Below are 57671 nucleotides of genomic sequence, written 5' to 3' on the forward strand. Positions count from 1 at the left end.
ACGACCTTGCCAAGGTCGGGGTCGCGAGTTCGAGTCTCGTTTCCCGCTCCAGATTTTCATATTCACTAATGTTATTTGCTCTCGGGCGTAATCAGACTTAAAACTGCTGCAGTCTTTATCGATCTCATGCGGCCTGGTTTTCTTTCTGGAAATTTTACGTACCGCATTAGCACCAACGATGCCTGTAGTCTGTTGCAGTTATCTTACAGGTTATCCACAATGCGCCTGCAACGTACCGACGGCGTTTTACCCTATCTGCAAAACTGTTTTGAACAGAGTTATCCACAAGCTCTGGACAAGCCCCTGCGCGCAATATTCTACTTAAATGTTTACAATAATCATTTAACTCATTGATTGTTAATGAATTAAAGGTATTTCAGTCTGTGAATAGTCTTGGTAGACGATATAATGATCCTCGTCACTATTCGGCTTTATAATTTTATTCACAGCATGTGGAAAAGGATTTTATCCTGCGCGATTGGTTAATCACGCATCACGGACCAGGCCTTTCTCGACGGCGCGCACTAAGCGCTGTTTCTTCGCGGGCTGAACATCCACGCTCTGTGCCGCACGCCTCTGTAATTGCTGCGTGATGGCCCAGTCAATATGCTCATCCAGCATGGCGTTTTCACCGCTACGCATTTGCAACGCCGCCAGATTTTCTTCTGCCCAGGGCGCATTGCCCAATGCTACTGCGATATTCCTCAGCCAGCGTAAGTGGCCGATGCGGCGGATCGCAGAGCCTTCAGTGACTCGCAAGAATTTCGCTTCATCCCACTTGAAGAGATCCACCAACGGCGGCGCGTGCAGCACCGCGCGCGGCGAGAAATCATCTTCATCGGTCAACTGACCATAACGATTCCACGGACAGATAAGCTGGCAATCGTCACATCCATAGATGCGGTTACCAATCAGCGGACGGAATTCTTCCGGTATCGCACCTTCCAGCTCAATAGTGAGATAGGAAATACAGCGCCGCGCGTCAACCACATAAGGCTCAACGATAGCGGAAGTCGGGCAAATAGTGATGCAGGCGACGCAGCGACCGCACTGTTCTTCCTGTGGCTGATCGACGGGCAACGGCAAATCAATCAGCAACTCGCCGAGAAAGAACCAGGAACCGGCTTCGCGATTGAGAATGAGCGAGTGTTTACCGGTCCAGCCCAAGCCTGCTTTGGCGGCAATCGGCCGTTCAAGGATGGGGGCGGAATCGACAAATGGGCGAAAGTTGAGTTCGCCACAATGCGCCTGAATCATTTCTCCAAGCTTTTTCAGGCGATTGCGCAATACTTTGTGATAATCGCGGCCCAGCGCATAGCGGCTGACATAGCCCAGCTGAGGATTTTTTAAGGTGCTGGCAAACGCCGCTTTGGCCGGAAGGTAGTTCATGCGCACGCTGATCACGCGCAGTGTGCCGGGCAGGAGTTCATGCGGACGCGCACGCATCATGCCGTGGCGCGCCATCCAGTCCATCTCTCCGTGATACTGCTTCTCCAGCCAATCCTGTAATTTGGGCTCTTCAGCGCTAAGATCGGTATCGCAAATACCAACCTGCTGAAAGCCGAGTTCGCGCCCCCACTGTTTAATTTGGTGGGCAAGCTGTTGAAGATCGAGAGGGTATGACATGAGAAACCAGGCAATTGAAGCAAACCCGCGCAGTTTACCACACTCTGTCTGGCCTGCGCAGGCGATAGGGCAACTGGAGCGCGATGCGGCGGATAGCCTGGGTTTAACCTTGTATGAATTGATGCTGCGCGCCGGACAGGCGAGCTACGAACGGGTGCGGGCGCAATGGCCGCAGGCGCAGCATTGGCTGATTCTGTGCGGACAGGGTAATAACGGGGGCGATGGCTATGTGGTGGCGCGGTTGGCACAGGCTGCGGGGCTAGAGGTGACACTGCTGGCATGTACCGGTAATAAGCCGCTGCCGGAAGAAGCGCAGCAGGCGCAAGAAGCCTGGCTGGCGGCGGGCGGGGTGATACATGCCCCGGATGCGTCATGGCCGCAAAACATTGATGTGATCATCGATGCATTGCTCGGTACCGGCATCAATCGTGCACCAGCCGCGCCTTACGCTGAATTGATTGATCTGGCCAATGCACATGCCGCGCCCATCTTCGCGATAGATATTCCATCGGGGTTGAATGCTGCCACTGGCACCACGCCGGGCAATGCCATCAACGCGGATGTCACCCTGAGTATGATTGTGTTGAAACCGGGATTGTTGACTGGTAAAGCTCGCGATCACGTGGGTCGATTACATTGTGATGCGCTAGGCCTGAATGCATTCCTCGCGGGCGAGACGGATCCCATTCAACGCTACGATGCGGCTGATCTGGTGCACTGGCTGAAACCACGAAAAGCCACTTCGCACAAAGGTGACCATGGACGTTTAGTGGTAGTGGGAGGGGATACTGGCACCGCCGGGGCGATTCGAATGACGGCGGAAGCGGCGCTGCGCAGTGGTGCTGGGCTTGTGCGCGTGCTCACGCATGAAGATAATATCGGCCCGATTCTGACCGCGCGACCGGAGCTTATGGTCGATGCGCTAAATGATGAAACGCTGGAACAGGCCCTGCAATGGGCAGACGTGATCGCTATCGGGCCCGGACTGGGACAACGTGAGTGGGCTCAGAAGGCACTGAAAAAAGTCGCGTCTAGTGAAAAGCCGATGCTTTGGGATGCTGATGCGCTTAACCTGCTGGCAATCAAGCCGGATTACCGTCAGAATCGCATCATTACTCCGCATCCTGGCGAGGCCGCACGGCTGTTAGGCGTGAAGACCAGTGAGGTCGAGCGCGACCGCTTACAGGCGGCGCAAACGCTCGCTAAACGCTACGGCGGTGTGGTGGTGCTGAAAGGCGCAGGCACGATCGTGGCCAGCGCGGCAGGTGACATCGCGATTGCGGATGTAGGCAATGCAGGGATGGCATCCGGCGGCATGGGCGATGTCCTGAGCGGTATCATTGCGGCCATGCTGGGCCAGAAACTGACTTTACTTGAGGCAGCCTGCGCGGGCTGTGTCGCACACGGTGCAGCGGCAGATGCGGTTGCCCGGCAGCGCGGTACGCGCGGCATGTTAGCCACTGATTTGTTCGAACTGCTGTGGCAGTTTGTTAATCCAGAGATGATCCAACAATAAAGCATGAAAACCTGTGTTATCCCTTTGCCCGATGAGGCGGCAACCCTAAATCTGGGTGCGCAACTTGCCCGCGTTTGCAGCAGCGCGTTGGTGATCTATCTTTATGGCGATCTCGGCGCCGGTAAAACCACGTTTAGCCGCGGCTTTTTGCAGGCGCTTGGCCATCAGGGTAATGTGAAAAGCCCAACCTATACGCTGGTGGAGCCCTACGAACTCGGCTCACGCACGCTGTATCACTTCGATCTTTATCGCCTGGCCGATCCTGAAGAGCTGGAGTTTATGGGTATCCGCGATTACTTCAGCGGGGATGCATTGTGCCTGGTCGAATGGCCGCAGCAGGGCGCTGGCGTATTACCCGAGCCCGATCTGGCATTGACGCTGCGCTACGTGGACGCGGCGCGAGAAGCGGAGATCAGCGCGGTTTCTGCAGTGGGTGAAACGCTGCTGGCCCAGTTCCAGCAAGGCAGGGAGTCGGCATGACCGCATGGATGAAAGGGATTCTGCTGGCTGCGCTCTGTATCGTTTCTGCTTCTGCGTTATCTGCCACCTTGTCAGATATCAAAGTCGAAAACGGCGACAGTCAGGCAACCGTCACGCTGAGTTTTAATGGTCAACCCGTGTATGGTTTCTTCCCGCTGCATAACCCCAATCGTGTGGTGCTGGATATTCGGCAAAGTGGCGCGATTAAGGGCTTGCCGCTGAACTTTAGCGGCGAAAACATCGTACAACGCATTCGCAATAGCCAGCCGAAAGATAAACAGAGTATTCGTTTGGTGTTCGAACTGACGCAGGCGGCACACACGCGTGCCAGCACCCAACGTGACGGCAATCAGTATCGCGTGGTGTTTACCATTCGCGGTACGCAACCGGCAAAACGCAGCACTGCTGCCGCACCGGTGACCACCGCTCGCCAGAGCGAGAGTGCGGCGAATCCCTTTAATGCCAATCCGGTGACCACCGTCACCAACAGCAACACCACGGTACGTCCGGGTGGCGCCGTTTCACGCAATGACACGGTGATTGTGGCGATTGATGCCGGCCACGGTGGTCAGGATCCCGGCGCATCGGGCCAGCATGGCCTGCACGAGAAGAACGTCACCATTGCCATTGCGCGCAAACTGAAAGCGCTGATGGATCAGGACCCGATGTTTAAGCCCGTGCTGACGCGAAACGGCGATTACTTTATCTCGGTGATGGGGCGATCCGAGGTGGCGCGAAAAGAGAATGCCAATTTACTGGTATCGATTCACGCCGACGCCGCGCCCAACCATTCGGCGACCGGCGCATCCGTTTGGGTGTTATCAAACCGCCGCGCCAATAACGAAATGGCGAACTGGCTGGAACAGAAAGAGAAGCAGTCCGAATTGCTGGGCGGTGCTGGTGATTTACTGGCAAACAGCCAGGCTGATCCTTACTTAAGCCAGGCGGTACTGGATCTGCAATTCGGGCATTCACAGCGCGTTGGTTATGATGTCGCGGTGAAAGTGCTGCAGCAACTGCGCGGAGTGACGCCGTTGCACAAACGTTTACCGGAGCATGCCAGCTTAGGCGTGTTGCGTTCACCGGATATCCCTTCTTTACTGGTTGAGACTGGCTTTATCAGTAACGCGGCGGAGGAGCGGCTGCTTGGCAGCAGCGCGTATCAGGAGAAAATTGCTCAGTCGATCTATAAAGGACTGCGCAACTATTTCCTCGCGCATCCGCTGCAATCCATCCCAAAGGAGGAAAACCGGCCGCTGGACAGCGCACCAGCGGTTAGCGTTGCCAGCAACCCGGCAACCGGTACCGTGCAATACACTGGCGCGACGCAGCGCCATACGGTGACGCGCGGTGAGACGTTGTCAGGTATTGCCGCCAAATACGGTGTCAGCATGGCAACTCTGCGTGACCTCAATAGCCTGAAACGCGATGTGGTGTGGGTCGGGCAACACTTGAAAGTCCCGGCAAAATCGGGCGTGAGCGTGACCGCTGCGAGTCGTCCTACCCGACACAAAGTGGTACGCGGTGATTCACTCACCGGGATCGCCGCTCATTATGGTGTCAGCCCCAAAGCCATCATGCAGGCGAATAATATGAAGTCGAGCAACGTGATGCTGGGGCAAAACTTAAAGATTCCACAATCCTGATTGCTGGCGCTGCGGCGCCAGTCTGCTTAAAGGATCACCACCATGCCAATACAGATTTTACCGCCGCAGCTGGCGAACCAGATTGCCGCCGGCGAAGTGGTTGAGCGCCCGGCATCGGTCGTAAAAGAGCTGGTGGAAAACAGTCTTGATGCCGGCGCGACGCGCATTGACGTTGATATCGAAAAAGGCGGCGCGAAGTTGATTCGCATCCGCGATAACGGTTGTGGCATCGCCAAAGCCGAACTGGCCATGGCATTGGCTCGCCATGCTACCAGTAAAATTGCTTCGCTGGATGATCTTGAGGCGATTATGAGCCTCGGTTTTCGCGGCGAAGCCCTCGCCAGTATCAGTTCGGTTTCACGCCTCACGCTAACCTCTCGCACCGCGGATCAACACGAAGCCTGGCAAGCCTATGCGGAAGGACGTGATATGGATGTCACGGTGAAACCTGCAGCACATCCTGTCGGGACGTCGCTGGAAGTGCTCGATCTGTTTTACAACACCCCGGCGCGCCGCAAGTTTATGCGCACCGAGAAGACCGAATTTACCCATATTGATGAAGTGATTCGCCGTATCGCGCTGGCGCGCTTTGACGTGGCAATTTCGCTGACCCACAACGGCAAGATGATTCGCCAGTATCGTGCGGTGGATCAGGAAGCGCAGCGTGAACGCCGTCTTGGCGCTATCTGTGGCACCCCCTTTATGCAACATGCTCTGCGCATTGACTGGCAGCATGACGATTTGGCGTTGCGTGGATGGGTGGCCGATCCCGCCGGGTCACGTCAGGTGACGGATCTGCAATATTGTTACGTCAATGGCCGCATGATGCGTGACAAGCTGATCAACCATGCGATTCGGCAGGCGTATCAGACGCAGTTGGGGGAAGATCAACAACCCGCTTATGTGCTGTATCTGGAGATCGATCCCCATCAGGTGGATGTCAATGTTCATCCCGCGAAGCACGAAGTCCGTTTTCACCAGTCACGGCTGGTGCATGATTTCATCTGGCAGGGCGTCATGAGTGCGTTGCAGGCGAGCCGTGCCGCAGAGTTGCCCATCACGCATGCGGAAGAGCCCGCGCCAAAGTGGCAGCCAGAGAACCGACAGGCCGCAGGCGCGAATCATTTTGCGCAACCGGCGAACACAACACGCAATAGCACCAGCTCCCGCAGCGGCGGTGCGGCAGCGGTAACGCACGCGGGTTGGCAGAATAAAGAGCCGGTGTATCGAGCACGTGAAGGTGCCGCCTACCAGCAGTTAATGAAAACGCCTGTGGCCGAAGCCCCTCGCGCCGCCGCGCCGCAACCGGCTCCCGTGCGTCAGCCTGAAGCACGCGAAGCGCCGTTGGCTGCACATGCGCAAAGTTTTGGTCGTGTGCTGAGCGTGATGCATGAGCAATATGCGCTGCTGGAACGGGGTCATCAATTACAGTTGTTGTCACTGAATGTGGCCTCACGCTGGCTGAAACAGGCCCAGTTACAACCGGGAGAAGAGGGCTTGAAACCTCAACCTTTACTGATCCCGGTCCGGCTGAAAATTGCCAAAGAAGAGTTGAATGTGATCGATGTTCAGGGCGCGTTATTGAGGCTGATGGGCATTGATTTACAACGAGAAGGTCAGCACGTCACCTTACGCGCCGTCCCTTTACCGTTACGCACACAAAATTTACAAATCTTGATTCCAGAACTGTTAGGCTACTTGGCCCGGCAGCAAGAGGTTTCTGCATCTGCGTTGGCCCAATGGCTGGCACGTCGTGATGATGCAGAACACGCTCACTGGAATCACTCGCAGGCGATTGCACTGCTGGCAGAGCTGGAAAGGCTATGCCCGCATCTGCTCAAGTCGCCGCCTTCAGGTCTGTTACAGACCATTGAGATTGAGAGCGCGATTAACGCGTTGAAGCATGAGTGAACTAAACCAGGCTAGCCGGCCAAAGGCAATTTTTTTGATGGGGCCTACCGCCTCCGGTAAGACGGCATTAGCGATTTCGCTGCGTCAGCAACTTCCGGTGGAACTTATCAGCGTTGACTCTGCCTTAATCTATCGCGGGATGGATATTGGCACGGCGAAACCTTCGGCAGAAGAGTTAGCACTGGCGCCCCATCGTTTGCTGGACATTCGCGATCCGGCGGAAGCGTATTCCGCCGCTGAGTTTCGTCGCGATGCGCTGGCAGAAATGGCGGAGATTACCCAAAAGGGTAAGATTCCGTTGCTTGTTGGTGGAACCATGCTCTACTTCAAGGCGTTGCTTGAAGGATTGTCGCCGTTGCCCTCGGCCGATCCCGAGGTGCGTCAGCGGATAGAGCAAATGGCGGCGGAGAAAGGGTGGGAAGCCCTACACCGCCAGCTGTGTGAAATCGATCCGGTCGCCAGTAGTCGTATTCATCCGAATGATCCGCAGAGACTTTCGCGAGCACTGGAAGTTTTTTTTATTTCGGGTAAAACTTTAACGGAACTGACAAAAACACCCGGCGAAGCGTTACCCTACGACGTGTACCAGTTTGCTATCGCTCCGGCGAATCGTGAACTGATACATCAACGCATTGCGTTGCGTTACGACCAGATGCTAGCGTCAGGATTTGAAGCGGAGGCTCGTGAACTGTTTGCACGAGGTGATTTGCATACGGATATGCCTTCCATTCGTTGTGTGGGTTATCGCCAGATGTGGTCTTATCTCTCTGGTGAAATCGATTACGACGAAATGGTTTATCGGGGAATTTGCGCCACCCGGCAGCTCGCTAAACGCCAGATGACCTGGTTACGTGGCTGGCCAAACGTCCATTGGTTAGACAGTGACGAGCCAGAATTAGCCCGTAATGCGGTGCTTCAGGTAGTTAGTGCGTAGCAGGGATGATTGTGTACAATTGGTCCGTTATCGTGCGCAAATTTTTACGCAGTTTTTCTGAACCACGGTTCTTAAAGTAACAAACAACAAGCATATAAGGAAAAGATAGAATGGCTAAGGGGCAATCATTACAAGACCCGTTTTTGAACGCATTGCGTCGTGAACGTGTACCGGTTTCGATCTATTTGGTGAATGGTATTAAGCTGCAAGGACAAATTGAATCCTTTGATCAGTTCGTCATTCTGTTGAAAAACACGGTTAGCCAGATGGTGTACAAGCACGCCATCTCTACAGTGGTTCCTTCTCGTCCGGTTTCGCACCATAGCAACAACCCGGGCGGTAGCGGTGGCAGCAGCAATTACCACCATAGCGGAAGCAACCAGGGCGCTCAGTCGCAGCCACAACAAGACGGCGATAACGCAGAATAATTTTGCGCTGCCGTAAAGCCAGGGCTGGGGAGCGAAAGCGTTTTCCCGTCCTGGTTATTTTATTTTAGCGAGGTTATAGCTTGTTTGACCGTTATGATGCCGGTGAGCAGGCCGTACTGGTACACATCTGGTTCTCCCAAGACAAAGAGCTGGAAGATTTGCAGGAGTTCGAAACTCTTGTCTCTTCTGCGGGCGTCGAAGCGCTGCATGTGATTACTGGCAGCCGTAAAGCGCCACATCCCAAATATTTTGTCGGTGAAGGAAAGGCAGTTGAAATTGCCGATGCGGTGAAAGCGAGTGGAGCATCGGTCGTATTATTCGATCATGCCTTATCGCCTGCCCAGGAACGTAATCTCGAGCGAGTGTGTGAATGTCGCGTTGTCGACCGCACTGGCTTAATTCTCGATATTTTTGCTCAGCGCGCCCGTACCCATGAGGGTAAATTACAGGTCGAGCTGGCACAATTGCGCCACATGGCAACCCGTTTGGTGCGTGGATGGACGCACCTTGAGCGCCAAAAAGGCGGTATTGGTTTGCGTGGTCCCGGTGAAACGCAGCTGGAAACGGACCGCCGCTTACTGCGTAATCGCATTAGTCTCATCCTTTCCCGCCTTGAGCGTGTGGAGAAGCAGCGCGAACAGGGCCGACAAGCACGCGCCAAAGCCGATGTGCCCACCGTTTCGCTGGTGGGATACACCAACGCCGGCAAATCTACCCTGTTCAATGCGGTGACGTCAGCCAATGTATATGCGGCCGATCAGCTGTTTGCGACCCTCGATCCGACACTGCGTCGCCTGAATGTGGCAGACGTGGGTGAGGTGGTTTTAGCGGATACCGTTGGGTTTATTCGCCACTTACCGCATGACTTAGTGGCGGCCTTTAAAGCCACACTGCAGGAAACACGTCAGGCGACGCTCTTGCTGCACGTGATTGACGCTGCCGATTTGCGCGTCAACGACAACATCGACGCCGTTAATGAAGTATTGGCAGAAATCGAATCGGATGAAATTCCCATGCTGTTGATTATGAATAAAATCGACATGCTGGACGGTTTTGTGCCGCGTATTGATCGTGATGAAGAGAATAAGCCGACACGCGTCTGGCTTTCTGCTCAGAGCGGTGAAGGTCTACCCTTACTTTGGCAGGCGCTGTCTGAACGCTTAGCCGGTGAAATTGCGCAGTATGATTTACGTCTGCCGCCAGAAGCGGGCCGTTTGCGCAGCCGCTTCTACCAACTGCAGGCGATTGAGAAAGAATGGAATGAAGATGATGGTTCTGTAGGTATGCACGTGCGAATGCCAATCGTTGACTGGCGTCGTTTGTGCAAACAGGAACCGTCATTAGCCAGTTATATTGTTTGATATTGCCCTAACGCCTTTACCTAACTTGTTGAAAATTGCTGCAATTATTTCTCTGGGCCGCAATTCGAAAGAGGAAGGGTAAAAAACGTAAATACAATAAATGGAGTAGAAACATGGCGTGGAATCAGCCCGGAAATAACGGACAGGACCGCGACCCGTGGGGAAGCAGCAATAATCAAGGCGGCAACTCTGGGGGAAATAAGGGAGGGCGCGATCAGGGGCCTCCTGATCTGGATGATATCTTCCGTAAGCTGAGTAAAAAACTCGGCGGACTGGGCGGTGGCAAACAGAGTGACAACAATGGCCAGCGCGGCGGCGGTAGCGGTGGCAAACTGGTTGGCATCGTTGCCGTAGCCGCAGTGGTCATCTGGGCTGCCAGCGGTTTCTACACCATCAAAGAAGCAGAACGTGGCGTTGTGACCCGTTTTGGTAAGTTCAGCCATCTGGTTGAGCCGGGCCTGAACTGGAAGCCAACCTTTATCGATCAGGTGCGTGCCGTTAACGTTGAAGCCGTGCGTGAACTGGCCGCCTCTGGCGTGATGCTGACGTCTGACGAAAACGTGGTGCGCGTGGAAATGAACGTGCAGTACCGCGTAACCAATCCTGAGCAGTATTTGTATGCGGTCACCAGCGCTGACGACAGTTTGCGTCAGGCCACCGACAGTGCGCTGCGCGGTGTGATTGGTCGTTCTACCATGGATCGTATCCTCACTGAAGGCCGTACCGTGGTGCGTAGCGAGACGCAACGTGAGCTGGATGAAACCATCCGTCCTTACAACATGGGGATTACCCTGCTTGACGTTAACTTCCAGGCGGCACGTCCACCGGAAGAAGTGAAGGCCTCGTTTGACGATGCCATCGCCGCACGTGAAAACCGCGAGCAGTACGTGCGTGAAGCAGAAGCCTATTCGAATGAAGTGCAGCCGCGTGCGAACGGTCAGGCGCAACGTATTCTGGAAGAAGCCCGCGCTTACAAAGAGCGTACGGTGTTAGAAGCGCAGGGTGAAGTGGCACGCTTTGCTTTACTGCTGCCGGAATACAAAGCCGCACCGCAAATCACCAAAGAGCGTCTGTATATCGAAAGCATGGAACGCGTGCTGAGCCATACACGTAAAGTCCTGGTTAACGACCGTGGTAACAGCCTGATGGTGCTGCCACTGGATCAACTGATGCGTGGTGGTCAGATTTCTGGCAGCCAGGCTGGCCAGAAAAACACTAATTTGATGAAGCTGCCTTCGTCTGGCAGCAGTGCCAGCAATGATGACTCTTCGTCTTATAGTCCGAGCAGCATCATGGACCAGCGTCGCGCCAATGCGTTACGCAACGATACCCAGCGCGCAGGGAGGGAGTAATCGATGCGTAAGCCAATTATTGCCGTAATTATTGTCGTCCTGGTGGCGCTGTACGCATCACTGTTCGTGGTGCAGGAAGGTGAGCGCGGTATCGTGCTGCGCTTCGGTAAAGTTCTGCGCGATAGCGAGAACAAGCCGCAGGTTTATGCACCGGGTCTGCACTTCAAGATCCCGTTTATTGAAACTGTGAAGTCGCTGGATGCGCGTATCCAGACCATGGACAACCAGGCCGATCGCTTTGTTACCAAAGAGAAGAAAGACCTGATCGTTGATTCCTACATCAAGTGGCGCATCAGTGATTTCAGCCGTTACTACCTGGCTACGGGCGGTGGTGATGTTTCTCAGGCTGAAGTGCTGCTGAAACGTAAGTTCAGTGACCGTCTGCGTTCTGAGATGGGTCGTCTGGATGTGAAAGACATCGTCACGGATTCACGTGGCCGTTTGACCACCGACGTGCGTGATGCGCTGAACACCGGTACTGCAGGCAGTGATGACGAAGTGCAGACGCCAGCTGCAGATGATGCGATTGCCAGCGCGGCAGCCCGCGTTGAGCGTGAAACCAACAGCAGCGAGCCAGCACCAAACCCGAACAGTATGGCTGCACTGGGTATTCAGGTGGTTGACGTACGCATCAAGCAGATCAACCTGCCAGCGGAAGTGTCTGATGCTATCTACAACCGTATGCGCGCTGAGCGTGAAGCGGTTGCCCGTAGCCAGCGTTCACAAGGTCAGGAAGAGGCTGAAAAACTGCGTGCTCAGGCGGATTACCAGGTCACTCGAACTTTGGCTGAAGCCCAGCGTCAGGCATTGATTTCACGTGGTGAAGGTGATGCGCAGGCAGCAAAACTGTTTGCTGATGCTTTCGGTCAGGATCCTGATTTCTATGCCTTTATCCGCAGCCTGCGTGCTTACGAGAACAGCTTCTCTGACAATCAGGACGTGATGGTGTTGAGCCCGGATAGCGATTTCTTCCGCTTTATGAAGGCGCCGACTAACGCCGCGCGTTAAGAACTGATATAACCTTGAGGCCGACAATGTTGTCGGCCTTTTTTTTGGGAAAAATAGCATGAACACAACCATCTGGATGGCGCTGGCATTGGTTCTGGTGCTGGAAGGGCTGGGTCCGATGTTTCTGCCGCGCATCTGGCGCCGCATGATTCTGTCTATGGCGCAGTTGCCCGATCGCATCCTGCATCGTTTTGGTGGTGGATTAGTGGTAGCGGGCGTGGTGATTTATTACATGCTGAGCGTGCACGCGAGCGCATAGCGTTAAATTTGAGCGATAACGCACGGCTAAATTGTGTCTTGCAGTCGATGTTTCCCCCAACATGTTGTATTGATCAAAACGCGGGCAAAAAACCGCGCAATCGTATGCTAAAAGTGCTGAAAGTGAGCAAAACCGATGGTAGAATCCATTTTTAAGCAATCGGTGATTTTGAAAAAATGGGTAAGAACGTCGTCGTACTGGGCACCCAATGGGGTGACGAAGGTAAAGGTAAGATCGTAGACCTTCTGACTGAACGCGCGAATTTCGTTGTGCGTTACCAGGGTGGCCACAATGCAGGCCATACACTTGTCATCAACGGTGAAAAAACCGTCCTCCACTTAATTCCATCTGGCATCCTGCGTGATAACGTGACCAGCATCATTGGTAATGGTGTTGTGCTGTCACCTGAAGCGCTGATGAAAGAGATGAAAGGCCTGGAAGAGCGCGGTGTGCCGGTACGTGAACGTCTGCTGATCTCCGAAGCATGTCCACTGATTCTGCAATATCACGTCGCGATGGACGTGGCGCGCGAAAAAGCGCGTGGCGCCAAAGCGATTGGTACCACCGGTCGTGGTATCGGTCCAGCTTACGAAGATAAAGTTGCACGTCGCGGTCTGCGCGTGAGCGACCTCTTCAATAAAGAAACCTTCGCCGTTAAGCTGAAAGAAATCGTCGATTTCTACAACTTCCAGCTGGTTAACTACTACAAAACTGATGCGGTTGACTATGAAAAAGTGCTGAGCGATACGTTGGCTGTGGCTGACATTCTGACCAGCATGGTGGTTGACGTTTCTGACCTGTTGGACGGTGCGCGCAAGCGTGGCGATCTGATCATGTTCGAAGGCGCACAGGGTACGCTGCTGGATATCGACCACGGTACTTATCCGTATGTGACCTCGTCTAACACCACCGCAGGTGGCGTGGCGACGGGCTCCGGTATTGGCCCACGTTATGTTGATTACGTGCTGGGTATCGTTAAAGCTTACTCAACGCGTGTTGGTGCGGGTCCATTCCCTACCGAACTGTTTGACGAAACTGGCGAGTTCCTGTGTGCACAGGGCCACGAATTTGGCGCGACCACCGGTCGTCGTCGTCGTACCGGCTGGCTGGATGCGGTTGCCGTTCGTCGCGCAGTACAGATCAACTCCCTGTCAGGTTTCTGCATGACCAAACTGGACGTGCTGGATGGCCTGAAAGAAGTGAAAATCTGTGTGGCTTATCGCATGCCGGATGGCCGCGAGATGACCACCACGCCACTGGCTGCGGAAGGTTGGGAAGGTATTGAGCCAATCTACGAAACCATGCCTGGCTGGAGCGAAACCACCTTTGGTGTGAAAACGCTGGAAGGTCTGCCACAGGCCGCGCGTGACTACATCAAGCGTGTAGAAGAAGTGACCGGTGTGCCGATTGATATTATTTCAACTGGCCCGGACCGTAGTGAGACCATGATTCTGCGCGACCCGTTCGACGCATAATCTTACATGGCCGGACACTGTCCGGCCTTTGTTTATCCGCTCTTTGACTCCGCTCACTCTCTTTTTTCTTGCAATTATCGATACTTGCTTAAGAAAAAACGCACCGGCTTCCACGCTCTGGTTTATCATCATACTTAAACACCACGCCGACCGGCGCATAACCCTAACGCCCGATGATTCACCGAGGTATATGTGCAGCTAACGAGTTTCACCGATTATGGTCTGCGTGCGCTGATTTACATGGCGACGTTGCCGGAAGGTAAGCAGACCAACATTACCGAAGTCACCGATACCTACGGGGTGTCGCGTAACCATATGGTTAAAATCATCAACCAACTCAGCCGGGCTGGCTTTGTCGCCGCGACACGCGGTAAAAACGGCGGAATTCGTTTAGGCATGGACCCGGAAAAAATCGTCATTGGTCAGGTAGTGAGAAAAATGGAGCCTTTGCAGCTGGTGAACTGTGAGGAGTGTGCCATCACACCGGCCTGTCGTCTGCGCAAGGCGCTGCACGATGCGGTCCAGTTATTCCTCAAAGAGCTGGATAACTATACATTGGCCGATCTGGTCAAAGATAACGATTCACTGTACCAAATTTTATTGTCCGAACCGCCGGTGGCAATCCAAATTAAATGACATCGGAGGAACCGTAATGTCAAAAGATCCTTATCAGGATAGAGAAGCAGAAAAGTACGACAACCCCATTCCAAGCCGCGAATTTATTCTGGCGCTGTTAGAAAAGCGTGAGAAACCCATCAATCGTGATGAAATTGCCCAGGAATTGAATATCACCAGCGAAGAGCAGCTTGAAGCGCTGCGCCGTCGTCTGCGCGCCATGGAGCGTGACGGTCAGCTGGTGTTTACCCGTCGTCAATGTTACGCCCTGCCAGAACGCCTCGACTTACTGCGCGGTAAAGTGATTGGTCACCGTGATGGCTATGGCTTCCTGCGCGTCGAAGGCCAGAAAGATGATTTCTATCTGTCTGCTGAGCAGATGAAATTCTGCCTGCACGGTGATGTGATTCTGGCACAGCCGGGTAGTGCAGACCGTAAAGGTCGCCGTGAAGCGCGCGTGGTGCGCGTGCTGGAACCACGCAACAGCCAGATTGTTGGCCGTTACTTTACCGATGCCGGCACCGGTTTTGTGGTGCCGGATGACAGCCGCCTGAGCTTCGACATCCTGATTCCGCAGGAAGAAACCCAGGGCGCGCGCATGGGCTCGGTGGTGGTTGTAGAGATCGTCCAGCGCTCAACCCGTCGCACCAAAGCCATCGGTAAGGTCACCGAGATTCTCGGCGATAACATGGGCACCGGTCTTGCGGTCGATATGGTGCTGCGCACCCACGAGATCCCACATACCTGGCCGGAAGAAGTTGAGAAAGAGATTTCGAAACTGAAAGAGCAGGTGCCAGAGGAGGCAAAAAAAGGCCGCGTCGATCTGCGTGAGTTACCGCTCGTCACCATCGATGGTGAAGATGCGCGTGACTTCGATGATGCCGTTTACTGCGAGAAAAAACGCGGTGGTGGCTGGCGTCTGTGGGTGGCGATTGCGGATGTCAGCTATTACGTGCGTCCAGGCACGGCGTTAGATGACGAAGCGCATCAGCGCGGCACGTCGGTTTACTTCCCGTCACAAGTGGTGCCGATGCTGCCGGAGATCCTCTCCAACGGTTTGTGCTCGCTGAACCCGCAGGTGGATCGTCTGTGCATGGTGTGCGAGATGACCATCTCTTCCAGCGGCAAGCTCACCGGCTATAAGCACTACGAAGCGGTGATGAACTCCCACGCGCGTCTGACCTACACCAAGGTGTGGAACATTCTGCAGGGCGATTCCGAGCTGCGTGAGCAGTATGCCGCGCAGGTTAAACACCTTGAAGAGCTGCATCACATGTATCAGGAGCTGGAAACCGCACGTGAGCAGCGTGGCGGCATCTCCTTCGAAACGGAAGAGGCCAAATTTATCTTCAATGCGGAGCGTCGTATTGATCGCGTTGAACGTACCGTGCGTAACGATGCGCACAAGCTGATCGAAGAGTGCATGATTCTCGCCAACATCGCCTCGGCGCGTTATGTTGAGAAGCATCAGGAACCGTCACTGTTCCGCGATCACGATCGTCCAACCGAAGATAGCATCAAAAGCTTCCGCACCGTATTGAACGAGCTGGGCTTGAGCCTGCCAGGAGGCGCGAAACCGCAGCCTGTCGACTATGCCGAATTGCTCAAGCAAGTGGCCGATCGCCCGGATGCAGAAATGCTGCAAACCATGTTGCTGCGCTCAATGAAGCAAGCGGTGTACGATCCTGAAAACCGTGGTCACTTTGGCCTGGCGTTGCAGTCCTATGCACACTTCACTTCGCCAATTCGTCGTTATCCTGATCTGCTGCTGCACCGTGCGATTAAATACCTGCTGGCGAAAGAGCAGGGCACGCTGAAAGGCAACACTACGCCAAACGGCGGTTATCACTACGATATGCAGCAGATGTTGCAGCTCGGTCAGCACTGTTCGATGACCGAACGCCGTGCTGATGAAGCCACGCGTGATGTCGCGGACTGGCTGAAATGTGACTTTATGCAGGATCAGGTTGGCAACGTGTTTAGCGGCGTGATCTCCAGCGTGACCGGATTTGGCTTCTTCGTGCGTCTCAACGATCTGTTTATCGATGGCCTGGTGCACGTCTCTTCGCTGGATAACGATTACTACCGTTTCGATCCAATTGGTCAGCGTCTGATTGGCGAATCTGGTGGCCGTACTTATCGTTTAGGCGATACGGTGGAAGTGCGTGTGGAAGCGGTGCACATGGATGAGCGCAAAATCGACTTTGCGCTCATCTCCAGCAAGCGCGTACCGCGCGGCGAGGGTAAAACCGAGCGCGAACGTGAGAAGCGCGGCGGCAAGCCGCCGGCAAGACGTCGTCGCGATGCGGGTAAAAAGGGCACCTTCGAGCCAGATTCAGCGTTCCGCAGCGAGAAGAAGCAGCATGCGCCTGCTGAAAAATCGGCTAAAACTGAGAAAAAAGGCAAAAAAGTCTCTGAGAAAACCCGTAAAATCGCCGCCGCCACCAAGGCCAAGCGCGGGTCGAAGAAGAAACCTAACGAAGCTTGAGGGTTGGCTCGCGAAGCCTGAAGACCTGATCGCACTTTGAAGGTGGGGTCGCCTTAAACGGCGCCCCAAAGTTAGGCTAGCGTGCTTTGATGGCGCCCGCTCGACAGATCATGGATAAGTGCGTAGTGATGGCGACTTTAAGTTAGTTCAGCGTGTTGTGACGACGAGCGTACGTTAAATCAGCACGTTTTGTAGGGTGCGCAGTTATGTGCACCGAAATTAATACTCAAATTTTCAAATCGATACATCCAACCTTGAGCAAACAAATGAGTGAAATAATTTTTGGTATTCATGCCGTGCAGGCGCTGCTGGAACGTGATCCTCAGCGTTTCCAGGAAGTCTTTATTCTCAAAGGCCGTGACGATCGTCGCCTGCAGCCGCTGATTGCCGCACTGGAAGCTCAGGGAATTGTGGTTCAGGTGGCTAATCGCCAATGGCTCGACAGCCAGGTGGAAGGCGGTGTGCATCAAGGTATCGTGGCACGCGTCAAGCAGGGTAAAAACTATCAGGAAGGCGATCTGCCGGATCTGCTGCAAAGCCTGGAAAAACCGTTTCTACTGGTACTGGATGGCGTTACCGATCCGCATAACCTCGGTGCCTGCCTGCGTAGCGCCGATGCGGCGGGCGTGCATGCCGTCATCGTGCCGAAAGATCGTGCCGCCCCGCTGAATGCCACGGCGAAAAAAGTCGCCAGTGGTGCAGCAGAGAACGTGCCATTGATTCGCGTCACCAACCTGGCACGTACCCTGCGTTTACTGCAGGAGTACAACATCTGGGTGGTTGGCACCGCAGGTGAAGCCGATCACACCGTGTACCAGAGCAACATGACTGGCCCGATGGCGTTGGTGATGGGTGCGGAAGGCGAAGGCATGCGTCGTCTGACCCGTGAACACTGCGATGAGCTGATCAGCATCCCAATGGCGGGCAGCGTCTCTTCACTGAACGTCTCTGTCGCCACCGGCGTCTGCCTGTTCGAAGCGGTACGCCAGCGTTTGGCGTGATCCCCACCACAAAAGTGTTTCTGAGCCAGGCATAACTGCACATCCCCCTCATACTTGAACCATGCGTTTTATGAGGGAGATGCCACATTATGACCTGGACAACCCACAGCGTTTTCAATCAGCCCCATCCTCTCAGTAACAGCAATTTATTCACCCGCGATATCGCTTTGTGCGAGGCAGTGGCACGTGAGGGTGCTGGCTGGGACCGCGAATGGCTGGCCTCTGTCGGACTGCAACTCGGCAGCGCGGAATCGCTGGAATTAGGTCGGCTGGCGAATACCCAACCGCCTGAGCTGCAGCGCTATGACGCACGCGGTGAACGGCTGGACGAAGTGCGCTTTCACCCGGCCTGGCATCTGCTAATGCAGGGACTATGCGCCAGCCGCTTGCACAACCTCAGCTGGCAGCCCGATGTGCAGCCCAATGCGATGGTGGCGCGTGCAGCGCGATTTATGCTGCATGCTCAGGTCGAAGCGGGTTCGCTCTGTCCGGTGACCATGACTCACGCCGCCATTCCGCTACTGCAAAATCATCTGCCGGAAGCCTACGCGGATTGGCGCGAGGCGCTGCTGAGCGATCGCTACGATGCGCATCACCAGCCGGGCAACAAAAAGCGCGGCCTGTTGATTGGCATGGGCATGACCGAGAAACAGGGCGGAACCGATGTGCTCAGCAACAGTACGCGCGCGGAACCCATTGGGGCACGCGGCACGGGCGAACCATTTAGGATCACCGGTCACAAATGGTTTTTCTCTGTGCCGCAAAGCGATGCGCATTTGATTCTGGCCCAGACTTCGCAAGGGCTGAGCTGTTTCTTTCTGCCGCGTCTGCTGCCTGATGGCACGCGCAACGCCATTCGCATCGAGCGCCTGAAGGACAAGCTAGGCAACCGCTCCAACGCCAGCGCCGAGGTGGAATTTCAGGATGCGATTGGCTGGCTGATGGGCGAAGAGGGCGATGGCGTGCGGCTGATCCTGAAAATGGGCGGCATGACACGCTTTGATTGCGCATTGGGCAGCCATGGCTTAATGCGCCGCGCCTTATCGATTGCCCTGCATCACGCGCAGCAGCGTCAGGTGATGGGCAAAAACCTTAGCGATCAGCCATTAATGCGCACCGTGCTGGCGCAGCAGGCATTGCAGTTAGAGGGGCAAACCGCGCTGCTAATGCGATTAGCGCGTGCATGGTCCACCCCCGCCAGCGAGCACGAACGTTTATATGCGCGACTGTTCACCCCCGCCGCCAAGTTTGGCATCTGCAAAGCGGGCATGCCGTTTGTGGCAGAATCGATGGAAGTGCTGGGCGGCATCGGCTATTGCGAAGAGAGTGAACTGCCGCGTCTGTACCGTGAGATGCCGGTTAATAGCATCTGGGAGGGTTCTGGCAACGTGATGTGCCTCGACGTGCTGCGCGTGCTGGGTCGCCAGGCGGACGTCATGACCATGCTCAACGATGAATTTGAAGCGGTAAAAGGCAGCAATCGCCACTTTGATCGTCGCTGGCGCCAGTTAAGGCTGCAGCTCAACCATGTGCGGGAAGGTATGGCACGTGAGGTGACGCAGGAACTGTTACAACTGGCGAGCGCGGCGATTCTGTTAAAAGTGGCAGAACCGCCGTTGGCTGATGGCTGGTGCGATCAACACCTGGATATGCGGGGGCGGCGTTCGTTGAGTGACGACCTCTGCACGCGCTTACTGTTGCGCGCCAGCGCTGGTTGAAGGCGCACCATAGAGAATCGCAGTACCGTACCAAAAACCGGGCAGCGTGGTTTCATCCAGCATCAGGATTTGGTAGTAAACCGCGCCCGCCTGATTCGCGCGTGCGGCCAGTGCGCGCTCGGCATCATCCGGTGAACCACGGGTAGAGATCGTAATATTGCCCAGCTTGCGCAAGCCATAACTTTGCGCACGACTAATCTCCTGCGCGTGGCTGGTGGGCGGCGGTGGGGCTTCCGGCGTGGTTTTAAACGCAGCACATCCGGTTAGTAATAGGCTCAACACCAGTAAAAAGCGATGCATAACACGCTCCTGAAAAGGAAGATGGCTCCAGTTTAGGCCATCTTCCCCGTTCACATTAGTCTTTCAAATGAAAAACACTCACTAGCTGCGTCAAATGATGACCTTGCTGGCTTAGCGTCTGCGCGGTGGTTTCCGATTGGGTGATCATATCGCTGCTTTGATGCGTTGCCTGGCCAATGTGATTCATTGCCAGATTAACCTGACCAATGCCCGCTGCCTGCTCTTGTGCGGCGATATTGATCTCGCCCATCAGCGTTTTCACCTGCTCAATATGGCTGACGATATGCTGCATCGCATCACGCGTTTGCTCCGACAGCGTATGCCCAGCCGCCACTTTATCGATGGAGGTGGCGATCAAGTTATCGATCTCTTTAGCCGCATTGGCACTGCGCTGCGCCAGCGCACGGACTTCCGCTGCCACCACGGCAAAGCCTTTGCCGTGCTCACCGGCACGCGCCGCTTCCACCGCCGCGTTAAGTGCCAGAATATTGGTTTGGAAAGCGATCGATTCAATCACATGGGTGATATCAGCAATGCTCTGTGAAGCCACGCGGATCTCCGCCATAGTTTCGACCGAGCGTGCCACCGTACTGCCGCCATGATTGACGGTGCTGGCCGCTTCACCGACCAGCGCCATCGCCTGGCGGACGTTGGCCGCGGTTTGCGCCACCGTCGCGCCAAACTGCTCCATGCTGGCAGAGGTCTCTTCCACGCTACTCGCCTGACGATTGATCTGTTCGCTAATGCTGGAGCTGCTGGCGGCGATAGTGTCAGTGCCACGACTGATATCGCGTGCCGCATAGCGAACCTGACTCACCACTTTTTCCAGCCCATCGCCGATACCGTTTATGGCCGCGACCAGTTGACCGATTTCGTCACGGCGGGTGGAATCCAGATGCGCCTGCAAATTACCGGCCGCATACTGCTCTGCCAGATGAATCACCTGCTGCAACGGGAGCGTAATGGCGCGTCGGCTGTACCAGATAAAGCCCACGGCAAAAGCGATGACCAGGGCAAGCCCAATGACGATAAACAGGTTACGGCTCTGGGTTATCGGGGCCAGCAGGCTGGCACGACTCACTTCTCCGGCAATAATCCAGTTCCAGCCCGGCAGTTGCTGCCACGCCAATAACTTAGTCTCGCCATCGAGCTCAATACTCATTAACCCTTTTGGCTGGGTTAACAGTTGCTGCTGGACGGTCTGATCCCAACGCGGCAATTTGCCTTCTGATTGACGATCAAACAGATACTGTCCCTGCGTGCTGCCGGTGGCACCGTTCAACACAAAGAAGTTGCCACTGTCGCCGAGATGGCGCGCCAGCACTTTGTCGCGCATCAGGGCGTATTGCGTATCGATCTGTACGCCAACGAACAGAATAGCGATCACCGCGCCGCTCTCATCCTGCACCGGCTGATACTGGGTGATATAACGATGGCCAAACAGCGTGGCCAGTCCGCGATAAACTTCGCCCTGATTGACGTTGCGCCATGCCGCGCTGCTGCGATCCAGTTTGGTGCCGATGGCGCGGTTACCGTCCTGTTTTTTCAGCGAGGTAGCAATACGGACATAGTCTTCACCGTCACGCACAAAGATGGTCGACACCGCACCGGTGCGATCGAGAAAATCATCCACCGCGATTTGATCGAGGTTGAGGGTTTTCAGCCCGGCGCGCAGCGTAGGCGTGCTGAATTCGCCGACCTGAATGCGATCGTTCTCATCACGACTAAAGCGCTTGGGCAGGAAGCTCTGGAAAAGTTTGGTGTAGTTCGCCACTTCTTCAGACAACGTGGCGTTAAACATGGTGGCCATTTCATTAATGCCCAGCACCTGATTTTGCATATCGTCAGTCGCCAGCTGCTCCAGTTGACGGGCCGCGTTATGACTCAGTGTTAGGGTCAGGGTAAACAGCACAATCGCCACGCTTAAAGACGTCAATACAGACAGTTTAATGCCGAGACCCATGGCGCTGAGAGAGAGACGCTTCATAAAGTACCTATTTCAAGACTATTGGAGGGGTACAAGATCAACGGCAAATGCGGCAAAAGGTTTAGTACAGAAATTATTCTGATTAAATGTGAAGTCGCTCGCGTTTTGTCGCTCAGCGCTTACACTGTGACGGGTGATAATCATTCTCAACGGAGGCGGTATGATTGAGTTGGCAACGGAAAACCTGGCAGGTATTGAGTGTATCCATGCGGCTCCCGCAGGACAGCGGCAGGCACGGTTACCCACCATCCTGTTTTATCACGGCTTTACCTCATCCAAAGAAGTGTACAGCTACTTCGCGGTGGCGCTGGCGCAGGCTGGGTTCCGCGTCGTGATGCCGGATGCCGACATGCACGGCGCGCGCTACAACGGGGATACTGAAGCGCGTATGACGCACTTTTGGGAGATCCTCAAACAGAACATTGACGAAGTACCACAGTTAGAAGCGGCGCTGCGTGAGAAAGATTTGATTGCCGATGAGCGCTTTGCAGTGGCTGGTGCTTCGATGGGCGGCATGACGGCGTTGGGCGCGATGGTGCGCTATCCGCAGATTCATAGCGTCGCTTGTATGATGGGCTCCGGTTACTTTATGCAGCTCAGCCACACGCTGTTCCCACCGCTGGTGGCGCGCACGCCAGAACAGAAAGAGGCCTTCGCTGCTCGCCTCGCGCCGCTGGCACCTTACGATCCCAGCCAGCAACTGGATAAGCTGGCCAATCGCCCGCTGCTGTTGTGGCACGGTGAAGCCGATGAAGTGGTGCCGTTCGCTGAAACCGTCCGGCTGGAGAAAGGGCTGCGTGAAGCCGCGTTGAATGAAAAAATGACTTACCTGTCGGAAAAGCACATCGGCCACAAAATCACGCCTTCAGCCCTGACTGCACTGGTGAGTTTTTTCAAACATCAGCTGTAGAAACAACTCGGGCTGGCAAAGTGAGCCAGCCCGTTACGTCATCCGATTTACAGTTGTGAAGACAGACGATCTGCTGCACTGGTATTCGCACTGACTGGGTTACTGCCAGGCGCATCCAGCCGGTTGACATAGACATAGCCTGAAGCCGCATTGCTGCTGTTACTTCTCATCTGCTGCGCGTAGTCAGCGGAGCTGGCGAAAGCGGGTGGAGACAGGAAGAGACCCAGTAAAGTGGCGAAAATGATGGTTTTCATATTCGACTCCTCACTCCAGGGATTACACTCTCAGACGCCGCGAATAAGCCAAACCGTTGCGCCTGTAAATAGTTTAGTTCTTCGCCACATTGATGCCAGATCGCCCTGTTGAACGCCTCCATCAGCAATTTTGAATAAACCCTCGCTAACCCGCTGAATCTTAATCCTTAGCACAAAAGGTGCGCTTAACTGGCACGACCCACGCGATTTGATGAATTGTGCGCTTGAGTTTCCAGGGGGACGCCAGTATGATTACGCGTCAATTTTTCAGCTGCATTCAGAGGTGTGTTTCATTTAAATGATTCACAACCTATAACGTTCCTTGCTTCCATGGGCCGCAGCTGACCCCGACAGGAGGCTGAATAATCCGTAAGGAGCTATCGATGCGTCATTACGAAATCGTATTTATGGTCCATCCTGACCAGAGCGAACAGGTTCCAGGTATGATCGAGCGTTACACTGGTGCTATCACCGGTGCACAGGGCACGATTCACCGTCTGGAAGACTGGGGCCGCCGTCAGCTGGCTTACCCAATCAACAAACTGCACAAAGCTCACTATGTTCTGCTGAACGTAGAAGCACCGCAGGAAGTGATTGACGAGCTGGAAACTAACTTCCGCTTCAACGACGCCGTTATCCGCAGCATGGTTATGCGCGTTAAGCACGCGGTAACTGAAGCATCTCCGATGGTTAAAGCGAAAGATGAGCGTCGTGATCGTCGCGAAGACTTCGCTAACGAATCATCAGATGACTCAGATGCTGGGGATTCTGAAGAGTAATCCGACATGACGGCAAATCGACTGCGCCTGTCAGGCACTGTGTGCAAGACGCCAGTTCGAAAAGTCAGTCCGTCAGGGATTCCTCACTGCCAGTTCGTGCTTGAGCACCGTTCTGTGCAGGAGGAGGCCGGTTTTCACCGGCAAGCCTGGTGTCAGATGCCGGTGATTATCAGCGGCAGCACCCATCAGGTGATTACTCAACATATAACGGTCGGTACGCAACTCGTTCTCGAAGGTTTCATTAGCTGCCATCAGGCACGCAATGGTCAGAGCAGAATGGTGTTACATGCCGAGCAGATTGAATTGATAGATTCTGGAGACTAGCCAAATGGCACGTTATTTCCGTCGTCGCAAGTTCTGCCGTTTCACCGCGGAAGGCGTTCAAGAGATCGACTATAAAGATATCGCAACGCTGAAAAACTACATCACCGAAAGCGGTAAGATTGTCCCAAGCCGTATCACCGGTACTCGTGCAAAATACCAGCGTCAGCTGGCTCGCGCTATCAAACGCGCTCGCTACCTGTCTCTGCTGCCGTACACTGATCGTCATCAGTAATCGGGCACGGTCCATTAATACGACTTTAAGAGGATAAGGTAATGCAAGTTATTCTGCTTGATAAAGTAGCAAACCTGGGCAGCCTGGGTGATCAGGTTAACGTTAAAGCGGGCTACGCTCGTAACTTCCTGGTTCCACAGGGCAAAGCTGTTCCTGCTACCAAGAAAAACGTTGAGTTCTTCGAAGCGCGTCGCGCTGAACTGGAAGCCAAACTGGCTGACGTTCTGGCTGCTGCTAACGCACGTGCAGAGAAAATCAATGCACTGGGCACCGTTACCATCGCGTCTAAATCAGGCGACGAAGGTAAACTGTTCGGTTCAATCGGTACCCGCGACATCGCTGATGCAGTAACTGCAGCTGGCGTTGAAGTGGCTAAGAGCGAAGTGCGTCTGCCAAACGGCGTTCTGCGTTCTACCGGTGAGCACGAAGTTGACTTCCAGGTTCATAGCGAAGTGTTCGCTAAACTGGTTGTGAATGTAGTGGCTGAGTAATTTTTTACTCGGTAACGCGAAAACGCCGGCCATGTGCCGGCGTTTTTGTATCTGCGATTTACTGAGCGCGGATAAAGCTGCCGTCGGGCTGGCGAGTAAATAACACCGGGCCGTTGCTGCCATCCACCGTTAATCCTGTCACCACGCCTTGCGCGTTCTGACGAACCTTCACCTGCTGGCCATTCTTCAATGCGCTAAGCGGCCGATCGTCACCCTCGACGCGTGCCATCGCGAACACATCATTCACCGGCAGATTATTGTCGCGGAACAACTGTGCCAGCGTCTGACCTGATGCCACCGTGTAGTTATGCCATTCGCCCTGAGAATCGGTTTTCGGTTGGGTGTTCTGCGGCTGCTTGTTATCGTAAATCTCTGCCTGTAACGGCACCTCTTTGCTGCTGTTATCTGCCGGGCGCTCAATCGGATATTGCGGCGTACTGCTCGGCCAGAGAAACGCTAATAGCAGAACCAGTAAGGCAATCACAATGCCACGGCGATGGAAGGCCGGTAGCGGGTTCATCCAGCGCACATCATCCAGCAGATGCCATACGCGCAGCAGCACGGCGGGAACGCGGGAAGGGGTATCAGAAGCCATTCGTGAATCCTCCTCGCTGGCGGCCTTGCGCGAAAATTGCGGCAGCCAACGTTGCAACCTCGATAAAGTAAAAGCACGCGGTGCGCGCGTCCTGCGGCGTCGTGGGGCGATCTGGCCCATGTATTCTCTCTTTCTTAGCGCTGTACGACGAAAACGTTGCCACAGCTATAGTATGGGCAATGCGGGCGCGAAGTGCCTGCCAGCATTGAAAAATTTGACCTGCGTATTGTTTCTCTTTCCCTGGTAAATGTCATCTGCGGCGCTGCAGATTTTACGCCAGCCGCCTGCGCTGTTATGCTGCCGTTTCTATTTTCTCCGGGATTAAGGAATCAAGATGACCACCCCTTCATTCGACAGCGTCGAATCACAAGCAAGTTACGGTATCGGTTTACAGGTCGGCCAGCAGCTGCAGGAATCTGGACTGCAGGGCCTGCAGCCAGAAGCACTGCTCGCGGGTCTGCGCGACGCGCTGGAAGGGAACTCACCGGCTGTGCCTGTTGACGTGGTACATCGCGCGCTGCGTGAAGTGCACGAACGTGCAGAAGGCGTGCGCCGTGAGCGTGTGGAAGCCATGGCGGCTGAGGGCCATAAATTCCTGGAGCAGAATGCGCAGCGTGAAGGCGTGAGCAGCACGGAATCTGGTCTGCAGTTCAGCGTAATCGCTCAAGGTGATGGCCCGATTCCATCACGTCAGGATCGTGTCCGTGTACACTACACAGGCAAACTGATCGACGGTACGGTATTTGATAGCTCAGTGGCACGTGGCGAACCGGCTGAATTCCCGGTAAGCGGCGTGATCGCGGGCTGGATTGAAGCGCTGACCCTGATGCCAGTGGGTTCTAAGTGGGAATTAGTGATTCCACAAAACCTTGCCTACGGCGAACGCGGTGCTGGCGCATCCATCCCGCCATTCAGCACCCTGGTATTCGAAGTCGAGCTGCTGGAAATTCTGTAATCTGAATTTTTCGTAGTGGATGGCCAGTCGTGAATGACTGGCCATTTTTTTGCCAATCTTACTGCTTCTGCAAATCTACCTGCCAAATCGCAAAACCGATCTCGTCACTGCCCACGGCTTTCATCGGATAATCAGCGTACTTCTCAATAAACTGCGTGGCTTTCTCGCCCGGTGCGGTTTCAAAGCGAATATCCAGCGGCGTATCACTGTGAATCGGCGCTAAACGCCAGTTATGATCGGCCTGCGGTTTCACTTCGCCGTGTACTTTGGTTTCGCTGCTGATATAAGCCGCGACCACTGAACGGTTCTCATCTGGTGAAGCAAACGCCACGTATTTATCGCCGGTGCCGGCAAACTTCCCGCCGTAAGCACGATAGTTGTTAGTGGCGACGAGGAATACCGCATTAGGGTCGATGGGCTTACCCTGCCATGTCAGATCCTTAATGCGTGAAGCGTCTTTGTTAATCAACGTACATTCGCCGTCATAGCGTGCAGGCTGCGTCACATCGATTTGGTAATCGACGCCATCAATCACGTCGAAGTTGTAGGTGCGGAAATCCCAGTTAATCAGTGCCTGCGGTTTACTGCTGTGCGGATCGATCTGATTAAACTGCGCGGCTGAGCATTCCAGCCACTCTCTCACCTGTGCACCGGTGACTTTCATCACCACCAGGGTATTCGGATAAAGATACAGGTCGGCGGCATTGCGGAAGGTCAGTTCACCTTTCTCTACTTCGGTATAGCTGGCGGGATCGTTTTTACGCCCACCGGCTTTAAACGGTGCGGCAGCCGAAAGCACTGGCAAGCGGCCGAGATCGGGATCGCCCTGAATAAAGTGCTCAACATAGGCGCGCTGGGCATTATTCACGATCTGCACAGTGGGATCGTCCTGCACCAGCGACAGATAGCTGTACATTACATCGGCGGATTTACCGATAGGCTTAGCAACAAACTCACGCGTGGCACGGTGATCCTGCTCCAGCACTTTCACCAGACCGCTGTCTTCTGCGGCCAGTGATTTTTTAGCAACCGGATCGTAAATGGGCCGCGCTTCAGCCTTGCCCTGCATGACCTGCCACTTGCCGCCTTCGTTATTCAGCACCAAATCGACCACGCCGAGATGATCGCCCCACATGCCGGGCATCACTGCCGGAACACCGTTCAGCGTGCCTTGAGCAATGTCAGCGCCTTTAATGGCTGCGAACTCTTTGCTGGGGAACACCGCATGCGCGTGACCAAACATAATGGCGTTAATCCCTGGCACCTGGCTGAGGTAGTAGACGGAATTCTCTGCCATGGCGTGATAAGGCTCACTGCTTAAACCTGAGTGCGGAATGGCGATGATTATTTCAGCACCTTTTGCGCGCATTTCCGGCACATAGCGCTTCGCTGTTTCCGTGATGTCATCAACGCGCACTTTGCCCTGCAGATTGTTGCGATCCCACACCATAATCTGTGGTGGAACGAAGCCGATGTAGCCAATTTTTAAGCGATGCGGGTTACCGCTGCGGTCGGTAACGGTGGTTTCTTTGATGAGATAGGGGGTTAACAGCGGTTTTCCGCTTTTTTCATCGATAATGTTGGCATTCACATAGGGAAAGCGTGCCCCGGCAATCGCTTTCTGCAGATAGGGTAAGCCGTAATTGAATTCGTGATTGCCTAAGTTGCCTACTGCGTAATCCAGCGTGTTCATCGCTTTATATACCGGATGCACATCGCCTTTTTTCAGCCCCTTAGCGGCCATGTAATCGCCCAGCGGGCTGCCCTGAATGATGTCGCCGTTATCGACCAGCACACTGTTTTTTGCTTCTGCGCGTGCCTGTTGAATCAGCGTGGCGGTGCGCACCAGGCCAAATTTCTCAGTTGGTGTGTCTTTGTAGTAATCGAAATCCATCATATTACTGTGTAGATCGGTGGTTTCCAAAATGCGCAGATCCACTGTAGCGGCTTGCACCGTGGCCGCCGTCACACACAGCGCCAGTAACGACATGCTCGCTTTGAACATGATTTGCTCCTTGTCTGATCTAATGGGCCTCTCAAAATAATGTAAAACAATGACGAATTATCATTTCAATTTGTGATGTGTCTCAGACTTTCACGCATCAGCAGGCTTCGCTGTCCGCTAAAAAGGGATTCAGTATCACGCCATAGCCGCCAACCTTGAACTATGGTATTGATAATCATATAGATTGCCGTTTCAGACAGTTCAGCCGCTAAGCATGGGAACACAACTGCTAAAATGTGTAGAGGTGAGCTGTTGATGTCTGACAGGCAGAATCAGCGGAAAAGAGGTGAAGAATGTTAGATAAAATTAGCCAATTGGCGCGTGAAGCAGGCGATGCGATTATGCATGTCTATGCGGGTGAGCAGCCGATGGATGTGACGCGCAAGTCAGATGATTCGCCGGTCACGGCTGCCGATCTCGCGGCGCACAAAGTCATCGTGGAAGGGTTGGCCGCGCTCTCCCCAGAAGTGCCGGTGTTATCAGAGGAAGATCCGCCGAGCTGGGCGGTGCGTCAGAACTGGAAAAAATATTGGCTGGTGGATCCGCTGGATGGCACCAAAGAGTTCATCAAGCGCAACGGTGAATTCACCGTCAATATTGCCCTGATTGAAAACGGCAAACCGGTGTTAGGTGTGGTCTATGCGCCCGCGTTGGGTGTGATGTATTCGGCCGCTGATGGCAAAGCCTGGAAAGAAGAGGGCGGCCATAAAACGCAGATTCAGGTGCGCGAGGCGCGTCCACTGCTGGTGGTTGTCAGCCGTTCGCATGCAGATAAAGATGAAGAGCTGAAAGAGTATCTGACGCAGTTAGGCGAACATCAAACCACGGCAATTGGCTCTTCACTGAAATTCTGTCTGGTGGCGGAAGGTAAAGCGCAGCTCTATCCGCGTTTTGGGCCAACCAACATTTGGGATACCGGAGCAGGTCACGCGGTGGCGATTGCGGCGGGAGCCCACGTGCATGACTGGCAGGGTAAAACTCTCGACTACACACCACGCGAATCCTTCCTGAATCCGGGTTTCCGCGTCTCGCTGTTTTAGTTCCTGACGCGCACTTTGCGAAAGAAGCCTGTGTTTTCGCTATTCATTCCGGGATGAATATAGAACACAAGCCGGGCAACACAGGGTCGCCATTAATGGCGACCTCCGTTTTTACTGCAACAGCTCACGGATGAGTTTCATCGCCTGCTGCACTTCATCCTGCGTAAGTGCACCCTCTTTGGCATATCGCACATGCCCGGTCTTATCCAGTACCACAATTGCCGAACCCCCTTTCTCCAACTGCCAGACCTTACGCACGTTGCCGTTGCTGTCGACGATAAATTGCGACCACGGATATTGCTGCTTGTTGCTCTCAATACTGCTGCGCACAAACATCCCCGTGCCGGGAATCGCATCGTCGGTGTTCACAATGGTGGTAGTCTGGTAACGGTCATGCGGGAATTTCGCCGCTTTGATCGCCTCAATCAGCGCGGCATTCTGTTCTTTGGCCGAAGAACGCCCGGCAATATGTAAGATGACACGCACTTTTCCACTCAGCTGCGCGCTATTCCACGGTTGGTAGCTAAACTTATCTTGTTGATAAAGCAGTTCGCCTCTGTCGCTCACGCCCACTGGCGGAACACGATCGCCGATCTTAAAAGCATGGGCTGAGACAAGGCTGGGAACCAGCAGTGCCAGGGCTAACACAGAGTGTGCCAAACGCATGGTGATACTCCTTAGTGATCCGACCAGTTATTCATGTTTTTGCAATATTAGGTGTGGATGATGCGCCTGTCGCGATGAGTTAACAGCTTTGCAACCCACGCCACAATTCCTTAATGAGTGAAGGTTTATACTGGGTTTTGTGAACGGCATAACAGAGTGTTCTGTAATAATGTGTCAATTCAGTAAAAAATTCACCTTTTCGGAACATACGTAACGATTGGTGTTCTATAGTTATGCCTCATTTGCGCTTCATGGGTTCGTACCGGATTTGGCAACGACGAAGCGTAGTACATCTGTTCAGGAGTTAGACAGTATGAAAATCTTCCAGCGCTATAATCCGCTGCAAATTGCGAAATACGTAAAAACGCTTTTTAAAGGAAGGTTGTATATCAAGGATGTTGGCGCGTTTGAGTTCGATAAAGGCAAAGTGATGTTGCCCCGCGTCAAAGATAAACAGCACCTTAGCGTGATGTCCGAGATCAACCGCCAGGTCCTGCGTTTGCAAGCCGAGTACAACTAAGCAGTAAAAAAGAAAGGGCGCCATGCAATCAGGCGCCCTCAGTAGCGGCGCGAGAAATCGCGCCTTGTTTTTTTCTGCCGCCCGGTACTACGGCGACTCCAGCTCATCAGTGGCGCTCTTCGTCACACTCAGCACCGGTGGACGATCGTCAATACGCGTCACCAGCAGCTGATCGATGCGATAACTGTCGATATCTACCACTTCAAACTTGTAACCTGAGAACTTGACGAAATCGGTGCGTTTCGGGATTTTGCGCAGCATGTACATCATAAAACCACCAATGGTTTCATAGTTGCCGGACTGTGGGAAATCATCGATATCCAGCACGCGCATCACGTCATCAATCGGTGTGCCGCCTTCAACCAGCCATGAGTTCTCATCACGTGCCACAATCTGCTCTTCCTGACCCTGGCCGACCAAATCACCCATCAGCGTGGTCATCACGTCGTTGAGGGTAATGATCCCCACCACCAGCGCGTATTCGTTCATGATTACCGCGAAGTCTTCGCCAGCAGTTTTAAAGCTTTCCAGCGCTTCAGAGAGCGTTAATGTGTCCGGCACAATCAGCGCAGAGCGAATCTGCACGCCGCTGCTCAGGGTCAGGCTCTGATTGCCCAGCACGCGCAGCAGCAGCTCTTTGGAATCGACATAACCGACGATATGATCGATGTCGCCATCACATACCAGAAATTTTGAGTGCGGATGCTGGGCGATTTTGGTTTTGAGGCTGTTTTCATCTTCGTGCAGATCAAACCACACCACGTTCTCGCGTGACGTCATCGAAGACGGGACGGTACGCGATTCCAGCTCAAAGACGTTTTCGATCAGTTCGTGTTCCTGCTTACGCAGCACCCCAGCCAGTGCACCGGCTTCCACCACCGCGTAAATATCGTCGGAGGTGATGTCGTCTTTACGCACCATCGGCAGCTTGAAGATGCGGAAAAACACGTTGGCCAGCCCGTTAAACAGCCACACCAGCGGACGCATCACCAGCAAGCAGAAGCGCATCGGGTTGATTATGCGCAGCGCCACCGCTTCCGGCGCGATCATCCCCACACGCTTCGGCGTTAAATCGGCAAACAAAATAAACAGGCTGGTGACCACGGTAAAGGAACAGATAAAGCTGAGCTGATCGGCCAGTTCAGGGGCCATAAAGCGGCTAAATAAACTGCTGAAGGCGGGGGAAAACGCGGCATCGCCGACAATACCACCGAGGATGGCCACGGCATTGAGGCCAATCTGCACCACGGTGAAGAACATGCCAGGCTGTTCCTGCATTTTCAGCACGCGCTGCGCATTGATGTTGCCTTCATCGGCCAGCAGTTTGAGTTTGATCTTACGGGCAGCCGCCAGCGAGATCTCAGAAAGAGAAAAGAATGAACTGATCACAATCAGTAAAAGAATGACAAGTAAGCTATCGAGCATAAAAGATCCGTTGGGTTAATCACTTGTCATTTTTGGCCTGGGCAGCGCAGGAGAACATCCAGTATTCGCCTGTCATACAGGGCTATCCGTGCCAAAAATGTCTGCGCCATTTCGACAAGGAACGTTAACGTCGGGGCAGAAAGGAAAGCAGGTCATGCCTGCTGGGTGCTGATTATAGCAGCAGCGCTTATGCCGCCGCCAGAGGCGCGCACAAGGAGGTCGGAATAATCCGAGTGCGCTCCCCTCAGTCGCAGAAGTGCGGCTTCGGTGTTGTATCGCTCCCCCCATTTACCGACAATAGGAAATGATTTGGCTTAGTGACCATTTTTCCTCAGCCATCCGCCAAAAAGAGCGGCTATGCTGATGGGTAAGCGAGTGGTGGTGATAGCCTCCGATGAGAAATAACGCCCCTGCGGAATAAGGGGCAGGCATTATTAACAGGAGTAAGCGTGCCGCGATTGCATATTTATTGTTTGGCCAGCCTGTTGCTTGCTGCACCTGCCGTTGAGGCAGCGAAAGTGCGCTTGCAGCTGGAAGGGCTAACCGGGGATTTACAGAAGAACGTCAGGGCGCGCTTGTCCACCATTGGAACTGACGAAGTGTCGAGTGATGGGCGCTTCCAGGCGCGTGTCTCGCAGGCGATTAAAGAAGGCTTGCGGGCACTCGGTTATTACGAACCCGAAATCGATTTCGAATCACGTCCCGCGCCGCCGCAGGGCGGTCGACCGGTGCTGATCGCCCACGTTAAGCCGGGCGAACCGGTGAAAATCGGTGGCAGCCACATCGTGGTCGAAGGTGCGGCGAAAAACGATGATGACTATAAAGCCTGGGTGAAGCAGGGCACGCCGAAAATCGGCACCCAGCTCAATCACGGCGAATACGACAAATTTAAAAATGGCTTCTCCAGCCTGGCACTGCGTAATGGTTACTTCGACGGTGACTTTAAGCAAAGCCAGCTTGGCGTTTCGGTCGAAAGACGCGAAGCATTCTGGGATATCGATTACGACAGTGGCCCGCGCTACCGTTTTGGCGATGTCAGCTTCCAGGGCTCGCAAATCAACGAAGCCTATCTGCGGAATCTTGTGCCGTTCAAAAAGGGCGACCCTTACAGCTCGCGCGATTTAGCGGAATTAAACCGCCGCTTGTCAGCCACGGGCTGGTTTAACTCGGTGGTCGTTGCCCCGGAAGTCGACAAAGGTCGTCAGACCAAAGTGCTGCCGCTGAATGCCGCCGTTTCGCCACGCGTTGAAAACACCATCGAAGCCGGTGTCGGCTATTCCACCGATGTCGGCCCGCGTCTGAAAGGGACGTGGAAAAAGCCGTGGATTAACAGCAGCGGCCACAGCCTCACCGCCAGCTCCTATATTTCAGCTCCCGAGCAGCAACTCGATCTCAGCTATAAAGTGCCGCTGCTGAAGAGCCCGCTGGAGCAGTATTACACCTTCTCAGGTGGTTTGAAGCGTACCGATCTCAACGACACCAAAGCCGATACCACCACGCTGGGCGTGTCGCGCAACTGGGACAGCAGCTCCGGCTGGCAGCGCGCGGTTAACCTGAAGTGGAGTCTTGATCACTTCACCCAAGGCAGTGTCACCAACACCACCATGCTGCTCTATCCGGGCGTGAGTTTGAGCCGCACGCGTTCACGCGGTGGCTTGATGCCGACCTGGGGCGATTCGCAGCGTTATTCCGTCGATGTCTCCGATACCACCTGGGGATCGGATGTCGACTTCCTGATCCTGCAGGCGCAAAACGTCTGGATCCGTATGCTGGGCGAGAAAAATCGCTTTGTGGTACGCGGTAACCTGGGCTGGATCGAGACCAACGACTTCGACAAAGTTCCGCCGGATCTGCGCTTCTTCGCCGGGGGCGACCGCAGTATTCGCGGCTATAAATACAAAGATGTCTCGCCACGCGACAGTGACGGCAAGCTGACCGGTGCCTCCAAAATGGCCACCGGCTCGCTGGAGTATCAATACAACGTGACCGGCAAGTGGTGGGGCGCGGTGTTTGTCGATTCCGGTGAAGCGGTAAACGACATCAAACAGAGTGATTTTAAAACCGGTGCTGGTATTGGCGTGCGCTGGGCTTCTCCGGTCGGGCCAATCAAATTTGATATCGCACGGCCGATTGGCGATGACAAGGAACATGGTTTGCAATTCTATGTAGGACTGGGGCCTGAACTATGAAGCTGTGGAAAAAGGTCCTGATTGGATTCGGTATTTTTTTGGTGGTGCTGTTTGGCAGTGTGGCATTTCTGATTGGCACCACACCCGGATTGCATCTGGTGCTGAAAGGTGCCGATCGCTGGGTGCCCGGTTTATCGATCAACAAAGTCGAAGGTGGCTGGCGCGATCTGACGCTGAGTGGTGTGAAGTATGAGATGCCGGGCGTCAGCGTGGATGCTGGACGCTTCCATTTGGCGCTCAACCTGAACTGCCTGCTGCACTCGTCGGTGTGCGTGAATGACATCGGCTTGCAGGATGTCAGCGTGGTGGTCGACAGCAAGAAAATGGCCCCGGCCGCTGCACCACCGCCGCAGGAAGAGAGCGGTAGCACCAACCTGACCACGCCGTATCCGATAACGCTCAGCAAGGTCGGGCTGCACAACATCAACGTCAAAGTGGATGACACATCCATCTCGCTGCTGGACTTCACCACCGGCCTCAACTGGCAGGGTCGCGCGCTGACGTTAACCCCAACGCATATTCAAAGCCTGCTGATAGCGCTGCCGAAGGCGGCGAAAGTGGTTGATGAGCAAGTGGTGCAGCCGAAAGTGCAACAGCCGCAGCCGGATGAGAAACCCTTGGGTGAAACGCTGCAAGAGATGTTTGCCAAACCGCTGTTACCCGAACTGCCTGACTTCCAGCTGCCGCTGGATATTACCGTTCAGGAGCTGCTCGGCGAACAGCTGCGCCTGACCGGCGATAGCGATGTGTCGATTACCCGTCTGTTGCTGAAAGCCAAAACCGCTGACCGCCATCTTCAGTTAGAAACCTTTGACATCGATTCACCGCAAGGGCAGGTGAATGCCAGCGGTGATGCGCAGCTGGCGGATAACTGGCCAGTGAATTTCGCGCTGAATGGATCGCTGAATCTCGATCCGATCAAGGGCGAGAAGATCAAAATGAACCTCAGCGGGGCGATGCGTGAAGAGCTTAAGCTGGGGCTGAATCTCTCTGGCCCGGTCCGCGCACAGTTGGATGCCGCAGCGCAACCGGCGGTGGCGGGTCTGCCACTGTCACTGAAACTCACCAGCCCGGAGTTGCGCTGGCCGCTTACCGGCCCGGTGCAGTATCAGGCGGATAACCTCGATTATCAGTTCAAAGGCAAAGCCACTGATTATGTGATGTCACTGCGCACCGCTGTGAAAGGCGAAGCCGTGCCGCCGGCGACCATTGCGCTTGATGGCAAAGGCAACGTGCAGCAGTTCAGTCTGGACAAGCTGCGCGTGGCGGCACTGCAGGGTAACGTTGATTTAACCGCGCTGGTGGACTGGAGCAAAGCCATCAGCTGGCGCAGCGAACTGACGCTATCCGGCATCAACACCGCCAAACAGTACCCGGACTGGCCTGCCAAACTCGACGGCAAAATCGCCACGCGTGGCAGCCTGTACGGCGGAAGCTGGCAGCTGAGCGTGCCGCAGCTGGAGCTGAAAGGGAACGTGAAGCAGAACGCCGTCAGCGCCAATGGCTCACTCACCGGCAACAGCTATAACCAGTGGAAAATCCCGGGCATTAATATCGCGCTGGGCCGCAACCATCTGGACGTGAAAGGTGAACTGGGCGACACGCTCAACCTGGATGCCAATATCGATGCACCGCACCTGGATAACGCACTGCCGGGACTCGGCGGCGTGGCGAAAGGCACGGTAAAAGCACGCGGCACCTTGCAGGCACCGCAGCTGCTGGCCGATCTCACTGCAACCGGCTTGCGCTGGCAGCAACTGCAGATTCGTCGTGTGGCGCTGGAAGGAGATGTGAAATCCAGCGATCAGATCGCCGGTAAGCTGCAGCTGCGCGTTGAGCAACTGCAACAGGACGCGCTGAAGATCAATCTGTTGACGCTGAATGCGGACGGCAACGAGAAGCAGCATCAGCTCAAGCTGAACGTGCAGGGCGAGCCGGTCTCCGGCCAGTTGGCGCTCAACGGCAGCTTTGATCGCAAAACTGAACGCTGGCAGGGCAATCTCAACAACACCCACTTTGATACCCCGGTGGGCGAATGGCGTCTGACGCGTGCGATGGCGATTGATTACCTCAACACTAAGCAGACCGCCTCTATCGGGCCACACTGCTGGCAGAACCCGAACGCGCAGCTGTGCGTACCCGAGCCGATTGAAGCCGGGGCCAGCGGTCACGCCCATGTGGTGCTGAACCGCTTTGATCTGGCGATGATCAAACCGTTCCTCACCGATGCCACCAAACTGAACGGTGTGTTCAGTGGGGATGCGCGTGTGAACTGGACCGCCGACGGCGCGCTGCCAACCGGTACGGTCTCGCTGAAAGGTAACGGCGTGAAAGTCGAACAAGACGTGCAGGGCAACACGCTGCCGATCGCCTTTGACACGCTTAACCTGAATGCCGCGATGCGCAACGGTCGTGCCCAACTCGATTGGCTGATTCACATCGTCAACAACGGCCAGCTGAGCGGTAATGTGCAGATTGCCGATCCGCAAACCCGTCGCCAGCTGTCAGGTAATATTGGTATCAGCAATCTGTCGCTGGCGATGTTCAATCCGGCGTTGATGCAGGGTGAAAAGATTAAAGGCAACCTCAACAGCAACTTGCGTCTGGGCGGCACACTGCAACAGCCGCAGGTGTTTGGCCAGTTGGGGTTGAGCGATGTCAACGTGCAGGCCAGCTTTATGCCGGTCACACTCACCTCCGCCAATCTGAACATGGTGTTCAATGGCATGAGTTCGACGCTTAACGGCCTGTTACAGACGACGCAGGGCAACCTCAATCTGGGCGGCAATGCCGACTGGAGCCAGCTGGATAACTGGCGTGCGCGCATCACCGCGCAGGGCAACCGTATTCGTGTCACCGTGCCACCGATGGTGCGTATGGATGTCTCGCCAGACCTGGTGTTTGAAGCCACGCCAGCCGCGTTTAATCTTGATGGCAAAGTGGATATTCCGTGGGCGCGCATCACGGTGCAGGAAGTGCCGGAAAGCGCCACTGGCGTCTCCTCGGATGAGGTGATGCTGGATAAAGATCTCAAGCCGATTCAACCGAAGACCGCCGCCATTCCGATCAACAGCAACCTGGTGATCCATGTCGGTAACGATGTGCGGCTGTCAGCCTTTGGTCTAAAAGCCAAGCTGAATGGCGATCTTAAACTGGTGCAGGATAAAACCGGTCTGGGCTTAAACGGACAGATCAATATTCCTGATGGCCGCTTCCACGCTTACGGGCAGGATCTGATTGTGCGTAAAGGCGAGTTGCAGTTTGCCGGGCCGCCAGATCAGCCGTACGTTAACCTTGAAGCGATACGTAACCCGGAAGCCACCGAAGATGATGTCACCGCCGGTATTCGCGTCACCGGCCTGGCCGATGAGCCGAAAGTCGAGGTGTTCTCTGACCCCGCCATGTCGCAGCAGGAAGCGCTTTCTTACTTATTACGCGGTCAGGGACTCAGCAGTGATGGCGACAGTAATGCATTAACTTCAGCACTTGTGGGGTTAGGGGTTGCACAAAGTGGTCAGGTTATGGGTAAAATCGGCGAGACATTCGGCGTCAGTAACCTCGCGCTTGATACCACCGGTGTAGGCGACAGCCAGCAGGTGCAGGTGAGCGGTTATGTACTGCCGGGTCTACAAGTAAAATACGGTGTTGGCATATTTGATTCACTGGCGACGTTAACCTTGCGTTACCGCCTGATGCCCAAACTCTATTTGGAAGCCGTGTCCGGTCTCGATCAGGCACTGGATTTGCTCTATCAGTTTGAGTTTTAGCAATGCGAATAATTGTCTACGGCAGTTTACGGCGCAAACAGGGAAACAGTCACTGGATGACGAATGCGCAATGGCTCGGCGACCATCAGATTGAAGGGTTTGCGCTCTACAATCTGGGTCACTATCCGGGCGTCGTTGAAGATGAGGGAACCGTCTTCTGCGAAGTGTATCGCATCGACGCCAGCACGCTTGGCGAACTCGATGCCTTGCGCACCAAGAATGGCGAATACAAACGCCAACTCATCCAGACGCCTTACGGGAGTGCCTGGCTGTATGTCTATCAGCGTTCGATTGCGGGTCGCACCCGCATTGCGAGCGGTGACTGGCTAAAGCGCGACGACGCACCCGAGGCATAAATAAAAACACCGTCCATTGGACGGTGTTTTTTTATGCTTGCGAGGCAGAGAAGATTATTTCTTCTGTGCGCGCTCGTAAGAAGAGATGATTTCAGCTTTGGCCGCTTCAGCGTTGTCCCAGCCGTCAACTTTTACCCATTTGCCTTTTTCCAGATCTTTGTAGTGCTCGAAGAAGTGGGTGATCTGCGCTTTCAGCAGTTCTGGCAGGTCGTTCACATCTTTGATGTGATCGTATTCTTTGCTCAGTTTGGTGTGCGGAACCGCAACCAGTTTGGCATCTTCGCCAGACTCGTCGGTCATTTTCAGCACGCCAACTGGACGGCAGCGAATCACTGAGCCCGGCACCAGCGGATACGGGGTTGGTACCAGCACGTCAACCGGATCACCATCCAGAGACAGGGTGTGGTTGATGTAACCGTAGTTGCACGGATAGAACATGGCGGTAGACATGAAACGGTCTACAAACAGGGCGCCAGACTCTTTGTCCACTTCATATTTGATCGGATCGGCATTCGCTGGGATCTCGATAACGACATAGATATCTTCTGGCAGTTCTTTACCTGCAGGCACCTGGTTCAAACTCATCTGGCTTTCCTTCATTGGTCGTATGTTGAGTGACGGCTATTATAGCCAACTGACTCTGAAAGTATGCCCCCTTTTTGGCGTTTCGGAATGCTCCAACGGCCTACTTCGCGGTGACAAACAGCGAGACAATCCCTGCAGCAATCAGTGGTCCGACCGGCACACCACGGAAAAACGCCACGCCAATCACGGTGCCGATTAACAATCCACCAATCACTGATGGCTGCACGCTCATAAAACTGACGCCGCGCCCGCCCAGCCAGGCAACAAACACCCCGACAATGATCGCCACGATCGATTGCCAGTTAGCAAATGACTTCAGCAAGGATGAAGCGGGCAACGTCCCACTTGCCAGTGGCGCCATCACTGCGACAGTTAGAATAATAATGCCGATCTGAATGCCCTGTTTTTCCACATACGGGAAGAACTGCGACAGCGGTGTCAGCTTGATGGCGAGCAGGATCAGAATGGAAATGGTAACGGCACTGTTATGAACGAAATAGCTCAGGACGGCGAGGCAGACCAGAATGATGGTAGAGGCATAAGCAGCCATGTTTTCTCCCTGAAGATGGATGGATGCGCAGGTCAGTGCCTGCGCTGACGTTTTTTTAACGCCACCATTTATCAACAATCATCGGGATTGGCGCAACTGCCTTTGTTCATTGATTGCAACATTAAAGCCTGATTCCGCACCAGATTAACGCCCTGAGCCCCGATGGAAAGGGCTGCCATGCTGCCCTGGCGACTCATAAAATAGCTGCGGCTGGCCTCCATCCAGCTATCGCGATAGGCCAGCCACGCGCGTTGGGCAGCACGTAATTTGTCTTTAGGTTCGCCAGTTAATTTTTTCATCATCTGGTTGTACTGCATATTCATCTCTTTATCCCAGGCCTTATTGGCGCTGCCGTAGCACTGGGACATGCCCGCGGTGCTGGATTCCTTGTCCAGACACTGCTGTAGCTGCTGGTCGAGCGGATGCGTCTGCGCCATAACCATACTACTGGCGAACAGACAGGCAATCGGGAGCCACTTTTTCATCATTTCATTCCTTCATTTTTGCGCAGCGGACTTCAGAAAAGCTGAAGGGTAAGCGAACGTCGGCAGATTGACCATCAACATTGGATAAAGTTTCTGCGACCAGCTGCCGATAATCTCTCCGTTTTAGGGCCAGTGGAGTTCTGCCTTTTCATACACACGGGAATGATCATGATCAGACAACTATCAATACGTACCGCTTTACTTGCGTTGTTGGCCATCATGACGGTGATGCTGTTAGCCGTCAGCGCCATGGGCATCTATGCCATTAATGCTGGAAATCAATCTCTGGATGCGCTGAACCGCATTCAGGGGATTGAACTCAACAAGCTCTACCAAAGCCGTTCAGATTTAATGCGCGCCCGCGCCAATGCGGCGCTGGCCGTTCGTAAGATCGAAATTGGTCTGTTGGATGACGGCGCCAAAGTCACGCAGCAGGCGCAAGCCGCAGTGGACAGTTCTCACCAGTTCCTCAAAGCATTTGTCGATGCAGGCACCGTAACAGCGCATGGTAAAACTCTGGCCGATGCGATTGTGGCGACCTACAACGTCTACGATAAAGAAGGCATCACGCCCATGATGGATGCCTTAAAAAAACAGTATACCGATGAGTACTATCAGGTGCTGGAAGGCAAACAATCACAGCTGGCAGCAAACTATTCGAAGGCGGTGAATGATTTCAGTATTTACGCCGATGAAGTCTCTGCGGCACGCCTCAAGCAGGCGGCTGACAACGAAGTCCGGATGAAGGTGATGATTGGCGTGGTGATGGTACTGACACTGCTGCTAATCGTACTGGCCTGGCAGTTGTTGCGTCGCTCGCTGCTGCGTCCTCTGGACAACGCAATCCTACATCTGGAACAGATTGCGGCGGGCGATCTCTCGCAGCCTTTACCTGCCGCAGGCAAAAATGAAATTGGTCGCCTGAATCAGGCCCTTTCCGATATGCAGCTGGCGCTGCGTGATTCGGTGAGTCAGGTGCGTGAAGCCAGCATGCAGATTGATGTGGGCAGCCGTGAACTGGCGGCGGGCACTGTGCATCTGTCGCAGCGCACCGAAGAGTCCGCTGCTTCGCTGGAGCAAACGGCCGCCAGCATGGAGCAGCTGACCGCCACCGTCCGTCTTAACGCCAGTAACGCTCAGCAGGCCAATCAATTGGCCAGCAATGTGTCGACCAGCGCCGATCGTGGCGCAGAGGTGGTGGGTTACGTGATGGAGAAGATGCAGGAGATCACCCAAAGCTCTAACCGCATCGGCGACATCCTCAGCGTGATTGATGGTATCGCCTTCCAGACCAATATCCTCGCGCTGAACGCCTCGGTGGAAGCCGCGCGTGCTGGCGAGCAGGGCCGTGGCTTCGCCGTGGTCGCCAACGAAGTGCGTACGCTGGCTGGCCGTAGTGCGACCGCCGCTAAAGAGATTCGTGAGTTGATCAGCGAATCACAAACGCGTGTTAAAGAGGGCAGCGACATGGCGACACGCGCCGGTGAAACCATGGATGAAATCTCCAGCGAAGTGATGCGTGTCACATCACTGATGAAAGAGATCTCGATTGCTTCAGAAGAGCAGAGCCGTGGGATTGAGCAGGTGAATCAGGCGGTGACGCAAATGGATGAAGCCGCGCAGCAAAACGCCGCGCTGGTGGAAGAAGCCAGTGCCGCCACGCAGTCGCTGGAAGCGCAGTCACAGCAGTTGCAGGAATCAATGGCGCAGTTCCGCGTGGTCGCCGCGTAAAAACAGGTGCAACGTGCTTATGGCGCGTTGCTACTTATCTCTTCAGCAAAGCGCAGGATCATGTCTGCTAATTGGTCATCTTCTGCCAGAAAATAGGCGGCGGGGATCTCCAGCGCTTTCGCCAGCAGTTGCAGCGTCAGTAAATCGGGCTGATGCACACCGACTTCATAACGATTGATGCGCGCACTGGCGGAAAACTCTTCAATGCCAGCGGCAATCCCTAACCCTTTTTGCGAAAAACCCTTCACCAGACGCACCTGTTTCAGGCGTCTACAGAAGGTTTTTTGCAGGGAAGAGGTCGGTTTCATGCCTACGAGAATCGTAGATTTGCTGCTTGTCAGATACTACGAGTAACGTAGTATCGTTATGGCAACCTATAACGAGAACTAAGGAGAGTGACGTGGGTGAAAGCAAGCAGGACTGGCATCAGGCCGATATTATAGCCGCCTTACGCAAGAGAGGGACTTCATTAGCCGCCGTATCACGTGAAGCGGGGTTGTGTTCGACCACTTTGGGCAATGCCTTAATCCGACCCTGGCCCAAGGGCGAATGGCTGATTGCCGAAGCGATTGGCATCGCACCGGATGAAATCTGGCCCAGCCGCTACTACTCCGCGCAGGGTGAATTGATTGATCGGCAAGCAAAGCGACGAAAATAACCCAATAAAAAGCCCGCTCATTATTGGCGGGCTTTTTCAAATCACATCAGCTTATTCGTGGCTGTCCGGGAACTCACGCATAAAGCGCTCAACGTCATCCACCATCGCATCGTTACCGCAGAAGAACGGGCAACGTTGGTGCAGGGTTTCAGGCTGGATGTCGAGGATACGGTTGGCACCATCGCTGGCTTTACCACCGGCTTGTTCCGCCAGGAATGCCATTGGGTTGCACTCATACAGCAGACGCAGCTTACCTTCCGGGTGGCTGGCGGTGCTTGGGTAGAGGTAAATACCGCCCTTCAGCAGGTTACGGTGGAAGTCTGCCACCAGTGAACCGATGTAGCGCGAGGTGTATGGGCGCTTGGTGGCGATATCTTCTTCCTGACAGAACTTCAGGTATTTCTTCACGCCCTGCGGGAAGCGAATGTAGTTACCTTCGTTGATGGAGTAGGTGTAGCCTTTCTCCGGGAAGGTCATGCGCTCATGGCTCAGACAGAACACGCCCAGTGACGGATCGTATGTAAACGCATGCACGCCCACACCGGTGGTGTAAACCATCATGGTGGAAGAACCGTAAACCACGTAACCGGCCGCAACCTGCTTGTTGCCCGGCTGCATAAAGTCAGCTTCGGTGATCGGCGTACCCGGCTCACTGATGCGGTGGTAGATGGAGAAGATGGTGCCGACGGAAACGTTCACGTCGATGTTGGAAGAGCCGTCCAGCGGATCCATCAACACCACGTATTTACCGTCTTCTGAGCCTTCAAAGATGACGAACTCATCTTCTTCTTCGGAAGCGATACCGGCAACCACACCACGCGCTTTCAGGGCAGCTTTCAGTTTTTCATTCGCGAAGAGGTCCAGCTTCATCTGCTGTTCGCCCTGCACGTTTTCCACGCCGCTGGCACCGAGGATATCCACCAGACCCGCTTTGTTGATGTCGCGGTGGATAATCTTGGCTCCGAGCTTAATGGAGGAAATCAGCGCCGTCAGTTCACCTGTGGCGTGTGGAAAGTCGTGTTGCTTCTCGACGATGAATTCGCCTAACGTTTTCATAACACATTCCCTGAATCTACGATGGAGTGGCAGCAGCTTTAACACGCTACCAACGTATGAGCGCAGTTTAGCCGATTGAACTTTAAAAACCATAGTCCTAATCCGTTTCTTCCCACTCTGCTCGGGGTTACACTGTGCGCCGAACTTTTGAGTAATGGATCTCTTTATGCGTATTCACATCCTTGGGATTTGTGGCACTTTCATGGGCGGACTGGCAATGCTGGCCCGTTCGCTAGGGCATGAAGTGACCGGCTCTGACGCCAATGTCTACCCGCCGATGAGCACCTTGCTGGAACAGCAAGGCATTGAATTGACAGAAGGTTATGATGCCAGTCAGCTCGATCCGCAGCCGGATCTGGTGATCATTGGCAACGCCATGACGCGCGGCAATCCGTGTGTGGAAGCGGTACTGGAACGTAACATTCCTTACCTCTCTGGCCCGCAGTGGCTGCATGATTTCGTGCTGCGTGACCGTTGGGTACTGGCCGTGGCCGGAACCCATGGCAAAACCACTACCGCAGGCATGGCAGCGTGGATTCTGGAGGCCTGTGGCCTTGAACCGGGCTTTATCATTGGTGGAGTGCCAGGAAACTTCGAGGTTTCGGCAAAATTAGGAAAAAGTCCATTCTTCGTGATTGAGGCGGATGAATACGACAGCGCGTTCTTCGACAAGCGTTCCAAATTTGTCCATTACTGCCCGCGCACGCTGATCCTTAACAATCTCGAATTCGATCACGCCGATATCTTTGATGACTTGCGCGCGATTCAGAAGCAGTTCCACCATCTGATTCGCATCGTGCCGGGCCAGGGCAAAATCCTGCTGCCGGAGCACGATAACAATCTTAAGCAAGTGATGGCGATGGGCTGCTGGAGCGAGCAGGAAACCGTCGGCGACAACGGCCACTGGCAGGCGAAAAAACTGACGCCGGACTCTTCGCACTGGGAGATCTGGCTGGACGGCGAGAAAGTCGGTGAAGTGAACTGGGCGCTGGTCGGCGAGCACAACATGCACAATGGCCTGATGGCGATTGCGGCCGCGCGTCACGTCGGGGTGAAACCGGTGGATGCCGGTGAAGCGTTGAGCAGCTTTATCAATGCGCGCCGTCGTCTTGAGCTGCGTGGTGAAGTGAATGCCATCAAAGTGTATGACGATTTTGCCCATCACCCCACCGCGATTCTGGCCACGCTGGCGGCGCTGCGCAGCAAAGTCGGTGGTACCGCGCGTATTCTGGCGGTACTGGAGCCGCGATCCAACACCATGAAGATGGGCGTGAGCAAAAACGAGCTGGCCCCGTCTCTGGGTCGCGCCGATAACGTGTTCCTGTTCCAGCCGCACCACATTCCATGGCAGGTGTCTGATGTCGCGGAAGCCTGCATCCAGCCGGCGAAGTGGAGCGCGGATATCGATACGCTGGTGGAAATGGTGGCAAAAGAAGCCCAGCCAGGTGATTCCATTCTGGTGATGAGTAACGGCGGGTTTGGTGGCATTCACCAGAAACTGCTGGAGAGATTGGGACGTTGATGGCGTGGCGACCCTTTAATCGGGGTTGCCACTGGGTTTGATGACGCTCTGTTATTTGCCCAAACTAAAAAGGGTCGCCCACTGGCGACCCTTTTTATGCACGCGGCAAACTTACGCCTCTGCCAGCTCACGCAGATACTGGAAGATCTGACGGGTGGCTTTCGGTGGTTTGTTAGCGGCTTTCTCTTTCTGCGCATTACGGATCATGGTACGCAGTTGCTGGCGATCGGCCTGCGGATAGAGGTTAATCACTTCTGCGATCGCATCATCGCCTTTCTCGATCATGCGATCGCGCAGTTGCTCGAGTTTATGGAACAGCGCAACCTGTTGGTTATGGCGGTTCTTCAGCTTATCCAGTGCCTGACGAATCGGATCTTCATCGCGCGCGCGCAACATCTTACCGATCAGCTGCAACTGGCGGCGACGGCCTTCCTTTTTAATACGCTGTGCCAGCTCAATGGCGGCACGCAGATCATCGTCGAGTGGAATTTTGTCGAGGGAGTTTTTCCCCAGATCAACTAACTCGGCACCCAGGCGTTTCAGCTCTTCGGCGTCGCGTTTAATTTCGCTTTTGCTGACCCAGATAATCTCTTCGTCTTCATCTTCTTCGTTTTGATTATCTGGCACATCGTCGAGCCAGTCATCGGGCTGCTTGGTCATCTCTTGGCTCCCTAAAAAAAAGAGGCTAATCCTACCAGTTTATCGGGCGACTGCGAAATTGTTCTCTGAGTCTGATAGACTCAATAAATTCATACTTAAGATTAGACGGCAGGTCGATGAACGTATCTACTCAGGTTGCAGAACAACGTAAAGTGTTAGAACAGGCTGTCGCGCAGGCGCTGGAACTGGCGAAAGCCAGCACCGATGGAGCAGAAGTCGCGGTGACCAAAACCACCGGCATCGGCGTCAGTACCCGCTATGGCGAAGTGGAAAACGTCGAATTCAACAGCGATGGTGCACTTGGCATCACCGTCTATCATCAGAACCGCAAAGGCAGTGCTTCTTCAACCGACCTCAGCCCGGATGCCATCAAACGTACCGTGCAGGCGGCGATCGACATTGCGCGTTACACCTCGGTTGATCCTTTTGGTGCCCCGGCCGATCCCGATCTGCTGGCATTTGAAGCGCCGGATCTCGATCTTTACCATCCGTGGGAGATCGATGCCGATCGCGCTATCGAATGGGCTGCACAGGCCGAACAGGCGTCGCTGCAGGCTGACAAGCGCATTACCAATACCGAAGGCGGCAGCTTCAACAGCCACGTCGGCATCAAAGTGTTCGGTAACAGCCACGGCATGTTGCAGAGCTACTGCTCCAGCCGCCATTCGCTCTCCAGCTGTGTGATTGCCGAGCAGGATGGCAACATGGAGCGCGATTACGCCTACACCATCGGCCGTTCCATTAACGATCTGCAAACTGCGGATTGGGTGGGACAAGAGTGCGCACGTCGCGTGTTGTCACGCCTGGCGCCGCGCAAACTGCCAACCATGAAAGCGCCGGTGATCTTCGCGCCGGAAGTGGCGACGGGTCTGTTTGGCCATCTGGTCGGCATGATCAGCGGCGGTAGCGTCTATCGCAAAGCGACCTTCCTGCTGGATTCACTCGGCAAACAGATTTTGCCTGAGTGGCTGACGATTGAAGAGAAGCCGCACCTGCTGAAAGGCCTGGCGTCTACGCCGTTCGACAGCGAAGGTGTCCGCACTCAGGCGCGTGACATCATCAAAAATGGCGTGCTGCAAAACTGGCTGCTGACCAGCTATTCGGCACGTAAGCTTGGCTTGCAGAGCACCGGTCATGCGGGCGGCATTCACAACTGGCGCATTGCGGGGCAGGGGCATAGCTTTGAAGATATGCTGAAGCAGATGGGCCGTGGTTTAGTGGTTACCGAAATGATGGGCTCCAGTGTCAGCGCCATGACCGGTGATTACTCACGCGGTGCATCAGGCTTCTGGGTTGAAAACGGTGAAATCCAATATCCTGTGAGCGAGATCACAATTGCGGGCAACCTCAAGGATATGTGGCTCAATATGGTAACGCTCGGTAACGACATTGAAACGCGCAGCAATATACAATGCGGTTCGGTGCTGCTGCCGGAGATGAAAATCGCCGGACAATAAAGACATCGCTTCATGAAAGCAGCCCGCAAGGCTGCTTTTTTTTTAGCCCGACAATGATACCCCTTAATAATTCGCGTGACAGAAAGGCGGCAAGTGAATGAATCCTCAGGACATTACATCAGTAAGTGACTAAGGTGAGTGAGCGTAGCCAACGTGTCTGGAACCTGAAATATGACGGGAAATAAGGAATATTTATGCGTAAGCATGTGATTGCAATGTTGTCTCTCTCGCTGTTGTTCTCCTCGGCTAGCGTATTCGCCGCTGACCTGAAGAGTGATATGGATACCCTGAAAGATGGCCTGAGCGTGGTGAAGAAAACCTCTGATGCTCAGGAAATGCAAACCGCGCTCGGCAAGATGCGCCAGGCGGCGGAGGATGCTAAAAAATCCACGCCGGAAAAACTGGAAGGTCAGGCTGCCGATAGCGCCCAGATTAAGGATTATCACGCCGGTCTCGATTCTCTGATTGCGCAGATTGATGTCGTTGATCAGTTGGCGAAAGCCAACAAGCTCGACGAAGCCAAAACTGAAGCGAAGAAGTTGGAAGATATTCGTAACGCCAACCATAAGAAATTCCGCTGATAACCCGGCCAGCCCTGTGGCTGGCCTTATCTCCTCTCGCATTCCCTCCGTTTAAACGCATCGATTTCCGGCATAACCCGCATTTTTGTGACCTGTTTCGCACACTTCATGCGTAGTGCGATCTGGCGCACACACGCCCGTGGGATTTCCACTTTGAGGTGGAAAAGATGCGTCTCCACAGCCTGAAGCGGAAAGCGTAATTTCTTTCTAACGCGAATTATCTCTAATTATCCGCAGTAAACAGGAGTAGCAAGGTGAGGAGTGAAGCTGTCCCGCTGAAACCGAGTACGCCAGAAGCCATTCAGGCGTTGGCGGATAACACGTTGAAGCAGATTGCGGCGATCTACGCCGCGCACCACATCGAAGCCAATGCCGTGCAGCAGCAAATGCTGGCCTCGCATGTACGGGCGATGGCAGCGCGTTCCCTCACGGGAGAAGCCTTGCCGGAAGTGGAAGCCGAACTGTTTGAAGATATCTCGCCAGAAACCATGGCGCTGGCACAGCAGGTGGTCGATCTGTTTGGCAATCTGCCCAAAGAAGAAGCCTGGTTGTTATCGGTGCATATCGAAGTGGCGAAATCCAACGAAGCATAAATCGAGAGGAATTGAACATGGTAACAGTCGTGATTGGTGATCGTCTGGGTAAAGGTCAGAAAGTCGCAGCCGGTATTGAGAAAGCAGGCGGCCGTGCCGTGGTGGTGCCGGGCGTCGCAGCGGATATGAAGCTGGGCGATGTGATGAAAGCGGAAAACGCCGATTTCGGCATCTCCTTCTGCGGCAGCGGCGGCGCGGGTGCCATCACTGCACAGAACAAATATGGCTACAAAGCCAAACACGGTATGCGTTCGATTGATGAAGGCGTGACCGCCATCAACGAAGGCGCCACCGTACTGGGCTTTGGCTTTATGGATAAAGAAGAGCTGGGTGAACGTCTGGTGCAGGCCTGGAATAAAAAACACGGCAGCTAAGCATGAAACAGCAATACGAGACGCAGATAACGGTGCAGGGCAAAGGCGACAGCAAAGCGAAAGCCTTTTCCGATGCACTGAGCAAGGTGCAGCAGCAAGTGCTGCGCACCAGCCAAAAGATTCTGTTGCGCATTGAACCCATAGATGTGCGGGTGCTGCGCGCGCAGGAGAGCGTACGCACAGAGAAGTTCTTGTTCTTCTTTCTGGCGCGCGAACGACGGAATTACAGCGTCGAGCTGGAGATTACCGTCAGCGTCACCGTGATCGACACCGACAAGGTGGATTTCATCGCGACGAAATAAAAACGACAACAAAGGGTACAACAACATGTTTTTAATCATTTTGTTTAAGTCGTTGATCATTGGTGGATTGGTTGGCGTTGGAGTAGGAGCGGGCGCAGCGCGCATGTTCCACGCACCGACCACCCAGGGTATGGGCGCGTTTCGTACCTTGGGTGAACTCAATTCCTGTGAAGGCGATCCTGCATCGCACTTTTCCTTTGGTCTTGGCTTCTTCTTTAACGCCTGGGCATCGTCTGTGGCGGCAGGCTCCTTCACACAGGACGTTGACCACCGCATTCTGCCCAACTGGGGCGCGGCTGCGTTGATGGTGAAAAATCGTAACGTCGCGGAAACCCTGCACAACCCGAAACGCATGGCGATTGCCTGCGGCATCATCGGCATGATCGTGGTGGCGTTCCTTAACAGTACCGCTTCTGCGGTGCCTGCAGCGTTGCAGGTTACGGCGGTTAAAGTACTGGTGCCGGCGGCCAACCTGTTGGTCAACACCGTGATGCCGGTGATCTTCTGGCTGGCAGCGATTGATGCCGGTAAGAAATCCGGTTTCTGGGCGACCATCTTTGGTGGTCTGGCGCAGTTGATCATGGGCAATGCCGTACCGGGTCTGGTGCTGGGTATCCTGATTGGTAAAGGCGTGGAAGAGAGCGGCTGGAACAAAGTCACCAAAGTGATGATGTTCGCGATTGTGCTGCTGTTCGCTCTGAGTGGCTTCTTCCGTGGCTTCGACATGAAACTGCTGCAATCCTTCCAGCTGGGTGTCCCAGGCTGGCTGGACATGATTCACAACAGCCTGAGCGGCAAATAAGGAGCCTCGAGCATGAACGAGACTGAAAACAAAGGGTTCTGGTATGCCGACTGGTCGTTCCCGATCTTTGTTGGCCTGCTGTCCGCCGGGGTGTTTGCCGGTACGCACATGTACTACCTGTACGGCATCGGTGCATTTAACGAAGTGGCGTTTGTTTCGATGCTGCGTTCCGGCATGGAAACCGGCGTGTATGGCGCCGTGGCGGCGTTTGGTGCCAGCTTCCTGTTTGCCCGCATCATCGAGGGTTCGCTGGTCGGGATTCTGGATATCGGCGGTGCGATTCAAACCGGTGTCGGGCTGGGCGTTCCGGCTTTGCTGCTGGGCGCGGGCATTGTGTTCCCGGTGGCAAACTTTGCCGCATCACTGGCCACGGGCCTGGTGGTGGGTTTAGCGATCGGTTATCTGATTATCCTGGCGCGTAAGTTCACCATCAATCAGAGCGATTCCACCTACGGTGCGGACGTGATGATGGGCGCAGGTAATGCATCGGGTCGCTTCCTTGGGCCGTTGATCATCCTGTCTGCGATGGCCGCGTCGATTCCGATTGGCATCGGTTCGCTGGTGGGTGCGTTGTTGTTTTATCTGTGGAACAAACCGATCACCGGTGGCGCGATTTTAGGTGCCATGGCGTTAGGCGCAATGTTCCCGGTTTCGCTGTAAAGCTGTTTCCGATTTAACGGTCGCCCTTCACGGCGGCCCTACGATTGAACAGTGCATTCTGTGTGGAGGCACATTGATGACCCCACACAGATGTGATGCAAATTCCGTAGGGTGCGTATTGATGCGCACCGGGCTGAATGCAGGTTGTTAAGGAGTAAATATGTTTGATCTGATTCTGCGCCGCGCGCGTTTGTGCGACGAACAGCTGGTGGATATCGCCATCCAGCACGGCAAGATTGCTGCGGTCGGCGATGTCAACGGTTCAGCTCAGCAGGAGCGCGATTTAGAGGGGCGCTATTACGTCAGCGCCGGCTGGATCGACAGCCACGTGCACTGCTATCCCAAATCCCCGATTTATCACGATGAAGCCGATGCGATTGGGATGGCGCAGGGCGTCACTACCGTGATTGATGCAGGCAGCACCGGCGCGGATCATATCGACGATTTCTATCAGCTCACCCGTTCCGCCACCACCGAAGTGCGCGCGCTGATCAACATTTCACGTACCGGCATCATCACCCAGAATGAGCTGGCCGATATGACGCAGATCGACGGTGATGCGGTGGTGCAGGCGGTGAAACGTCGCCCGGACTTTATCGTGGGATTAAAAGCGCGCATGAGCAGCAGCGTGGTGGGTGAAAATGGCATTCAGCCGCTGATTCGCGCCAAAGCCATTCAACAGGCGGCGGGAAATCTGCCGCTGATGATGCACATCGGCAACAACCCGCCGGTGCTGGAAGAGATCGCCGATTTGCTCACCTCCGGTGACATCATCACTCACTGCTTCAACGGCAAACCCAACCGCATTCTGTCGCCGCAGGGCGAACTGAAAGCCGCGGTGAAAAATGCCATCGCGCGCGGCGTGAAGCTGGATATCGGTCACGGCAGCGCCAGCTTCAGCTTTGAAGTGGCCCGTCAGGCCATCGCGCAGGGAATTCTGCCCGACACCATTAGCTCGGACATTTACTGTCGCAACCGCATCAACGGCCCGGTACACAGCCTGGCGCATGTGATGTCGAAATTCTTCAGCATTGGCATGACGCTGCCGCAGGTTATCGACTGCGTCACCGGTAATGCCGCGGCTGGCCTGCGCTTAGCGGGCAAAGGGCGCTTAACCGAAGGTTATGACGCCGACCTGACCATTTTTACCGTCAAAGAGGAAGCCCGCCCGTTCGTTGATGCTGAAGGCGAACGGGTTTTGGGTGAGCAACATTTGCTGCCGCTGGCCGTGGTTATCGCGGGTAAGTGGCATCTGACTGATGAAGGGAAAGCTAATCATGTCTTCGATTTATGAAAAATATGACCTGAAACAGGTCATCAATGCCTCCGGTCGTATGACCATTCTTGGTGTTTCAACGCCTTCTGCCGATGTGGTCGAGACCGTCAGCTACGGTTTGAATCACTATTTCGAGATCAAAGATCTGGTCAATAAAACCGGCGCGTATATCGCTAAACTGCTGGATGTCGAGAGCGCGGTGGTGGTCTCCTGCGCCTCTGCGGGCATCGCACAGAGCGTGGCGGCGGTGATCGTTAAAGATAACGACTGGCTGCTGGACAACCTGCATGCCGCGCCGCTGACCGTGCCGCACGATATCGTGGTGCCGAAAGGCCATAACGTGAACTTCGGTGCGCCGGTGGGTGCGATGGTGGCGCTGGGCGGCGGACGTCTGGTGGAAGCCGGCTACAGCAACGAATGTTCGCCAGAACAGCTGGCTGCGGCCATCACGCCAACCACGGCGGCGCTGCTTTACATCAAATCACACCACTGCGTGCAGAAGAGCCACCTGAGTGTGGAGCAGGCGGCGGTAGTCGCGCGTAAACACGGTATCCCGTTAATCGTGGATGCGGCGGCAGAAGAAGATCTGCAGTGCTACTACCAGATGGGCGCGGACCTGGTGATCTACAGCGGTGCCAAGGCGATTGAAGGGCCGACCAGCGGTCTGGTGATTGGCCGCACCCAGTACGTTGAGTGGGTAAAACGTCAAAGCAACGGTATTGGCCGCGCGATGAAAGTCGGTAAAGAGGGCATTCTTGGTCTGACGCAGGCGATTGAAAACTATCTGGTGCAGCCGAAAACCACCGGCGCTGAGATGGTAGCCAACATGACGCCGTTTATCGATAACCTCAACACAATCAATGGTGTGTCTGCACGCGTGGTATGGGATGCGGCGGGCCGCGATATCGCCCGTGCCGAGATCAAGTTCGATGAGGCCGTCACTCAATGGCCAACCGGTGAGCTGGTGCAGGCGCTGAAAACCGGCGACATCGCCATCTACTTCCGTGGCTACAAAGCCAACGAAGGCATTATCGAAGCGGATGTGCGCAGCGTCAGCACCGATCAGCTGCATATTATCTTTAGCCGTATCCAGGCGTTACTCAGTGGAGGAAAACGCGCATGAGTCTGAACCCGAATTTCTATCAGGGCCGTCTGTGCCTCAACGTGCTGGCCGGTTCTAAGCAGAACGCCAAAGAGATCTGGCAGGCCGCAGAAGGCCACGTGCTGGTGGGCGTCTTATCAAAAAATTACGCGAGCAATGAAGAAGCGATTGCCGATATGCGTGAGTACGCGGCACTGATCGACAACGCGCTGTCCGTCGGACTGGGCGCGGGCGATCCGAATCAGTCGGCGATGGTGAGTAAGATCTCAGCGGTGCTGCAACCGCAGCACGTGAACCAGGTGTTTACCGGTGTCGCCACCAGCCGCGCACTGCTCGGGCAGCATCACACCGTGGTCAACGGTTTGATTTCACCAACCGGCACGCCGGGCCTGGTGAAAATCTCCACCGGACCGCGCAGCTCGCAACTGGAAGATGCGATTGTGCCGATCGACAGCGCCATCGCCATGCTGCAGGACATGGGGGGCAGTTCGGTGAAATACTTCCCGATGGGCGGCTTAAAAGCGGTGAATGAGTACCGTGCCGTTGCTGAAGCCTGTGCGCGTCACGACTTCTGGCTGGAGCCGACCGGCGGCATCGATCTCAATAACTTCGAAGCCATTGTGCAGATTGCACTCGATGCGGGCGTCAGCAAAGTGATTCCACACGTCTATAGTTCGATCATCGACAGTGCCACTGGCGACACGCGCATTGACGATGTGCGTCAGCTTCTGGCAACGTGCAAGAAACTGCTGTAACAAACGAGTCACAGGTGAAGCTCCGTGAGATTTCCCAATCAGCGTCTGGCCCAACTTTTCGCTGCGCTGCAAAACGAAACGCTGCCACAGGATGAACTGGCGCGCCGCTTTTCAGTTTCAACGCGCACGGTGCGCACCGATATCACCGCGCTGAATGCGCTGCTGGAGCAACACGGCGCACAGTTCGTACTGGCGCGCGGCGCGGGATATCAGCTGAAGATCGACGATGTGGCGCTTTTTGACCGTCTGCAGGAAGAGAGCGCCGCGCCGCTGCGCGTGCCGCGCACTTCTCAGGATCGCGTACGCTATTTGCTCACGCGTTTTCTCACCGCCGCCTATTCACTCAAGCTTGAAGACCTGTCGGAAGAGTGGTTTGTCAGCCGTGCCACCCTGCAAAGCGACATGGCGGAGGTGCGGGAATGGCTTGGCCGCTATCATCTGAATATCGAAACCAAGCCGCATTACGGCATGAAGTTGTTCGGCAGCGAAGCGGCGATCCGCACCTGCCTGACGGATTTGCTGTGGCAAATTGATCAGGAGATGCCCGACAGCCCGCTGTTGACGGTGGAAGCGCTGCACAGCGGCATCCTGGCGCAGCTGGAGCCGCTGCTGCAGCACTGCTTTAATCAGCACGCGATTCGCCTTAGCGATGAGGGCGAGCGCTATCTGCAAATTTACTGTGCGGTGGCGGTGCGACGCATCAGCGAAGGTTTCCCGCTCAACGATCCCGGCGCAGAAGATGTCGGTGATGAGGTGCGCGAAGCCGCGCATCATCTGGTGAATCTGATGCATCCGCTGGTCGGCAAACCGATCTCGCAGGCGGAAGAGAACTGGCTGCGCGTCAATATCGCCGCCCGGCAGATTCAGGCGCTGTCGCCCAGCACCATTAATGCTGATGACGCCGATGCGTTAGTCGATTACCTGCTGAACTACATCAACACCCATTACAACTACCGCTTGCAGCAGGATGAGCAGCTGCGGGCCGATCTGCTCACCCATATCAAAACTATGATTACCCGGGTGCGCTACCAGATTCACATCCCCAACCCGCTGCTGAGTAACATCAAACAGCACTATCCGATGGCGTATGACGTGACGCTGGCGGCGGTCACCAGCTGGGGAAAGTACACGCCGTACAGCATCAGCGAGAACGAAATCGGTTTTCTGGTGCTGCACATCGGTGTCGGGCTAGAGCGGCATTACGATGTCGGCTATCAACGCCATCCGCAGGTGCTGCTGGTGTGCGACAGCGGCAACTCCACACTGCGCATGATTGAAGCGCTGCTGCTGCGTAAATACCCGCAGTTGGTGGTCACGGCGCGTTTGTCGCAGCGTGATTACGAGATGCGCGAACACATTGACGAAGATTTCGTGATTTCCACCGTGCGTTTGAGTGAGAAGAATAAACCGATTGCGGTGATGTCGCCGTTCCCGACCGAGTTCCAGCTGGAGCAGTTGGGTAAGCTGGTGCTGGTGGATCGCACACGGCCTTACATGCTGGAAAAATACTTCGATGCACAGCACTTTATGGTGCTGGATAAGCCGATGACGCAATCCGCGCTGTTCCGCGTGTTGTGCGATCAGCTGGAGTCAGAAGGCTGTGTGGATGCGGACTTTTATCCCTCCGTCGAAGAGCGAGAAGCGATTGTCAGCACCCTGCTCGGCGAAGGCATTGCGCTGCCACACTCACTGGGATTGCTGGCGAAGAAAACCGTGGTGTATACCGTGCTGGCGCCGCATGGCGTGAGCTGGGGTGATGAAACCGCTTCGGTGATTTTCCTGCTGGCGATCAGCAAAAGCGAATACGAAGAGGCGATGGCGATTTACGATCTGTTCGTTACTTTCCTGCGCGAGCGGGCGATGACCCGATTGCGCGATTGCGCGGATTTCGTCAGCTTTAAAGCGGTGGCGATCGATTGTCTGAGCCGGATGTGATGGTAAACCAGGGCCGGATGAAGCCAGCACTACAACGTCCGGCACGCATCCCGGCTCATGATGTTTGCGATGAATATCCCGCTACACTGTTGGGATAGAGTCAGTATTTATGCCGGCCTGGTCTTAATCAGCTACGCTGCTTCGCCAGCAACCGCGGGATTTCACGCAGGCACCACGCTTTGGCTTCACCCATGCTATCGCGACGCCATGCCATAATGATATCCACCTCACGGGTGTATTCGGCACTCACCACACGCAGACGGCCTTCGGCGATATCCTGTTCCACCATCGGATAAGGCATGGTGGCGACACCCAATCCTGCCAGCAGCGCTCGGCGTTTATCGTCCATGCTACTCACCGTCAGGCGTTGCTGTTTATCCAGCAGCTGCACCGTTAACACCGGGCGTTCGCGCGCGGTATCCGCCACCGCGATGCCGCGATACTTCACGCGCGTCACTTCAGACAGCGGCTCGGCTTCCTGATGAATCGGGTGATCCGGACTGGCCACGTAGACGCTCATAATGCTGTAGAGCTTACGGGTGTTGATCTCGGTTGATGCACGGAAATGCATATCAGGCGCTATCACGATGTCCGCGCGGCCCTGTTCAAGACGCTCCCAGGCACCGGCCAGCACTTCCGTCACCAGCGAAATCTGCGTGTTGGCTTTCTCAGCCAGCTTTTCAACGACAGGAAACAGCAGATTGGTGGGGATCAGTGCTTCGGCCACAATGGTGAGATGGGTTTCCCAACCGCGAGCCAGCGCTTCGGCATCGGTGGTGAGTTTATCGGCCGCTTCCAGCAGCACGCGCCCACGCTCCAGTAGCATACGCCCGACATTGGTGAACTTGGTGCGATGGCCGGAGCGGTCAAACAGCACCACGTCCAGCTCTTCTTCCAGTTTCTGCATGGTATAGCTCAATGCAGAGGGAACGCGGCCCAGTTCATCGGCTGCCGCAGCAAAGCTACCACGACGGTCGATAGCATCCATCACACGTAAAGCTTCGAGGGTTAACGCGCGGTCTTTTGCCATGCCGGTTCTCTGTCAGTAAATTTGAATATGCCAGGCAGATTAACTGGCTAACAATCCGGCGTCCAGCCTTTTACCATTAACGTATAAAGCCTGTGGTCGAATCTCACCGCAGTGCGTCGGAGGTAAATCATGATGACAACCCGCTGCGCGTCAGCATGTGGCCAGGCCGATTTCGGTTGGTTGCAGGCGCGATACAGCTTCTCTTTTGGCCACTATTTTGACCCGAAATTAATGGGCTACGCCTCATTGCGTGTGCTTAATCAGGAAGTGCTGGCACCCGGTGCGGCGTTCCAGCCACGCAGCTATCCGCAGGTGGATGTGCTGAACCTGGTGTTGCAGGGCGAAGCAGAATACCGCGACAGCGAAGGTAACCACCTGGTCGCGCGGGAAGGCGAGGCCATGCTGCTGTCGGCACGTCAGGGTGTGAACTACAGCGAAATCAACATCAGCAAAGATCACCCGCTAACACGCATGCAGCTGTGGCTGGCGGCCTGCCCGGATCGAGAGAATCCGCTGCTGCAGAAAATCGCTGTGCCGCAGCAGACCCGTTTCTTGCTGGCCTCGCCAGACGGCGTGGATGGCAGCCTGCAACTGCGTCAGCAAGTTTGGGTCCATCAGGTGATACTCGCACCCGGTGAGCAGCATATGGTGAAACTGAACGGCCCTCGTGCCTATCTGCAATCTATCCACGGTTCGTTGGATCTGCAGGCAAGTAGCGCCAATCAGGAGTTACTGAGCTGCGGTGACGGCGCGTTCTTGAGTGAAGAACAGCAGATTACGTTGCAGGCGAAAACGCCGCTACGTGCTCTCGTCATCGATTTACCGGCATAAAAAAAGGCAGCCCGCTGAGGCTGCCCTTGTCTGTGGTCGGGGCGCAGCTGACTGCGCCCGTCAGATGCAGATTACTTCAGGATGGTGAACGCGGTCGTTACGTGTTTCACACC

At 54.8% G+C, this 57671-nt stretch carries 57 protein-coding genes (1 of these 57 running past the window's edge); 41 read left to right on the forward strand and 16 right to left on the reverse strand.

The window, feature by feature from the left end:
• Positions 1-486: 486 nt before the first annotated feature.
• A complete protein-coding gene (queG, locus tag RT340_RS02010; RefSeq protein WP_097119483.1) occupies positions 487-1626 on the reverse strand; it encodes a tRNA epoxyqueuosine(34) reductase QueG in 1140 nt (379 codons plus the stop codon).
• Here queG and nnr point away from each other — a divergent pair.
• The 15 genes from nnr (at position 1625) to RT340_RS02085 (ending at position 19818) form a co-directional block, all read left to right on the forward strand.
• Positions 1625-3142: a bifunctional ADP-dependent NAD(P)H-hydrate dehydratase/NAD(P)H-hydrate epimerase gene (gene nnr / locus RT340_RS02015; RefSeq protein WP_097119484.1), complete on the forward strand. Its 1518-nt coding sequence runs from the start codon at positions 1625-1627 to the stop codon at positions 3140-3142. The two genes, queG and nnr, sit on opposite strands and share 2 nt — an antisense overlap.
• A 3-nt stretch (positions 3143-3145) precedes the next feature.
• Complete coding sequence (tsaE, locus tag RT340_RS02020; RefSeq protein ID WP_034829377.1) at positions 3146-3622, forward strand: tRNA (adenosine(37)-N6)-threonylcarbamoyltransferase complex ATPase subunit type 1 TsaE; 477 nt, start codon at positions 3146-3148, stop codon at positions 3620-3622.
• Between the two features lie 8 nt (positions 3623-3630).
• On the forward strand, positions 3631-5268 hold the full coding sequence (amiB, locus tag RT340_RS02025; RefSeq protein WP_370523126.1) for an N-acetylmuramoyl-L-alanine amidase AmiB: 1638 nt from the start codon (positions 3631-3633) through the stop codon (positions 5266-5268).
• Positions 5269-5310: 42 nt separating this feature from the next.
• Positions 5311-7179, forward strand: a complete 1869-nt coding sequence (gene mutL, locus RT340_RS02030) for a DNA mismatch repair endonuclease MutL (protein ID WP_211728475.1) — start codon at positions 5311-5313, stop codon at positions 7177-7179.
• Positions 7172-8113, forward strand: a complete 942-nt coding sequence (gene miaA, locus RT340_RS02035) for a tRNA (adenosine(37)-N6)-dimethylallyltransferase MiaA (protein WP_211728476.1) — start codon at positions 7172-7174, stop codon at positions 8111-8113. Before mutL ends, miaA begins: the two co-directional genes overlap by 8 nt.
• A 110-nt stretch (positions 8114-8223) precedes the next feature.
• Complete coding sequence (gene hfq / locus RT340_RS02040; protein ID WP_034829366.1) at positions 8224-8541, forward strand: RNA chaperone Hfq; 318 nt, start codon at positions 8224-8226, stop codon at positions 8539-8541.
• 80 nt (positions 8542-8621) lie between these two features.
• Positions 8622-9902: a ribosome rescue GTPase HflX gene (hflX, locus tag RT340_RS02045; RefSeq protein WP_097119487.1), complete on the forward strand. Its 1281-nt coding sequence runs from the start codon at positions 8622-8624 to the stop codon at positions 9900-9902.
• A 113-nt stretch (positions 9903-10015) separates the two neighbouring features.
• Positions 10016-11254, forward strand: a complete 1239-nt coding sequence (gene hflK, locus RT340_RS02050) for an FtsH protease activity modulator HflK (RefSeq protein WP_034829354.1) — start codon at positions 10016-10018, stop codon at positions 11252-11254.
• 3 nt (positions 11255-11257) lie between these two features.
• On the forward strand, positions 11258-12262 hold the full coding sequence (hflC, locus tag RT340_RS02055; RefSeq protein ID WP_211728477.1) for a protease modulator HflC: 1005 nt from the start codon (positions 11258-11260) through the stop codon (positions 12260-12262).
• 58 nt (positions 12263-12320) lie between these two features.
• Positions 12321-12521, forward strand: a complete 201-nt coding sequence (locus RT340_RS02060) for a DUF2065 domain-containing protein (protein WP_034829350.1) — start codon at positions 12321-12323, stop codon at positions 12519-12521.
• Between the two features lie 176 nt (positions 12522-12697).
• Positions 12698-13996, forward strand: a complete 1299-nt coding sequence (locus RT340_RS02065; protein ID WP_034829348.1) for an adenylosuccinate synthase — start codon at positions 12698-12700, stop codon at positions 13994-13996.
• A gap of 192 nt (positions 13997-14188) precedes the next feature.
• Positions 14189-14632 carry a nitric oxide-sensing transcriptional repressor NsrR gene (gene nsrR, locus RT340_RS02070; RefSeq protein WP_034829346.1) on the forward strand — a complete coding sequence of 148 codons (444 nt, stop codon included), beginning with the start codon at positions 14189-14191 and terminating at the stop codon, positions 14630-14632.
• Between the two features lie 16 nt (positions 14633-14648).
• Positions 14649-17099, forward strand: coding sequence for a ribonuclease R (rnr, locus tag RT340_RS02075; RefSeq protein WP_313373786.1), 2451 nt, complete (start codon positions 14649-14651; stop codon positions 17097-17099).
• A gap of 266 nt (positions 17100-17365) precedes the next feature.
• The gene (gene rlmB / locus RT340_RS02080; RefSeq protein WP_211728479.1) at positions 17366-18100 is read left to right on the forward strand and encodes a 23S rRNA (guanosine(2251)-2'-O)-methyltransferase RlmB; all 735 of its coding nucleotides are present in this window, start codon (positions 17366-17368) and stop codon (positions 18098-18100) included.
• Positions 18101-18189: 89 nt separating this feature from the next.
• A complete protein-coding gene (locus tag RT340_RS02085; protein ID WP_097119490.1) occupies positions 18190-19818 on the forward strand; it encodes an isovaleryl-CoA dehydrogenase in 1629 nt (542 codons plus the stop codon).
• On the opposite strand, the gene bsmA is transcribed toward RT340_RS02085, so the two are convergent.
• Together bsmA and RT340_RS02095 are read right to left on the reverse strand one after the other, a co-directional pair.
• On the reverse strand, positions 19792-20118 hold the full coding sequence (gene bsmA, locus RT340_RS02090; protein ID WP_211728480.1) for a biofilm peroxide resistance protein BsmA: 327 nt from the start codon (positions 20116-20118) through the stop codon (positions 19792-19794). The genes RT340_RS02085 and bsmA overlap by 27 nt on opposite strands.
• Positions 20119-20173: 55 nt before the next feature.
• The gene (locus RT340_RS02095; protein ID WP_211728481.1) at positions 20174-22105 is read right to left on the reverse strand and encodes a methyl-accepting chemotaxis protein; all 1932 of its coding nucleotides are present in this window, start codon (positions 22103-22105) and stop codon (positions 20174-20176) included.
• A 160-nt stretch (positions 22106-22265) separates the two neighbouring features.
• Between RT340_RS02095 and yjfP the strand changes: the two genes are divergently transcribed.
• The gene (gene yjfP, locus RT340_RS02100; protein ID WP_211728482.1) at positions 22266-23015 is read left to right on the forward strand and encodes an esterase; all 750 of its coding nucleotides are present in this window, start codon (positions 22266-22268) and stop codon (positions 23013-23015) included.
• A 47-nt stretch (positions 23016-23062) separates the two neighbouring features.
• Here yjfP and RT340_RS02105 read toward each other — a convergent pair whose 3' ends face one another.
• Complete coding sequence (locus tag RT340_RS02105) at positions 23063-23269, reverse strand: hypothetical protein (protein WP_034829327.1); 207 nt, start codon at positions 23267-23269, stop codon at positions 23063-23065.
• Between the two features lie 383 nt (positions 23270-23652).
• On the opposite strand from RT340_RS02105, the gene rpsF reads away from it, so the two are divergent.
• The 4 genes from rpsF to rplI are packed head-to-tail and all read left to right on the forward strand — an operon-like array spanning position 23653 to position 25095.
• Positions 23653-24048, forward strand: a complete 396-nt coding sequence (rpsF, locus tag RT340_RS02110) for a 30S ribosomal protein S6 (RefSeq protein ID WP_034829324.1) — start codon at positions 23653-23655, stop codon at positions 24046-24048.
• Positions 24049-24054: 6 nt separating this feature from the next.
• Positions 24055-24372 carry a primosomal replication protein N gene (priB, locus tag RT340_RS02115; protein WP_034829319.1) on the forward strand — a complete coding sequence of 106 codons (318 nt, stop codon included), beginning with the start codon at positions 24055-24057 and terminating at the stop codon, positions 24370-24372.
• 4 nt (positions 24373-24376) lie between these two features.
• Complete coding sequence (gene rpsR / locus RT340_RS02120) at positions 24377-24604, forward strand: 30S ribosomal protein S18 (RefSeq protein ID WP_000135199.1); 228 nt, start codon at positions 24377-24379, stop codon at positions 24602-24604.
• A 41-nt stretch (positions 24605-24645) separates the two neighbouring features.
• A complete protein-coding gene (gene rplI / locus RT340_RS02125) occupies positions 24646-25095 on the forward strand; it encodes a 50S ribosomal protein L9 (protein ID WP_034829315.1) in 450 nt (149 codons plus the stop codon).
• A 58-nt stretch (positions 25096-25153) separates the two neighbouring features.
• Here the strand turns inward: rplI and RT340_RS02130 are convergent, their stop codons facing one another.
• Positions 25154-25810: a LysM-like peptidoglycan-binding domain-containing protein gene (locus tag RT340_RS02130; RefSeq protein WP_211728483.1), complete on the reverse strand. Its 657-nt coding sequence runs from the start codon at positions 25808-25810 to the stop codon at positions 25154-25156.
• Positions 25811-26024: 214 nt separating this feature from the next.
• Between RT340_RS02130 and fklB the strand changes: the two genes are divergently transcribed.
• A complete protein-coding gene (fklB, locus tag RT340_RS02135; RefSeq protein ID WP_038644441.1) occupies positions 26025-26645 on the forward strand; it encodes an FKBP-type peptidyl-prolyl cis-trans isomerase in 621 nt (206 codons plus the stop codon).
• A gap of 58 nt (positions 26646-26703) precedes the next feature.
• Here fklB and RT340_RS02140 read toward each other — a convergent pair whose 3' ends face one another.
• A complete protein-coding gene (locus tag RT340_RS02140) occupies positions 26704-28650 on the reverse strand; it encodes a bifunctional 2',3'-cyclic-nucleotide 2'-phosphodiesterase/3'-nucleotidase (RefSeq protein ID WP_211728484.1) in 1947 nt (648 codons plus the stop codon).
• A gap of 293 nt (positions 28651-28943) precedes the next feature.
• On the opposite strand from RT340_RS02140, the gene cysQ reads away from it, so the two are divergent.
• Positions 28944-29690 (forward strand): 3'(2'),5'-bisphosphate nucleotidase CysQ, encoded by a 747-nt coding sequence (gene cysQ, locus RT340_RS02145; protein WP_160834420.1) that lies wholly within the window; start codon positions 28944-28946, stop codon positions 29688-29690.
• 111 nt (positions 29691-29801) lie between these two features.
• On the opposite strand, the gene RT340_RS02150 is transcribed toward cysQ, so the two are convergent.
• Entirely contained in the window at positions 29802-30356 is a 555-nt protein-coding gene (locus tag RT340_RS02150; protein WP_211728485.1) for a YtfJ family protein, read from the reverse strand.
• A 313-nt stretch (positions 30357-30669) separates the two neighbouring features.
• Here RT340_RS02150 and RT340_RS02155 point away from each other — a divergent pair, with 313 nt between their 5' ends.
• Complete coding sequence (locus RT340_RS02155; protein WP_031280153.1) at positions 30670-30876, forward strand: DUF1107 domain-containing protein; 207 nt, start codon at positions 30670-30672, stop codon at positions 30874-30876.
• An 87-nt stretch (positions 30877-30963) separates the two neighbouring features.
• On the opposite strand, the gene RT340_RS02160 is transcribed toward RT340_RS02155, so the two are convergent.
• Entirely contained in the window at positions 30964-32301 is a 1338-nt protein-coding gene (locus tag RT340_RS02160) for a hemolysin family protein (RefSeq protein ID WP_034829259.1), read from the reverse strand.
• A gap of 449 nt (positions 32302-32750) precedes the next feature.
• Here RT340_RS02160 and RT340_RS02165 point away from each other — a divergent pair, with 449 nt between their 5' ends.
• The 3 genes from RT340_RS02165 to RT340_RS02175 are packed head-to-tail and all read left to right on the forward strand — an operon-like array spanning position 32751 to position 38613.
• The gene (locus RT340_RS02165; RefSeq protein WP_313373799.1) at positions 32751-34490 is read left to right on the forward strand and encodes an autotransporter assembly complex family protein; all 1740 of its coding nucleotides are present in this window, start codon (positions 32751-32753) and stop codon (positions 34488-34490) included.
• Positions 34487-38257, forward strand: a complete 3771-nt coding sequence (locus tag RT340_RS02170) for a translocation/assembly module TamB domain-containing protein (protein WP_160834417.1) — start codon at positions 34487-34489, stop codon at positions 38255-38257. Before RT340_RS02165 ends, RT340_RS02170 begins: the two co-directional genes overlap by 4 nt.
• A 2-nt stretch (positions 38258-38259) precedes the next feature.
• Complete coding sequence (locus tag RT340_RS02175; RefSeq protein WP_034829253.1) at positions 38260-38613, forward strand: gamma-glutamylcyclotransferase; 354 nt, start codon at positions 38260-38262, stop codon at positions 38611-38613.
• Between the two features lie 54 nt (positions 38614-38667).
• Here the strand turns inward: RT340_RS02175 and ppa are convergent, their stop codons facing one another.
• The 3 genes from ppa to RT340_RS02190 all read right to left on the reverse strand — a co-directional run bounded on the left by ppa (position 38668) and on the right by RT340_RS02190 (position 40233).
• A complete protein-coding gene (gene ppa / locus RT340_RS02180; RefSeq protein ID WP_034829250.1) occupies positions 38668-39198 on the reverse strand; it encodes an inorganic diphosphatase in 531 nt (176 codons plus the stop codon).
• A 100-nt stretch (positions 39199-39298) separates the two neighbouring features.
• On the reverse strand, positions 39299-39748 hold the full coding sequence (locus RT340_RS02185; RefSeq protein ID WP_038644476.1) for a DUF441 domain-containing protein: 450 nt from the start codon (positions 39746-39748) through the stop codon (positions 39299-39301).
• Positions 39749-39819: 71 nt separating this feature from the next.
• Positions 39820-40233 (reverse strand): lysozyme inhibitor LprI family protein, encoded by a 414-nt coding sequence (locus RT340_RS02190; RefSeq protein WP_097119504.1) that lies wholly within the window; start codon positions 40231-40233, stop codon positions 39820-39822.
• 171 nt (positions 40234-40404) lie between these two features.
• Between RT340_RS02190 and RT340_RS02195 the strand changes: the two genes are divergently transcribed.
• Entirely contained in the window at positions 40405-41964 is a 1560-nt protein-coding gene (locus tag RT340_RS02195) for a methyl-accepting chemotaxis protein (RefSeq protein ID WP_058959570.1), read from the forward strand.
• A 17-nt stretch (positions 41965-41981) separates the two neighbouring features.
• Here the strand turns inward: RT340_RS02195 and RT340_RS02200 are convergent, their stop codons facing one another.
• The gene (locus tag RT340_RS02200; RefSeq protein WP_097119505.1) at positions 41982-42272 is read right to left on the reverse strand and encodes a helix-turn-helix domain-containing protein; all 291 of its coding nucleotides are present in this window, start codon (positions 42270-42272) and stop codon (positions 41982-41984) included.
• 92 nt (positions 42273-42364) lie between these two features.
• Between RT340_RS02200 and RT340_RS02205 the strand changes: the two genes are divergently transcribed.
• A complete protein-coding gene (locus RT340_RS02205) occupies positions 42365-42622 on the forward strand; it encodes a helix-turn-helix domain-containing protein (protein ID WP_097119506.1) in 258 nt (85 codons plus the stop codon).
• Between the two features lie 51 nt (positions 42623-42673).
• Here RT340_RS02205 and fbp read toward each other — a convergent pair whose 3' ends face one another.
• Positions 42674-43678 carry a class 1 fructose-bisphosphatase gene (gene fbp, locus RT340_RS02210; RefSeq protein ID WP_313373805.1) on the reverse strand — a complete coding sequence of 335 codons (1005 nt, stop codon included), beginning with the start codon at positions 43676-43678 and terminating at the stop codon, positions 42674-42676.
• A 166-nt stretch (positions 43679-43844) separates the two neighbouring features.
• Between fbp and mpl the strand changes: the two genes are divergently transcribed.
• Positions 43845-45200 carry a UDP-N-acetylmuramate:L-alanyl-gamma-D-glutamyl-meso-diaminopimelate ligase gene (gene mpl, locus RT340_RS02215; RefSeq protein WP_045832883.1) on the forward strand — a complete coding sequence of 452 codons (1356 nt, stop codon included), beginning with the start codon at positions 43845-43847 and terminating at the stop codon, positions 45198-45200.
• Positions 45201-45311: 111 nt separating this feature from the next.
• Here mpl and yjgA read toward each other — a convergent pair whose 3' ends face one another.
• Positions 45312-45860, reverse strand: a complete 549-nt coding sequence (gene yjgA / locus RT340_RS02220) for a ribosome biogenesis factor YjgA (protein WP_034829237.1) — start codon at positions 45858-45860, stop codon at positions 45312-45314.
• A gap of 116 nt (positions 45861-45976) precedes the next feature.
• Between yjgA and pmbA the strand changes: the two genes are divergently transcribed.
• The 11 genes from pmbA to RT340_RS02275 all read left to right on the forward strand — a co-directional run bounded on the left by pmbA (position 45977) and on the right by RT340_RS02275 (position 55697).
• A complete protein-coding gene (gene pmbA / locus RT340_RS02225) occupies positions 45977-47317 on the forward strand; it encodes a metalloprotease PmbA (protein WP_097119507.1) in 1341 nt (446 codons plus the stop codon).
• Positions 47318-47511: 194 nt separating this feature from the next.
• Positions 47512-47898: a cytochrome b562 gene (gene cybC, locus RT340_RS02230; RefSeq protein WP_038644492.1), complete on the forward strand. Its 387-nt coding sequence runs from the start codon at positions 47512-47514 to the stop codon at positions 47896-47898.
• A 254-nt stretch (positions 47899-48152) separates the two neighbouring features.
• Positions 48153-48491 carry a glycine dehydrogenase gene (locus RT340_RS02235; RefSeq protein ID WP_034829231.1) on the forward strand — a complete coding sequence of 113 codons (339 nt, stop codon included), beginning with the start codon at positions 48153-48155 and terminating at the stop codon, positions 48489-48491.
• Between the two features lie 17 nt (positions 48492-48508).
• Positions 48509-48865 carry an SFCGS family glycine-rich protein gene (locus tag RT340_RS02240; RefSeq protein ID WP_009087404.1) on the forward strand — a complete coding sequence of 119 codons (357 nt, stop codon included), beginning with the start codon at positions 48509-48511 and terminating at the stop codon, positions 48863-48865.
• 2 nt (positions 48866-48867) lie between these two features.
• Positions 48868-49167, forward strand: coding sequence for a DUF4312 family protein (locus RT340_RS02245; RefSeq protein ID WP_097119508.1), 300 nt, complete (start codon positions 48868-48870; stop codon positions 49165-49167).
• Between the two features lie 25 nt (positions 49168-49192).
• Positions 49193-49969, forward strand: a complete 777-nt coding sequence (locus RT340_RS02250; RefSeq protein ID WP_097119509.1) for a DUF4311 domain-containing protein — start codon at positions 49193-49195, stop codon at positions 49967-49969.
• Positions 49970-49981: 12 nt separating this feature from the next.
• A complete protein-coding gene (locus RT340_RS02255; RefSeq protein ID WP_034829224.1) occupies positions 49982-50629 on the forward strand; it encodes a DUF4310 family protein in 648 nt (215 codons plus the stop codon).
• A gap of 160 nt (positions 50630-50789) precedes the next feature.
• Positions 50790-51923 (forward strand): amidohydrolase/deacetylase family metallohydrolase, encoded by a 1134-nt coding sequence (locus RT340_RS02260; RefSeq protein WP_313373814.1) that lies wholly within the window; start codon positions 50790-50792, stop codon positions 51921-51923.
• A complete protein-coding gene (locus RT340_RS02265) occupies positions 51907-53028 on the forward strand; it encodes a DgaE family pyridoxal phosphate-dependent ammonia lyase (RefSeq protein WP_097119512.1) in 1122 nt (373 codons plus the stop codon). The genes RT340_RS02260 and RT340_RS02265 overlap by 17 nt, the downstream gene beginning before the upstream one ends.
• Complete coding sequence (gene dagF / locus RT340_RS02270; protein ID WP_211728489.1) at positions 53025-53762, forward strand: 2-dehydro-3-deoxy-phosphogluconate aldolase; 738 nt, start codon at positions 53025-53027, stop codon at positions 53760-53762. The genes RT340_RS02265 and dagF overlap by 4 nt, the downstream gene beginning before the upstream one ends.
• A 24-nt stretch (positions 53763-53786) precedes the next feature.
• Positions 53787-55697, forward strand: a complete 1911-nt coding sequence (locus RT340_RS02275) for a BglG family transcription antiterminator (protein WP_211728490.1) — start codon at positions 53787-53789, stop codon at positions 55695-55697.
• 127 nt (positions 55698-55824) lie between these two features.
• On the opposite strand, the gene RT340_RS02280 is transcribed toward RT340_RS02275, so the two are convergent.
• A complete protein-coding gene (locus RT340_RS02280; RefSeq protein ID WP_038644506.1) occupies positions 55825-56727 on the reverse strand; it encodes a LysR family transcriptional regulator in 903 nt (300 codons plus the stop codon).
• 129 nt (positions 56728-56856) lie between these two features.
• Here RT340_RS02280 and RT340_RS02285 point away from each other — a divergent pair, with 129 nt between their 5' ends.
• Positions 56857-57558, forward strand: coding sequence for a pirin family protein (locus tag RT340_RS02285; protein ID WP_160833726.1), 702 nt, complete (start codon positions 56857-56859; stop codon positions 57556-57558).
• A 71-nt stretch (positions 57559-57629) separates the two neighbouring features.
• Here RT340_RS02285 and dolP read toward each other — a convergent pair whose 3' ends face one another.
• Positions 57630-57671: the 3' end of a division/outer membrane stress-associated lipid-binding lipoprotein gene (gene dolP / locus RT340_RS02290; protein ID WP_034829213.1), read on the reverse strand. Its footprint extends 531 nt past the window's final position; only the last 42 of its 573 coding nucleotides appear in the window; its start codon lies beyond the right edge, outside the window; it ends in the stop codon at positions 57630-57632.

This window comes from Pantoea sp. CTOTU50773 (assembly GCF_032082325.1).
GTDB lineage: Bacteria > Pseudomonadota > Gammaproteobacteria > Enterobacterales > Enterobacteriaceae > Pantoea > Pantoea communis.

Bases quoted from the DNA above. Each gene is read 5' to 3' on its own strand.
- rlmB (WP_211728479.1), top strand. From the start codon at position 17,366: ATGAGTGAAATAATTTTTGGTATTCATGCCGTGCAGGCGCTGCTGGAA.
- rpsF (WP_034829324.1), top strand. From the start codon at position 23,653: ATGCGTCATTACGAAATCGTATTTATGGTCCATCCTGACCAGAGCGAA.
- RT340_RS02190 (WP_097119504.1), bottom strand. From the start codon at position 40,233: ATGAAAAAGTGGCTCCCGATTGCCTGTCTGTTCGCCAGTAGTATGGTT.
- queG (WP_097119483.1), bottom strand. From the start codon at position 1,626: ATGTCATACCCTCTCGATCTTCAACAGCTTGCCCACCAAATTAAACAG.
- RT340_RS02200 (WP_097119505.1), bottom strand. From the start codon at position 42,272: ATGAAACCGACCTCTTCCCTGCAAAAAACCTTCTGTAGACGCCTGAAA.
- tsaE (WP_034829377.1), top strand. From the start codon at position 3,146: ATGAAAACCTGTGTTATCCCTTTGCCCGATGAGGCGGCAACCCTAAAT.
- ppa (WP_034829250.1), bottom strand. From the start codon at position 39,198: ATGAGTTTGAACCAGGTGCCTGCAGGTAAAGAACTGCCAGAAGATATC.
- RT340_RS02280 (WP_038644506.1), bottom strand. From the start codon at position 56,727: ATGGCAAAAGACCGCGCGTTAACCCTCGAAGCTTTACGTGTGATGGAT.
- pmbA (WP_097119507.1), top strand. From the start codon at position 45,977: ATGAACGTATCTACTCAGGTTGCAGAACAACGTAAAGTGTTAGAACAG.
- cysQ (WP_160834420.1), top strand. From the start codon at position 28,944: ATGTTAGATAAAATTAGCCAATTGGCGCGTGAAGCAGGCGATGCGATT.
- RT340_RS02250 (WP_097119509.1), top strand. From the start codon at position 49,193: ATGTTTTTAATCATTTTGTTTAAGTCGTTGATCATTGGTGGATTGGTT.
- nnr (WP_097119484.1), top strand. From the start codon at position 1,625: ATGAGAAACCAGGCAATTGAAGCAAACCCGCGCAGTTTACCACACTCT.
- RT340_RS02140 (WP_211728484.1), bottom strand. From the start codon at position 28,650: ATGTTCAAAGCGAGCATGTCGTTACTGGCGCTGTGTGTGACGGCGGCC.
- RT340_RS02185 (WP_038644476.1), bottom strand. From the start codon at position 39,748: ATGGCTGCTTATGCCTCTACCATCATTCTGGTCTGCCTCGCCGTCCTG.
- dagF (WP_211728489.1), top strand. From the start codon at position 53,025: ATGAGTCTGAACCCGAATTTCTATCAGGGCCGTCTGTGCCTCAACGTG.
- fklB (WP_038644441.1), top strand. From the start codon at position 26,025: ATGACCACCCCTTCATTCGACAGCGTCGAATCACAAGCAAGTTACGGT.
- amiB (WP_370523126.1), top strand. From the start codon at position 3,631: ATGAAAGGGATTCTGCTGGCTGCGCTCTGTATCGTTTCTGCTTCTGCG.
- priB (WP_034829319.1), top strand. From the start codon at position 24,055: ATGACGGCAAATCGACTGCGCCTGTCAGGCACTGTGTGCAAGACGCCA.
- RT340_RS02245 (WP_097119508.1), top strand. From the start codon at position 48,868: ATGAAACAGCAATACGAGACGCAGATAACGGTGCAGGGCAAAGGCGAC.
- fbp (WP_313373805.1), bottom strand. From the start codon at position 43,678: ATGAAAACGTTAGGCGAATTCATCGTCGAGAAGCAACACGACTTTCCA.
- yjgA (WP_034829237.1), bottom strand. From the start codon at position 45,860: ATGACCAAGCAGCCCGATGACTGGCTCGACGATGTGCCAGATAATCAA.
- RT340_RS02095 (WP_211728481.1), bottom strand. From the start codon at position 22,105: ATGAAGCGTCTCTCTCTCAGCGCCATGGGTCTCGGCATTAAACTGTCT.
- RT340_RS02060 (WP_034829350.1), top strand. From the start codon at position 12,321: ATGAACACAACCATCTGGATGGCGCTGGCATTGGTTCTGGTGCTGGAA.
- hflC (WP_211728477.1), top strand. From the start codon at position 11,258: ATGCGTAAGCCAATTATTGCCGTAATTATTGTCGTCCTGGTGGCGCTG.
- yjfP (WP_211728482.1), top strand. From the start codon at position 22,266: ATGATTGAGTTGGCAACGGAAAACCTGGCAGGTATTGAGTGTATCCAT.
- RT340_RS02085 (WP_097119490.1), top strand. From the start codon at position 18,190: ATGACCTGGACAACCCACAGCGTTTTCAATCAGCCCCATCCTCTCAGT.
- RT340_RS02105 (WP_034829327.1), bottom strand. From the start codon at position 23,269: ATGAAAACCATCATTTTCGCCACTTTACTGGGTCTCTTCCTGTCTCCA.
- miaA (WP_211728476.1), top strand. From the start codon at position 7,172: ATGAGTGAACTAAACCAGGCTAGCCGGCCAAAGGCAATTTTTTTGATG.
- RT340_RS02155 (WP_031280153.1), top strand. From the start codon at position 30,670: ATGAAAATCTTCCAGCGCTATAATCCGCTGCAAATTGCGAAATACGTA.
- bsmA (WP_211728480.1), bottom strand. From the start codon at position 20,118: ATGCATCGCTTTTTACTGGTGTTGAGCCTATTACTAACCGGATGTGCT.
- mpl (WP_045832883.1), top strand. From the start codon at position 43,845: ATGCGTATTCACATCCTTGGGATTTGTGGCACTTTCATGGGCGGACTG.
- hflK (WP_034829354.1), top strand. From the start codon at position 10,016: ATGGCGTGGAATCAGCCCGGAAATAACGGACAGGACCGCGACCCGTGG.
- hfq (WP_034829366.1), top strand. From the start codon at position 8,224: ATGGCTAAGGGGCAATCATTACAAGACCCGTTTTTGAACGCATTGCGT.
- rplI (WP_034829315.1), top strand. From the start codon at position 24,646: ATGCAAGTTATTCTGCTTGATAAAGTAGCAAACCTGGGCAGCCTGGGT.
- RT340_RS02150 (WP_211728485.1), bottom strand. From the start codon at position 30,356: ATGCGTTTGGCACACTCTGTGTTAGCCCTGGCACTGCTGGTTCCCAGC.
- RT340_RS02175 (WP_034829253.1), top strand. From the start codon at position 38,260: ATGCGAATAATTGTCTACGGCAGTTTACGGCGCAAACAGGGAAACAGT.
- RT340_RS02130 (WP_211728483.1), bottom strand. From the start codon at position 25,810: ATGGGCCAGATCGCCCCACGACGCCGCAGGACGCGCGCACCGCGTGCT.
- mutL (WP_211728475.1), top strand. From the start codon at position 5,311: ATGCCAATACAGATTTTACCGCCGCAGCTGGCGAACCAGATTGCCGCC.
- RT340_RS02265 (WP_097119512.1), top strand. From the start codon at position 51,907: ATGTCTTCGATTTATGAAAAATATGACCTGAAACAGGTCATCAATGCC.
- RT340_RS02170 (WP_160834417.1), top strand. From the start codon at position 34,487: ATGAAGCTGTGGAAAAAGGTCCTGATTGGATTCGGTATTTTTTTGGTG.
- RT340_RS02255 (WP_034829224.1), top strand. From the start codon at position 49,982: ATGAACGAGACTGAAAACAAAGGGTTCTGGTATGCCGACTGGTCGTTC.
- rnr (WP_313373786.1), top strand. From the start codon at position 14,649: ATGTCAAAAGATCCTTATCAGGATAGAGAAGCAGAAAAGTACGACAAC.
- RT340_RS02285 (WP_160833726.1), top strand. From the start codon at position 56,857: ATGATGACAACCCGCTGCGCGTCAGCATGTGGCCAGGCCGATTTCGGT.
- rpsR (WP_000135199.1), top strand. From the start codon at position 24,377: ATGGCACGTTATTTCCGTCGTCGCAAGTTCTGCCGTTTCACCGCGGAA.
- RT340_RS02260 (WP_313373814.1), top strand. From the start codon at position 50,790: ATGTTTGATCTGATTCTGCGCCGCGCGCGTTTGTGCGACGAACAGCTG.
- cybC (WP_038644492.1), top strand. From the start codon at position 47,512: ATGCGTAAGCATGTGATTGCAATGTTGTCTCTCTCGCTGTTGTTCTCC.
- RT340_RS02240 (WP_009087404.1), top strand. From the start codon at position 48,509: ATGGTAACAGTCGTGATTGGTGATCGTCTGGGTAAAGGTCAGAAAGTC.
- RT340_RS02160 (WP_034829259.1), bottom strand. From the start codon at position 32,301: ATGCTCGATAGCTTACTTGTCATTCTTTTACTGATTGTGATCAGTTCA.
- RT340_RS02065 (WP_034829348.1), top strand. From the start codon at position 12,698: ATGGGTAAGAACGTCGTCGTACTGGGCACCCAATGGGGTGACGAAGGT.